54 protein-coding genes (1 of these 54 cut by a window edge) are annotated in these 55,876 nt (G+C 61.4%); 28 read left to right on the forward strand and 26 right to left on the reverse strand.

All coding sequences use genetic code 11. From position 1 onward, the window contains the following. The first annotated feature begins 6 nt into the window (after positions 1-6). The 6 genes from MKZ87_RS00280 (at position 7) to MKZ87_RS00305 (ending at position 6,794) form a co-directional block, all read left to right on the forward strand. Positions 7-471 (forward strand): (2Fe-2S)-binding protein, encoded by a 465-nt coding sequence (locus MKZ87_RS00280; RefSeq protein ID WP_085698172.1) that lies wholly within the window; start codon positions 7-9, stop codon positions 469-471. Next, complete coding sequence (locus tag MKZ87_RS00285; protein ID WP_266200044.1) at positions 471-2,678, forward strand: xanthine dehydrogenase family protein molybdopterin-binding subunit; 2,208 nt, start codon at positions 471-473, stop codon at positions 2,676-2,678. The genes MKZ87_RS00280 and MKZ87_RS00285 overlap by 1 nt, the downstream gene beginning before the upstream one ends. Before the next feature lie 6 nt (positions 2,679-2,684). Continuing rightward, entirely contained in the window at positions 2,685-3,575 is an 891-nt protein-coding gene (locus MKZ87_RS00290; RefSeq protein ID WP_085698174.1) for a LysR family transcriptional regulator, read from the forward strand. 77 nt (positions 3,576-3,652) lie between these two features. Then, the gene (locus MKZ87_RS00295; RefSeq protein ID WP_085698175.1) at positions 3,653-5,143 is read left to right on the forward strand and encodes a helix-turn-helix transcriptional regulator; all 1,491 of its coding nucleotides are present in this window, start codon (positions 3,653-3,655) and stop codon (positions 5,141-5,143) included. Positions 5,144-5,329: 186 nt separating this feature from the next. After that, positions 5,330-5,572, forward strand: a complete 243-nt coding sequence (locus tag MKZ87_RS00300) for a DUF1652 domain-containing protein (RefSeq protein ID WP_085698176.1) — start codon at positions 5,330-5,332, stop codon at positions 5,570-5,572. A gap of 568 nt (positions 5,573-6,140) precedes the next feature. Further along, complete coding sequence (locus MKZ87_RS00305) at positions 6,141-6,794, forward strand: trimeric intracellular cation channel family protein (protein WP_266200045.1); 654 nt, start codon at positions 6,141-6,143, stop codon at positions 6,792-6,794. A 45-nt stretch (positions 6,795-6,839) separates the two neighbouring features. On the opposite strand, the gene MKZ87_RS00310 is transcribed toward MKZ87_RS00305, so the two are convergent. The 4 genes from MKZ87_RS00310 to MKZ87_RS00325 form a co-directional block, all read right to left on the reverse strand. Continuing rightward, complete coding sequence (locus MKZ87_RS00310; RefSeq protein WP_085687598.1) at positions 6,840-7,607, reverse strand: SDR family oxidoreductase; 768 nt, start codon at positions 7,605-7,607, stop codon at positions 6,840-6,842. 38 nt (positions 7,608-7,645) lie between these two features. Further along, positions 7,646-8,713 (reverse strand): phosphotransferase family protein, encoded by a 1,068-nt coding sequence (locus MKZ87_RS00315; RefSeq protein ID WP_266200046.1) that lies wholly within the window; start codon positions 8,711-8,713, stop codon positions 7,646-7,648. A 217-nt stretch (positions 8,714-8,930) separates the two neighbouring features. Beyond that, positions 8,931-9,899 carry a 2-hydroxyacid dehydrogenase gene (locus MKZ87_RS00320; protein ID WP_266200047.1) on the reverse strand — a complete coding sequence of 323 codons (969 nt, stop codon included), beginning with the start codon at positions 9,897-9,899 and terminating at the stop codon, positions 8,931-8,933. A 169-nt stretch (positions 9,900-10,068) separates the two neighbouring features. Further along, on the reverse strand, positions 10,069-10,452 hold the full coding sequence (locus MKZ87_RS00325; RefSeq protein ID WP_085698180.1) for a tautomerase family protein: 384 nt from the start codon (positions 10,450-10,452) through the stop codon (positions 10,069-10,071). A 271-nt stretch (positions 10,453-10,723) separates the two neighbouring features. Between MKZ87_RS00325 and MKZ87_RS00330 the strand changes: the two genes are divergently transcribed. The 3 genes from MKZ87_RS00330 to MKZ87_RS00340 all read left to right on the forward strand — a co-directional run bounded on the left by MKZ87_RS00330 (position 10,724) and on the right by MKZ87_RS00340 (position 12,675). Next, a complete protein-coding gene (locus tag MKZ87_RS00330) occupies positions 10,724-10,918 on the forward strand; it encodes a hypothetical protein (RefSeq protein WP_085705034.1) in 195 nt (64 codons plus the stop codon). A gap of 50 nt (positions 10,919-10,968) precedes the next feature. Continuing rightward, entirely contained in the window at positions 10,969-11,139 is a 171-nt protein-coding gene (locus MKZ87_RS00335) for a hypothetical protein (RefSeq protein WP_170929732.1), read from the forward strand. Positions 11,140-11,394: 255 nt separating this feature from the next. Further along, positions 11,395-12,675 carry an HAAAP family serine/threonine permease gene (locus MKZ87_RS00340; RefSeq protein ID WP_085698182.1) on the forward strand — a complete coding sequence of 427 codons (1,281 nt, stop codon included), beginning with the start codon at positions 11,395-11,397 and terminating at the stop codon, positions 12,673-12,675. Between the two features lie 290 nt (positions 12,676-12,965). Here MKZ87_RS00340 and acnB read toward each other — a convergent pair whose 3' ends face one another. Continuing rightward, complete coding sequence (gene acnB / locus MKZ87_RS00345; protein WP_085705030.1) at positions 12,966-15,575, reverse strand: bifunctional aconitate hydratase 2/2-methylisocitrate dehydratase; 2,610 nt, start codon at positions 15,573-15,575, stop codon at positions 12,966-12,968. Positions 15,576-16,043: 468 nt separating this feature from the next. Here acnB and MKZ87_RS00350 point away from each other — a divergent pair, with 468 nt between their 5' ends. Further along, positions 16,044-16,514: a DUF1289 domain-containing protein gene (locus MKZ87_RS00350; protein WP_085610662.1), complete on the forward strand. Its 471-nt coding sequence runs from the start codon at positions 16,044-16,046 to the stop codon at positions 16,512-16,514. 125 nt (positions 16,515-16,639) lie between these two features. Here MKZ87_RS00350 and MKZ87_RS00355 read toward each other — a convergent pair whose 3' ends face one another. Further along, entirely contained in the window at positions 16,640-17,503 is an 864-nt protein-coding gene (locus tag MKZ87_RS00355) for a universal stress protein (RefSeq protein WP_266200048.1), read from the reverse strand. A gap of 159 nt (positions 17,504-17,662) precedes the next feature. Here MKZ87_RS00355 and MKZ87_RS00360 point away from each other — a divergent pair, with 159 nt between their 5' ends. The 3 genes from MKZ87_RS00360 to MKZ87_RS00370 all read left to right on the forward strand — a co-directional run bounded on the left by MKZ87_RS00360 (position 17,663) and on the right by MKZ87_RS00370 (position 20,406). Next, positions 17,663-18,271 carry a tRNA-(ms[2]io[6]A)-hydroxylase gene (locus MKZ87_RS00360; RefSeq protein WP_266200049.1) on the forward strand — a complete coding sequence of 203 codons (609 nt, stop codon included), beginning with the start codon at positions 17,663-17,665 and terminating at the stop codon, positions 18,269-18,271. A 140-nt stretch (positions 18,272-18,411) separates the two neighbouring features. Next, entirely contained in the window at positions 18,412-19,119 is a 708-nt protein-coding gene (locus MKZ87_RS00365; RefSeq protein ID WP_085698186.1) for a winged helix-turn-helix domain-containing protein, read from the forward strand. Further along, complete coding sequence (locus MKZ87_RS00370) at positions 19,120-20,406, forward strand: ATP-binding protein (protein WP_085698187.1); 1,287 nt, start codon at positions 19,120-19,122, stop codon at positions 20,404-20,406. Positions 20,407-20,452: 46 nt separating this feature from the next. On the opposite strand, the gene MKZ87_RS00375 is transcribed toward MKZ87_RS00370, so the two are convergent. Both MKZ87_RS00375 and moaA read right to left on the reverse strand, forming a co-directional pair. After that, on the reverse strand, positions 20,453-21,352 hold the full coding sequence (locus tag MKZ87_RS00375; RefSeq protein WP_266200050.1) for a bestrophin family protein: 900 nt from the start codon (positions 21,350-21,352) through the stop codon (positions 20,453-20,455). A 29-nt stretch (positions 21,353-21,381) separates the two neighbouring features. Beyond that, positions 21,382-22,380 (reverse strand): GTP 3',8-cyclase MoaA, encoded by a 999-nt coding sequence (moaA, locus tag MKZ87_RS00380; protein WP_266200051.1) that lies wholly within the window; start codon positions 22,378-22,380, stop codon positions 21,382-21,384. A gap of 356 nt (positions 22,381-22,736) precedes the next feature. Here moaA and MKZ87_RS00385 point away from each other — a divergent pair, with 356 nt between their 5' ends. The 4 genes from MKZ87_RS00385 to MKZ87_RS00400 all read left to right on the forward strand — a co-directional run bounded on the left by MKZ87_RS00385 (position 22,737) and on the right by MKZ87_RS00400 (position 27,762). Then, complete coding sequence (locus tag MKZ87_RS00385; protein ID WP_085698190.1) at positions 22,737-25,061, forward strand: FdhF/YdeP family oxidoreductase; 2,325 nt, start codon at positions 22,737-22,739, stop codon at positions 25,059-25,061. A 109-nt stretch (positions 25,062-25,170) separates the two neighbouring features. Continuing rightward, entirely contained in the window at positions 25,171-26,586 is a 1,416-nt protein-coding gene (locus MKZ87_RS00390) for a cytochrome ubiquinol oxidase subunit I (protein WP_085698346.1), read from the forward strand. A 17-nt stretch (positions 26,587-26,603) separates the two neighbouring features. Next, positions 26,604-27,620, forward strand: coding sequence for a cytochrome d ubiquinol oxidase subunit II (gene cydB, locus MKZ87_RS00395; RefSeq protein ID WP_266200052.1), 1,017 nt, complete (start codon positions 26,604-26,606; stop codon positions 27,618-27,620). Further along, entirely contained in the window at positions 27,607-27,762 is a 156-nt protein-coding gene (locus tag MKZ87_RS00400) for a DUF2474 domain-containing protein (RefSeq protein WP_085698192.1), read from the forward strand. Before cydB ends, MKZ87_RS00400 begins: the two co-directional genes overlap by 14 nt. A gap of 80 nt (positions 27,763-27,842) precedes the next feature. Here the strand turns inward: MKZ87_RS00400 and MKZ87_RS00405 are convergent, their stop codons facing one another. Beyond that, a complete protein-coding gene (locus MKZ87_RS00405; RefSeq protein ID WP_085698193.1) occupies positions 27,843-28,694 on the reverse strand; it encodes a CAP domain-containing protein in 852 nt (283 codons plus the stop codon). 200 nt (positions 28,695-28,894) lie between these two features. Between MKZ87_RS00405 and MKZ87_RS00410 the strand changes: the two genes are divergently transcribed. Beyond that, positions 28,895-29,515, forward strand: coding sequence for a cell wall hydrolase (locus MKZ87_RS00410; protein ID WP_266200053.1), 621 nt, complete (start codon positions 28,895-28,897; stop codon positions 29,513-29,515). Here MKZ87_RS00410 and MKZ87_RS00415 read toward each other — a convergent pair. Next, positions 29,512-30,399, reverse strand: coding sequence for a LysR family transcriptional regulator (locus tag MKZ87_RS00415; protein ID WP_266200054.1), 888 nt, complete (start codon positions 30,397-30,399; stop codon positions 29,512-29,514). The two genes, MKZ87_RS00410 and MKZ87_RS00415, sit on opposite strands and share 4 nt — an antisense overlap. A gap of 103 nt (positions 30,400-30,502) precedes the next feature. Between MKZ87_RS00415 and MKZ87_RS00420 the strand changes: the two genes are divergently transcribed. Then, positions 30,503-31,903, forward strand: coding sequence for an MFS transporter (locus MKZ87_RS00420; protein WP_266200055.1), 1,401 nt, complete (start codon positions 30,503-30,505; stop codon positions 31,901-31,903). Here MKZ87_RS00420 and MKZ87_RS00425 read toward each other — a convergent pair. The 4 genes from MKZ87_RS00425 to MKZ87_RS00440 form a co-directional block, all read right to left on the reverse strand. Then, positions 31,848-33,263 carry a heavy metal sensor histidine kinase gene (locus tag MKZ87_RS00425; RefSeq protein WP_085705009.1) on the reverse strand — a complete coding sequence of 472 codons (1,416 nt, stop codon included), beginning with the start codon at positions 33,261-33,263 and terminating at the stop codon, positions 31,848-31,850. The two genes, MKZ87_RS00420 and MKZ87_RS00425, sit on opposite strands and share 56 nt — an antisense overlap. Next, complete coding sequence (locus tag MKZ87_RS00430) at positions 33,260-33,931, reverse strand: heavy metal response regulator transcription factor (protein ID WP_085698198.1); 672 nt, start codon at positions 33,929-33,931, stop codon at positions 33,260-33,262. Before MKZ87_RS00430 ends, MKZ87_RS00425 begins: the two co-directional genes overlap by 4 nt. 12 nt (positions 33,932-33,943) lie before the next feature. Beyond that, positions 33,944-34,201, reverse strand: a complete 258-nt coding sequence (locus MKZ87_RS00435) for a DUF2790 domain-containing protein (RefSeq protein WP_085698199.1) — start codon at positions 34,199-34,201, stop codon at positions 33,944-33,946. A gap of 147 nt (positions 34,202-34,348) precedes the next feature. Continuing rightward, the gene (locus MKZ87_RS00440; protein ID WP_227232878.1) at positions 34,349-35,062 is read right to left on the reverse strand and encodes a murein L,D-transpeptidase catalytic domain family protein; all 714 of its coding nucleotides are present in this window, start codon (positions 35,060-35,062) and stop codon (positions 34,349-34,351) included. A 151-nt stretch (positions 35,063-35,213) separates the two neighbouring features. Between MKZ87_RS00440 and MKZ87_RS00445 the strand changes: the two genes are divergently transcribed. Continuing rightward, complete coding sequence (locus MKZ87_RS00445; RefSeq protein WP_266200056.1) at positions 35,214-36,827, forward strand: L,D-transpeptidase family protein; 1,614 nt, start codon at positions 35,214-35,216, stop codon at positions 36,825-36,827. Positions 36,828-36,830: 3 nt separating this feature from the next. Here the strand turns inward: MKZ87_RS00445 and MKZ87_RS00450 are convergent, their stop codons facing one another. Both MKZ87_RS00450 and MKZ87_RS00455 read right to left on the reverse strand, forming a co-directional pair. Then, a complete protein-coding gene (locus MKZ87_RS00450) occupies positions 36,831-37,346 on the reverse strand; it encodes a DoxX family protein (RefSeq protein ID WP_266200057.1) in 516 nt (171 codons plus the stop codon). Positions 37,347-37,403: 57 nt separating this feature from the next. Beyond that, the gene (locus MKZ87_RS00455) at positions 37,404-37,607 is read right to left on the reverse strand and encodes a hypothetical protein (protein ID WP_007950576.1); all 204 of its coding nucleotides are present in this window, start codon (positions 37,605-37,607) and stop codon (positions 37,404-37,406) included. Between the two features lie 362 nt (positions 37,608-37,969). Between MKZ87_RS00455 and glsB the strand changes: the two genes are divergently transcribed. Continuing rightward, positions 37,970-38,878: a glutaminase B gene (gene glsB, locus MKZ87_RS00460; RefSeq protein WP_064379522.1), complete on the forward strand. Its 909-nt coding sequence runs from the start codon at positions 37,970-37,972 to the stop codon at positions 38,876-38,878. Between the two features lie 69 nt (positions 38,879-38,947). Next, positions 38,948-40,450, forward strand: a complete 1,503-nt coding sequence (locus MKZ87_RS00465; RefSeq protein WP_085705003.1) for an aldehyde dehydrogenase family protein — start codon at positions 38,948-38,950, stop codon at positions 40,448-40,450. Between the two features lie 48 nt (positions 40,451-40,498). Here MKZ87_RS00465 and MKZ87_RS00470 read toward each other — a convergent pair whose 3' ends face one another. The 3 genes from MKZ87_RS00470 to cynS all read right to left on the reverse strand — a co-directional run bounded on the left by MKZ87_RS00470 (position 40,499) and on the right by cynS (position 41,956). Continuing rightward, positions 40,499-41,158, reverse strand: a complete 660-nt coding sequence (locus MKZ87_RS00470; RefSeq protein ID WP_085698204.1) for a carbonic anhydrase — start codon at positions 41,156-41,158, stop codon at positions 40,499-40,501. 12 nt (positions 41,159-41,170) lie between these two features. Continuing rightward, positions 41,171-41,407 carry a DUF2790 domain-containing protein gene (locus tag MKZ87_RS00475; protein WP_085687643.1) on the reverse strand — a complete coding sequence of 79 codons (237 nt, stop codon included), beginning with the start codon at positions 41,405-41,407 and terminating at the stop codon, positions 41,171-41,173. A gap of 84 nt (positions 41,408-41,491) precedes the next feature. After that, on the reverse strand, positions 41,492-41,956 hold the full coding sequence (gene cynS / locus MKZ87_RS00480) for a cyanase (protein ID WP_085698205.1): 465 nt from the start codon (positions 41,954-41,956) through the stop codon (positions 41,492-41,494). A 120-nt stretch (positions 41,957-42,076) separates the two neighbouring features. Here cynS and cynR point away from each other — a divergent pair, with 120 nt between their 5' ends. Continuing rightward, on the forward strand, positions 42,077-42,955 hold the full coding sequence (gene cynR, locus MKZ87_RS00485; RefSeq protein ID WP_085705001.1) for a transcriptional regulator CynR: 879 nt from the start codon (positions 42,077-42,079) through the stop codon (positions 42,953-42,955). A 72-nt stretch (positions 42,956-43,027) separates the two neighbouring features. Here the strand turns inward: cynR and MKZ87_RS00490 are convergent, their stop codons facing one another. Next, positions 43,028-43,357, reverse strand: coding sequence for a hypothetical protein (locus MKZ87_RS00490; RefSeq protein ID WP_085698207.1), 330 nt, complete (start codon positions 43,355-43,357; stop codon positions 43,028-43,030). Positions 43,358-43,484: 127 nt separating this feature from the next. Here MKZ87_RS00490 and MKZ87_RS00495 point away from each other — a divergent pair, with 127 nt between their 5' ends. Continuing rightward, the gene (locus MKZ87_RS00495; protein WP_085654241.1) at positions 43,485-43,856 is read left to right on the forward strand and encodes a hypothetical protein; all 372 of its coding nucleotides are present in this window, start codon (positions 43,485-43,487) and stop codon (positions 43,854-43,856) included. 12 nt (positions 43,857-43,868) lie between these two features. Here MKZ87_RS00495 and MKZ87_RS00500 read toward each other — a convergent pair whose 3' ends face one another. Together MKZ87_RS00500 and MKZ87_RS00505 are read right to left on the reverse strand one after the other, a co-directional pair. Beyond that, positions 43,869-44,372, reverse strand: coding sequence for a GNAT family N-acetyltransferase (locus MKZ87_RS00500; protein WP_085698208.1), 504 nt, complete (start codon positions 44,370-44,372; stop codon positions 43,869-43,871). 47 nt (positions 44,373-44,419) lie between these two features. Continuing rightward, positions 44,420-46,363: a DNA topoisomerase III gene (locus tag MKZ87_RS00505; protein ID WP_085698209.1), complete on the reverse strand. Its 1,944-nt coding sequence runs from the start codon at positions 46,361-46,363 to the stop codon at positions 44,420-44,422. Between the two features lie 279 nt (positions 46,364-46,642). Here MKZ87_RS00505 and MKZ87_RS00510 point away from each other — a divergent pair, with 279 nt between their 5' ends. After that, positions 46,643-48,049: a serralysin family metalloprotease gene (locus tag MKZ87_RS00510; protein ID WP_266200058.1), complete on the forward strand. Its 1,407-nt coding sequence runs from the start codon at positions 46,643-46,645 to the stop codon at positions 48,047-48,049. A gap of 137 nt (positions 48,050-48,186) precedes the next feature. Then, the gene (locus MKZ87_RS00515; protein WP_085602857.1) at positions 48,187-48,555 is read left to right on the forward strand and encodes a DUF427 domain-containing protein; all 369 of its coding nucleotides are present in this window, start codon (positions 48,187-48,189) and stop codon (positions 48,553-48,555) included. 49 nt (positions 48,556-48,604) lie between these two features. Here the strand turns inward: MKZ87_RS00515 and MKZ87_RS00520 are convergent, their stop codons facing one another. Both MKZ87_RS00520 and MKZ87_RS00525 read right to left on the reverse strand, forming a co-directional pair. Further along, complete coding sequence (locus tag MKZ87_RS00520; protein WP_085698211.1) at positions 48,605-50,227, reverse strand: MFS transporter; 1,623 nt, start codon at positions 50,225-50,227, stop codon at positions 48,605-48,607. Between the two features lie 130 nt (positions 50,228-50,357). Beyond that, on the reverse strand, positions 50,358-52,043 hold the full coding sequence (locus MKZ87_RS00525; protein ID WP_266200059.1) for a GMC family oxidoreductase: 1,686 nt from the start codon (positions 52,041-52,043) through the stop codon (positions 50,358-50,360). Positions 52,044-52,176: 133 nt separating this feature from the next. Between MKZ87_RS00525 and MKZ87_RS00530 the strand changes: the two genes are divergently transcribed. Next, the gene (locus MKZ87_RS00530; protein ID WP_085698212.1) at positions 52,177-53,064 is read left to right on the forward strand and encodes a LysR family transcriptional regulator; all 888 of its coding nucleotides are present in this window, start codon (positions 52,177-52,179) and stop codon (positions 53,062-53,064) included. Between the two features lie 98 nt (positions 53,065-53,162). After that, positions 53,163-54,425 (forward strand): MFS transporter, encoded by a 1,263-nt coding sequence (locus MKZ87_RS00535; RefSeq protein WP_266200060.1) that lies wholly within the window; start codon positions 53,163-53,165, stop codon positions 54,423-54,425. 21 nt (positions 54,426-54,446) lie between these two features. On the opposite strand, the gene MKZ87_RS00540 is transcribed toward MKZ87_RS00535, so the two are convergent. Together MKZ87_RS00540 and MKZ87_RS00545 are read right to left on the reverse strand one after the other, a co-directional pair. Next, positions 54,447-55,814 (reverse strand): sensor histidine kinase, encoded by a 1,368-nt coding sequence (locus MKZ87_RS00540; protein ID WP_085703650.1) that lies wholly within the window; start codon positions 55,812-55,814, stop codon positions 54,447-54,449. Further along, positions 55,811-55,876 carry the end of a response regulator gene (locus MKZ87_RS00545; protein ID WP_085687674.1) on the reverse strand. It continues 597 nt past the right edge of the window, so 66 of the gene's 663 nt are visible here — the last part of the coding sequence; its start codon lies off the right edge, out of view; the stop codon is at positions 55,811-55,813. Before MKZ87_RS00545 ends, MKZ87_RS00540 begins: the two co-directional genes overlap by 4 nt.

Consider the following 55,876-nt stretch of genomic DNA (forward strand, 5'->3'; position numbering starts at 1 on the left):
CTGACAATGATTGCATTCACGGTTAACGGCGAACGACGCGAGCTGGATGAAGCGTCCCCCTCCATGCCCTTGTTATGGGTATTGCGTGATCAGTTGAAACTCACCGGCACCAAGTTCGGCTGCGGCATGGGCCTGTGCGGTGCCTGCACCGTGCACTTGAACGGCGTCGCGGTGCGTTCCTGCCAGTTGCCGCTGGCCGCCGTCGCGGGCCACAGCATCACTACCATCGAGGGCCTGTCGCCCAGCGAAAACCATCCGCTGCAACTGGCCTGGGTCGCCGAAGATGTGCCGCAATGCGGCTACTGTCAATCCGGGCAGATCATGTCCGCCGCCGCGTTGCTCAACACTGGGGCAGCGATTAACGACGACTCGATCCGCAACGCCATGTCCGGGAATATCTGCCGCTGCGGCACTTACGGGCGGATCAACAAAGCGATCAAACGTGCGGCGAATGCGCCGAAGGAGGCGTGATGAGCCTCATCCACGGCAACGTTGATGAACCCTCGCGCCGGGTATTTCTCAAGCAGGCGGTGACGGTGGCGTCCGGTATGGCGGTTGCGTTGTATTTGCCTTCCGGTGCGGCGGTGACTGAAGTGAAAACCTCGGCCACCGAATTCGAACCCAACGCCTGGGTGCGGGTGCTGCCCGACGGCACGGTGAAGCTGGTGGTGCACAAGCACGATTCCGGCACCGGGACCCAGACCGCGCTGGCCGCGTGTGTCGCCGAGGAACTGGACGTGAACCCGATGACGGTGCAGGTCATCACCCCGGAAGATCCGTTTTTTGAAACCTACATTCATCCGGTCTGGAAAGTTTTCTCAACCGGTGGCAGCACCAGTGTGTCGCTGGAATACGATCGTCTGCGCATGGCCGGTGCCACGGCGCGGGCGCTGCTGATCAGTGCGGCGGCGCAGCAATGGAAGGTCAGCCCTGACAGCTGCTCCACCGAAGAGGGCCGGGTCGTTCATGCTTCGAGCAAACGCAGCCTCGGCTACGGCGAGCTGGCCGCTGCGGCAGCGCATCTGCCGGCGCCGGCCAACGTCACGCTGAAGGATCCGGCGCAGTTCAAGTACATCGGCAAATTGCGCCACAAACGCGATGCGGCGGCCAAGGTTTGCGGGCGCTTCAGGTACAGCATCGATGTGCAGTTGCCGGGAATGCTGGTGGCGGTAATTCAGCGTGCGCCGGTGGTGGGCGCGAAGGTTGTCGCAGTGGATTCGGCGGCCACGTTGCAAGTGCCGGGCGTGCGCAAGGTGATCGCGATTCCGGGCCGCCCGGACGTGCTCGGCGGCAACCTCGAAGGCGTCGCGGTGCTGGCCGAAACTTTCTGGGCCGCGCAGCAGGGGCGCAAGTTGCTGGAGATCAAATGGAGCGATTCCCCGCTGGCCGGTTTCAACAGCACCGAGCTGGTCAAGGCGCAGATCGCAGCCATCAGTGATCCCGTGACGCAAACCGTCAAAGCCATGGCCCAGGGCGATGTCGCCGGGCAATGGTCGGGCGCGGCGAAGCTGCTCGAAGCCGATTACACGATGCCCTACAAGGTGCAAAACCCGCTGGAGCCGATCTGCATCACCGCGCAGGTCAAGGACAAGGCGATCACCTATTGGGGCGGCGTGCAGGTGCCGTCGTCGGCACTGGAAGCGGCGCAGACCGTGTGCGGCATCGGCAAGGACAAGGTCACCATTCATGAGCTGGTGTCCGGCGGCAGCTTCGGTGCGCGGGAAGCCAAATACTGGCTGTTCGAAGTCGCGTATCTGGCGCAGCAGACCGGCGTGCCGGTGAAACTGCTCAACAGCCGCGAAGACGAAATGCAAGCGCTGTTCAATCACCCGGCCACGCTTCATCGGGCGAAAGGCGCACTGGATGCCCAAGGCAAACTCGCGGCGCTGCAACTGCATGCAGTGTCGCCAGCCTCGCCGGAACAGTGGGAACCGGGCTATTTCGAGCGCCCGGATCACATGGATTACAGCACCACCGAGGCGATCACCGCGTGGGACTTTGCCTACCGCCCGCCGCACCTGGAACTGAACTGGGTCAAACACGAAAGCAACGTGCCCAGCGGTTGGTATCGCTCGGTGAGCTTCATTCCCAACGTGTTCGCCGTGGAAAGCTTCATGGATGAACTGGCCCATGCCGCCGGAGAGGATCCGCTGGCGTTCAGACTGGCCAACATGCAGGAGCGGCCACGGCATGTGGCGGTGTTGAAGCAGGCCGCCGAACGCGCCGGTTGGGGTCAGAAACTGCCGCCGGACACGGCGCTGGGGATCGCCACCAATCAGGGCTACACCAGTTTCATCGCCGTGGTGGCGCGGGTCGCGAAGGTGGACGGCAAGGCCCGGGTCGAAAAGCTGACCTGTGTGGTCGATTGCGGTCTGGCGGTGTCGCCCGGCGGGGTCGAGGAGCAGATTTATGGCGGACTGATGTGGGGCCTCGGCCACGCATTGTTCGATCGCCTCGACATCCAACAGGGCCGGGTGGTGCAGAGCAACTTCCATGACTATCGCGTCACACGCATGTCCGACATGCCACCGGTGGACATCCTTGTGCTCGATGGTCAGTCGGATAAACCGGGCGGCGTGGGAGAACTGGGCAGCCCGTCGGTGGTCCCGGCGATTGCCAATGCGCTGTTCAGCCTGACCGGGGTGCGTCAGCGTTCCACGCCACTGAACCTGGGGTAAGCCGCCATGGACCTGCGTTTGCTGCGGTACTTCATGGCCCTGGCCGATGAGTTGCATTTCGGCCGCGCCGCCGAACGCCTGCACATCTGCCAGCCGCCGTTGAGCCAGCAGATCCGCTTGCTGGAGGAAGAACTCGGCACGCCGCTGTTCGAGCGCAGCCATCACCGGGTCGAGCTGACGGCGGCGGGGCAGATGCTCAAGGAGCAGGCGCCGCTGGTGTTCGAGCAACTCGAACGGGCGCTGGACCTGACCCGCCAGACCGGACGCGGGCAACTCGGCGAGCTGGAGATCGGCATGATCAGCTCGGTGATGGTCGGCGTGCTGCCCAAGGCCCTGCACCTGTTTCGCGAGCGCTATCCGCAGGTGACCTGGCGTTTGCATGAGATGACCCCGGCGGCTCAGGTCAAGGCGTTGAAGGAAAAACGCATCGACGCCTGCGTGTTCCGCGTGGGTTATGACGACCCGCAATTACGCAATGAATTGCTGATCCATGAGCCGATCCATGTGGTGATGCCGCAGGATCATCCGCTGGCGCGGCGTGAAGTGCTGGCGCCGGCAGATCTGGCGCAGGAACCGTTCGTTGCGCTGGAACTGAAGCAGTCGCGGTTCGCCAATTTTCTCTATCAGTGCTGCATTCAGGCCGGGTTCACCCCGCAGATCCGCCAGCAGGTGATCGAGGTGCAGACCTTGCTCAGTCTGGTCCGTGCCGGGTTTGGCGTGGCACTGTTGCCAGCCTCCATCGAGCAACTGGCCCCGGCCGGGCTGGTGTTTCGACGCCTCACGCCGGCGCTGCCGCAAGTGCCGTTGTATGCAACGTATCGGGCCGACGATGCCTCGCCGGTGCTCAAGCTGTTTCTCGATACGCTGCGCGAGCTGGTGGATCACAACTCTCGGTAATCAGGGGCAAAATTGCCCGGCACGATCACAACGGCCAGCGGTCGTAATCTTCACATGCGTTCACTTGTGGAGAGCCAATGAGCCGGGACGTCCTGACCACCGAAACCAATCGCCGTCAGTTGCAGCAGATCATTGCCGGTCTGTCCGACGGAGTGATTCTGCTGGAACTCGATCAGACCATTCTCTGGGCCAACGAAGCCGCGCTGGCGATGCATGGCGTCAGTCGCATCGGCGAGTTGGGCAACAATGCCGGGGAATATGCCGAGCGCTTCAACCTGCGTTATCGCAACAACCACACGCTGACACCGGAGCAGTACCCGATCAGCCGAGTGGCCGCCGGCGAAACCTTCAGCGACGTGCTGGTCGAAGTCACCCCGAACAGTGACGAGGAACGCACCTGGGTGCACAGCGTGCGCAGCATGGTGCTGACCGATCGAGACGGCGACATCGAATCGCTGGTGCTGATCATGAGCGACGTCACCGATTGGGCCAACGCCGAACAGCGCTTCGAAAAAACCTTCAATGCCAACCCGGCGCCCGCGGTGATCTGCCGTCTCAGTGACCTGCGTTACATCAAGGTCAATCCGGGCTTCCTGGAGATGACCGGTTACACCCGCGATCAGGTGATCGGCGCTTCCACTTATGAGCTGGACATTCTCGAACAGGCCGAGCGCAAGGATCTGGCGATCCAGCGACTGCGTGATGTCGCGACCATTCCGCAGATGCAGGCTGAGTTGCGTCTGCCGGATGGCGGCAGCAAGCAGGTGATCGTCGCCGGCCAGCCGCTGGTGCTCAACGACGAAGACTGCATGCTGTTTTCGTTCGTCGACATGGAGCTGCGACACAAGGCCGAGGTCGCCCTGCGTCAGAGTGAGGAGCGGTTCGCCAAGGCCTTTCGCCTGACCCCGGTGCCGATTTTGATTTGCAGCGCCGACGAACAGCGGTTGATCGATGTCAATCAAGCCTTCCTCGATACCCTGGCTTACGACAGCGACGAAGTGCTGGGCAACACCATCGCGCAACTGAACTTCATCGATGAACCGGCGGAACGCTCGCGCTTGCTGGCGGCGCTGGAGAAGACCGGCCGGGTCGATCGTGTCGACATGCGGATCCGCAGGAAAGACGCCGAGCTGCTGGAGTGTGCAGTGTCCGCTGACACCGTCAACATTCAGGACACGGTGTGCTATCTGCTGGTGCTGATGGACATTACCGAGCGCAAGCGTACCGAGCTTGAACTGGTGGCGGCGATTGAAGAGGTGATGAAGGATGCGTCGTGGTTCAGCCGTACGCTGATCGAAAAACTGGCCAATGTGAAGAAGGTCAATTCGCCGCAACTTCCAAGTGTGTCGTTTACCGACCTGACGGCTCGCGAGCGAGACGTGCTGGGGCTGATCTGTGAAGGGCTGGCGGACAAGGAGATTGCGGCCCGGTTGAAGCTGGCGCCGAACACCGTGCGCAATCATGTGGCGACGGTGTATTCCAAACTCGACGTGCACAGTCGCAGTGAGGCGATTGTCTGGGCTCGCGAGCGCGGACTGTTCTCGGGCGGCGGCAAGGGGCAACGATAAGGTGCAAATGCACTAGTCAATGAGGTGCAAATTAGGGTGTCTGGTGAGGCGGGCTGTTCTTAGTCTGGCGACATGCGATGCGTTTTCGTGATCGTGTCCCTTTCGTCGTAACTCAAGGATCAGCCCCATGAATGTATTGCTTGTCATTGAACCGGGCGTAGCGCGCCGTCTTCCGGAGCACGCGCGGTGATGTATCTGGCACAGTTGCGGGCTCAGCTTGAGCGCAGTTTTTCGCCGTTGGCCTGCGAGTGCGTGGTGGATGGGGATCATTCACTGACGGTGAAGCTGTATCACCGGGTTTCCGGGGAGGTTGATCTGGTCATCAGCGGATTGAGCCTAGATGCCTTGCGCACGCCGGAAGCGGTGGAGGCCTTGATTGATGAATTGCGGTATGAACTTGAGAGTAATTCCTTGCGCTCTCCGGGGTGAGCGTGGCGGCCTCCGGGCCGACCAGGTTCATGGTTTTTTTGGGTGAATATCCGTTAATGCCGGCCCAGCCAACAGGAACCAGAAGGTTTGTGCCCTGACGTTCGGTACCTCGCTTTGGCTCTGCGTCCCAATCTGACGGTCACCTGTGGGTACTGGTTTGTCAGCGGGGGCGGCCGATCGGTCGACTCATTGAATTGATAGCTACTCATCCCGAAAATCGACAGTAAATATCACCTGTTCTCCCCATTTCACTGGCACTCACCCCCCACTGGTCTATAAGGAATGAGTGGTTCGGTTTCCATAACCGGGTATTTGCACGCTCGGCGACGGGAGTTTGTCTTCCATTCATCGCGGGTCATCCTATGAAAAATCCTGGGAAACGCGTGTGTTCTTCGCTGTTGTCGGCTTTCGGTCTGGTGCTGCTGAGCGGCTGTGCCAGTCCTCCACCCCCTCCGCCGGCAGCGCCGCCTCCGCCACCGGAGCGCACTTGTCAGGTCATGGAAAATACCGAGGTTGCCGGTGATGCGTATGCCGACGGGCAAGTGACCCGACACATCACCAAGACCCGTTGCGTCACTCAATAGCCCTGGCGCCATCGAAGGCGCGGGTCGAGCGGATTGTGCTGGTGGCCGATCTGGTCGGCACCGCCGTGTTTGCCGTTGAAGGCGCCATTGCGGCGATGCACGCTCGACTCGATCTGCTCGGGGTGATGGTGATTGCGTTCATCGTTGCACTGGGCGGCGGGGTGACCCGTGACCTGTTGATCGGCGCTACGCCGCCCAAGGCTGTGGCTGACTGGCGTTATCCCGCGCTGGCGTTTGCCATGGGCGGGGTGGCGTTTGTTTTTCATGAGCGGGTGCTGGGCTGGTCCGGTTCGACCTTGATCGTGCTGGATGCGGCGGGGTTGGCGCTGTTTGCAGTGGCCGGGGCACAGAAGGCGTTGAATTTCGGGATTTCGCCGTTTGTGGCCATGTTGATGGGCACGATTACTGGTGTCGGTGGCGGGGTGCTGCGTGACATCGTGCTGGCGCGGGTGCCGCTGGTGTTGCAGGCGGACTTGTATGCCAGTTCGGCTTTTGTCGGTGCGGCGGTGTTGATCGTCGGGCGCAGGCTGGGCGTTTCGCCTGTGGCGGCCGCGTTGCTGGCAGGCGCGGCATGTTTGTTGCTGCGGTTGTTGTCGGTGCATTTGGGCTGGCAGTTGCCGAAGGTCCTGGAAGCATGAAAAAGGCAGCCCTTGGGCTGCCTTTTCGCTTGCGTCAGCGGCGGATCAGGACAGGAAACCACCGTCCACATTCAGCGACACGCCGGTGGTGTAGCTCGACGCATCGCTCGCCAAGTACAGCACGGCGCCGGCCATTTCGCTCGGGTCGGCTACGCGCTTGAGCGGGATCTGCGTCAGCGCTTGCTTCAGGATCGCGTCGTTCTTCACCAGGGCCGAAGCGAATTTGGTGTCGGTAAGGCCCGGCAGCAGGGCGTTGCAGCGGATGCCGAATTGCGCGCATTCCTTGGCGAAGACTTTGGTCATGTTGATCACCGCGGCCTTGGTTACCGAGTAGATGCCCTGGAAGATCCCCGGCGAAATGCCGTTGATCGAGGCCACGTTGATGATGCTGCCGCCGCCGTTTTCGCGCATCAGCTTGCCGGCTTCCACCGACATGAAGAAGTAGCCACGGATGTTCACGTCGACGGTTTTCTGGAAGGCGCCGAGGTCGGTGTCCAGCACGTTGCAGAATTGCGGGTTGGTCGCGGCGTTGTTGACCAGGATGTCCAGACGGCCGAACTGTTCCTTGATCCCGGCGAAGACCTGGCTGATCTGTTCCATTTCGCCGATATGGCAGGCGACCGCTGTGGCTTTGCCGCCAGCGGCGATGATGGCGTCGGCCACGTGTTGGCAGCCTTCGAGTTTACGGCTCGAAACGATGACGTGGGCGCCTTGCTGGGCCAGCAGTTTGGCGATGGCTTCACCGATGCCGCGGCTGGCGCCGGAGACGAAAGCGATCTTGCCGTCGAGGTCGAACAACTGAGTCTTGGACATGGGATTCCCTTGTAGTAAGCCTTGTTATAACGCCGTCATCAGAGGCTGGATTTGGCAATGACCTGCAGGCTCATCTGCTCCAGCAGTTTGTTCATGTGAATGAACTGCGCGAAGCGTTTGTCCTGGGTCTGGCCATGGAAGAAGCGGTAGTAGATCTGCTGCACGATGCCGGCCAGGCGGAACAGGCCGTAGGTGTAGTAGAAGTCGAAATTATTGATCTGGATGCCCGAGCGTTCGGCGTAGTAGTCGACGAATTCGCGGCGGGTGAGCATGCCCGGTGCGTGGCTTGGCTGGCGGCGCATCAGTTGCACCGGCGCCGGGTCGTCGGCCTGGATCCAGTAGGCGAGGGTGTTGCCCAGGTCCATCAGCGGATCGCCGAGGGTGGTCAGCTCCCAGTCCAGCACGCCGATGATCTGCATCGGGTTGTTCGGGTCGAGGATGACGTTGTCGAAGCGGTAGTCGTTGTGCACGATGCTGGAGGTCGGGTGGTCGGCCGGCATTTTGTCGTTGAGCCAGGCTTTGACCTGTTCCCAGTGCGGTGCGTCCGGGGTCAGGGCTTTTTCGTAGCGCTCGCTCCAGCCCTTGATCTGGCGGGCGACATAGCCTTCAGGCTTACCGAGGTCGCCGAGGCCGCAGGCGTTGTAATCGACCCGGTGCAGCTCGACGAAACGGTCGATGAAGCTCTTGCACAGGGCTTCGGTTTTGGCTGAGTCCAGGCCCAGTTCCGGCGGCAGGTCGGAGCGCAGGATGATCCCCTTGACCCGTTCCATCACGTAGAACTCGGCGCCGATCACCGAATCGTCGGTGCAGTGCACGTAGGCTTTCGGGCAATACGGGAAGCCGTCGCGCAACTGGTTGAGAATGCGGAATTCGCGGCCCATGTCGTGGGCGGACTTGGCCTTGTGGCCGAACGGTGGACGGCGCAGGACGAACTCCTGGTCCGGGTATTCAAGCAGGTAGGTCAGGTTCGACGCGCCGCCGGGAAACTGGCTGATCCGGGGCGTGCCGGTCAGGCCCGGAATGTGCGCCTTGAGGTACGGATCGATCAGGCTGGCATCGAGTTCTTCGCCAGAGCGGATACGGGTGGACTGGTCAGTAAGCGCCATGCTTATCCCTTCTGCTTATTTTGGAGGCCAGACATCATTGGCTAATCTAATGGCGCGCTCGGGTCGTCACAAGCGCGGCTCGGTCTTATAGGTTAGCGTGTTGGACGGTAATCAACTTTGGAAATGGACGTGGCGTGCCGCAGCCCGACGCCGGCACGTCCGGGATGATTTCGGCAGACGCCGAAGCCCGGCGTCTGTGGACTCTGCCCGGCGTGCTTTAGTGCACGCGCTGGTTGTTCAGCTTTGGCGGCAACTGGAGCGGTGTCAGCACCGGTTGGCCGGAGAAGAACGCCACCAGATTCTTGCCCACCAGCTCAACGGTGCCCTGGGTGGCTTCCGGTGACAGCCCGGCGACGTGCGGGGTCAGAAGTACATTGCTCAGGCTCTTCAGCGCATCGGGCACTTGCGGCTCGTGATCGAACACATCCAGCGCTGCGCCGGCGATTCGACGCTGTTCCAGCGCGCTGATCAGGTCGGCGGTGGCGATCACGCTGGCGCGGGCAATGTTGACGATAAAGCCGTTGGGCCCCAAGGCATCGAGCACCGGACGGGTCACCAGATGCTGGCTGCCGATGCCGCCAGGCGTGGCGACCACCAGAAAGTCCGAGGCCCGGGCCAGTTCGGTCGGGGTCGAGCAGAACGCGTAAGGCACGTCGCTGCGCACCTGACGGTTGTGGTAGCTGATCTCCATGTCAAAGCCCAGACCGGCGCGCTTGGCAATCGCCATCCCCACCGCGCCCAGGCCGAGAATTCCCAGGCGCTTGCCGGCCAGCGACGGGCGCATGATTTTCGGCCACTCGCCCCGACGTACTGCCGCATCGCAGCGCGGAATGTCCCGCACCAGCGCCAACAGCATGGCCATGGCGTGGTCGGCCACCGATGACGCGTTGACGCCGGCGCCGTTGGTCACGATCAGCCCACGGTCACTGGCGGCTTGCAGATCGACCTGCTCGTAACCGGCGCCGATCACGCAGATGATTTTCAGCGCGGGCAATGCGGCGATTTCTTCCGCGTACAAACCCAGCGGGCCACGGGTCAGCACCGCGTCGATCCGTGCCCCGTGAGTGGCGATGGCTTGCGCGCGTTCGGCAGGAGTCGGCGCGAGAATCAGGTGAAATCCCTGACGTTCGAGAATCGGCAAATAGTCATTGATGGTTTCAACCAGTACCAGAACGGTGGCGGGCATTGCTCGGCTCCTGTGATCGTCGGTCTTCGGGCGCAAAAGTCGATTCAGAGTGCTGATTCCAGAGCGGTTTGGCAACGGCTGGCGCGGCCCCGCATCAGGCAGTGTAGGAGCTGATACAGGGATCGCGCGGGTGCTTCGTCAGGTGATGTCGGCGCTGGTGGTCACAGGATCAGGTCACGTACTGGGCGATGCCGTTGCCGAACGACCAGTTCTCTTTTTTCACTTCCACCAGGTTGATGAACACGTCCTCCTGACGCACGGCCAGTTGCTGATTCAGATTGCGCGCGATGGTCTGGAACAACCGTTGTTTCATCTCCACGGTGCGGCCTTCGCTGATGGTCAACTGGATGAACACGATGCCGTCGCTGCGCTGGATCCCCAGGTATTGCGTGTCATAGACGAAATGTTGGTCGTCGTGCTCGGCCAGCACCTGGAAATTGTCGTGTTCCGGCACATTGATCTCGCTGCGCAGGGCGGCGTAGATCACTTCGCCAATGCGTTTGGCGAACGTCGGATCCGGGTTTTTCTTGATGTCGACGCGAACGAGGGGCATGGGAAGGCTCCATAGGCGAGGGGACTGGACGGGGATGTCAGTCGATTCGCCATTGGGTATAGCTGAAAAATGCCGGTCGATGAGGTTGTTTAAAAACGTTAGGAAATGGACGCGCCGTCCTGCGGGATTTACGGATGTTGCCTACGGTATCCGGCGGAATCGTCCGCTATACCGTGGGATTGGAAACGCGGAAACATACAGGGGCAACGCGGGATGCTCTCAGGATGGAGCGGCAGCCTGTGCGGGAATTGCCATCAGCCAAGGAAGGCCAATGCTTCAGAACGATCGTGAAAGTCTGGAGCTCGACAGGCTAATGAATGAATCACGCAAGCTGAGGGCTGAAAGGCAAAAGCTTTTGGCGGAGGTAAAGAAACTCAACAGGGAGACTAATCTGTACCCGCTCGCGGTATTGGGAGCGGTGGTAACCGCAATCACCGCAGTAGCAGGTGTCTATTTCAAGTTTTGAGCATGTGTGCGTCACACAGTCAGCCCCATGACCCCAAAAAGGACATCTACATGAGCACGTTCGACCGTAAAGCGATAATGGAAGAAGCAGATCGAGAGCACGAGGAGTGGGTCGAGAAAATGCGAATCCAGGATAAAAACGATATGTACCCAGTCTGGGGCATGCTGGGTTTCGGCATTTTTTGCATGTCCCTCGGCTTCATGTTGGGCCGATCGATTTGATCGGGTTTTGCCCTGTCACATCCGGCACCGAAACATGCCATAAAACGACATGTAGCGTATCCGTTGCCGACATGTTTTTTCCCAAAAGCGACAGGTCTTCGATCTGCTCCGCACAACCATTCCTCAGCTAAGTCTTTGCTTCTGCTCATTTATCGCGGAGAATCGCGCCCCTGTTTCGGCCGGGGCATGTCTGTCGGTTTTTTCCGACGCGTCCCGACCGAGTGGCAAGTGACCGGAATGCGGAGATCCGACCGGATGAATGATCAGGCCAATAGCGTCGAACAACGCTTTGAAGCGGCAGCACCAGCTGAACTGTCGAGCTGGAATCGCCATGACACTACCTGGATGTTGGGACTGTTTGGGACGGCCATCGGCGCCGGTACCCTGTTTTTGCCGATCAACGCAGGTCTGGGTGGTTTCTGGCCGCTGGTGATCCTCGCGCTGCTGGCCTTCCCGATGACGTTCTACGCACACCGCGGTCTGACCCGCTTCGTGCTTTCCGGTCGCGAAGGTGCCGACATCACGGACGTGGTGGAACAGCATTTCGGCATCAAGGCCGGTGCACTGATCACTCTGCTGTACTTCTTCGCGATCTTCCCGATCCTGCTGATCTACAGCGTCGGCCTGACCAACACGGTCGCCAGTTTCCTTGAACACCAATTGCACATCACGCCGCCACCACGCGCGGTGTTGTCGTTCGTGCTGATCCTCGGCCTGCTGGCCGTGGTGCGCTGCGGCGAGCAAGTGATCGTCAAGGCCATGAGCCTGATGGTGTATCCGTTCATCGTCGCGCTGCTGTTCCTGGCGGTGTACCTGATTCCGCACTGGAACGGCGGCATCCTGACCACCGCCTCGCAAGTGCCGGCACCGTCGGCGCTGCTGCACACGCTGTGGCTGGCGATTCCGGTGATGGTGTTCTCGTTCAACCACTCGCCGATCATCTCGGCGTTTGCGGTGGATCAGAAGCGTCGTTACGGCGTTCACGCCGACGAGCGCAGCTCGCAGATCCTGTCTCGCGCCCACCTGTTGATGGTGCTGATGGTGCTGTTCTTCGTGTTCAGCTGCGTACTGACCCTGTCGCCGGAACAACTGGCGCAAGCCAAGGCGCAGAACCTGTCGATCCTGTCGTACCTGGCCAACCACTTCAGCAACCCGACCATCGCGTTCGCCGCGCCGCTGATTGCGTTCGTGGCGATCTCCAAGTCGTTCCTCGGCCACTACATCGGAGCCAGCGAAGGCCTGAAGGGCTTGATCGTCAAAAGCGGCAAGCGTCCAGGTGCCAAGGCTCTGGATCGCATCGTGGCGGCGTTCATGCTGGTGGTGTGCTGGATCGTGGCGACCCTGAATCCGAGCATCCTCGGCATGATTGAAACCATCGGTGGCCCGGTCATCGCGGCGATCCTGTTCCTGATGCCGATGTACGCGATCCGCAAAGTGCCGGCGATGGCGCGTTATCGTGGGCAGATGTCGAACGTGTTTGTCACCGCAGTGGGTCTGGTGGCGATTTCGGCGTTGATCTATTCGCTGACTGCTTGAGGTTCAGCAGCAAGGTGGAATTTGACCTTGTGAAACAGAAAGGCCGACCTGCATCGCAGGTCGGCCTTTTTTGTGCCTGTATGGTTTGTAATTGATCGTTCCCACGTCGAGGCGTCGAACCGTCTGCGTGGGAATACCTCTTGTGACGCTCTGCGTCACGGTTCAGGACGCAGAGCGTCCTTGGCTGCATTCCCACGCGGAGCGAGGGAACGATCAGCACCAGCCGTCAGCAGGCATAAAAAAACGCCGCTCATCTCGCGATGGGCGGCGTTTTTCATTGCGTTGCAGCGTCAGGCTTGAACGACAGGGATCTTGGCGTTCGCAGCAGCTTCACGGAACTCGGCAATCTGGTCGAAGGACAGGTAGCGGTAAACGTCGGCCGCCATGCTGTCGATCTTGCCAGCGTATTCCATGTACTCCTCGACGGTCGGCAGGCGACCCAGGATCGAAGCAACGGACGCCAGCTCAGCCGAAGCCAGGTAGACGTTCGCGCCGTCGCCCAGACGGTTCGGGAAGTTACGGGTCGACGTCGACACCACGGTGCTGTTCGGCTCAACGCGTGCCTGGTTACCCATGCACAGCGAGCAGCCTGGCATTTCCATGCGGGCGCCGGCCTTGCCGTAGATGCCGTAGTAGCCTTCTTCGGTCAGCTGGTGAGCGTCCATCTTGGTCGGCGGCGACAGCCACAGACGGGTTGGCAGCTGACCCTTGACCTGATCCAGCAGCTTGCCGGCAGCGCGGAAGTGACCGATGTTGGTCATGCACGAACCGATGAACACTTCGTCGATCTTCTCGCCAGCAACGCTGGACAGCAGACGGGCGTCGTCCGGGTCGTTCGGCGCGCACAGTACAGGCTCGTTGATGTCGGCCAGATCGATTTCGATGACTTCGGCGTATTCGGCGTCGGCATCGGCTTCCATCAGTTGCGGGTTGGCGATCCAGGCTTCCATCGCTTGAGCACGACGTTCCAGGGTACGCGCATCGCCGTAGCCTTCGCCGATCATCCAGCGCAGCAGGGTGACGTTGGACTGCAGGTACTCGGTGATCGACTCTTTCGACAGCTTGATGGTGCAACCGGCAGCCGAACGTTCGGCCGAGGCGTCGGACAGTTCGAACGCCTGCTCCAGGGTCAGACCTTCCAGGCCTTCGATTTCCAGGATGCGGCCGGAGAAGGCGTTTTTCTTGCCTTTCTTCTCGACGGTCAGCAGACCGTTCTGGATGGCGAAGTAAGGAATGGCATGAACCAGGTCACGCAGGGTGATGCCAGGTTTCATTTTGCCTTTGAAACGCACCAGGATCGATTCCGGCATGTCCAGCGGCATGACGCCGGTGGCGGCGGCGAACGCGACCAGACCGGAACCGGCCGGGAACGAGATGCCCATCGGGAAACGGGTGTGCGAGTCGCCACCGGTACCGACGGTGTCCGGCAGCAGCATGCGGTTCAGCCACGAGTGGATGATGCCGTCGCCCGGACGCAGGGAAACACCGCCGCGGGTCATGATGAAGTCAGGCAGGGTGTGGTGGGTAGTCACGTCGATCGGCTTTGGATAAGCCGCGGTGTGGCAGAAGGACTGCATCACCAGATCAGCGGAGAAGCCCAGGCACGCCAGGTCTTTCAGTTCGTCACGGGTCATCGGACCGGTGGTGTCCTGAGAACCTACGGTGGTCATCTTCGGTTCGCAGTAGGTGCCAGGACGGATGCCTTTGCCTTCTGCCAGACCGCAGGCCTTGCCGACCATTTTCTGCGCCAGGGTGTAACCCTTGGTGCTTTCGGCCGGTGCTTCAGGTTTCTTGAACAGGTCGAATGCTGGCAGGCCCAGCTCGGCGCGAGCCTTCTCGGTCAGGCCACGGCCGATGATCAGCGGGATACGGCCGCCGGCGCGGACTTCGTCCAGCAGGACCGGGGTCTTCATTTCGAAGGTGGTGATGACTTCGTCGGTACCGTGCTTGCAGACTTTGCCAGCGTGCGGGTACAGGTCGATCACGTCGCCCATGTTCATGTTCGACACGTCGAACTCGATTGGCAGTGCGCCGGCATCTTCCATGGTGTTGTAGAAGATCGGAGCGATTTTGCTGCCGAAGCAGAAACCGCCAGCGCGCTTGTTCGGCACGTAAGGGATGTCGTCGCCGAAGAACCACAGAACCGAGTTGGTCGCCGATTTACGCGAGGAGCCGGTACCGACCACGTCACCGACGTAGGCGATAGGGAAGCCCTGGCCGCGCATTTCTTCGATCTGCTTCATCGGGCCGGTCTTGCCTTGCTCGTCCGGAACGATGCCGTCACGGGCCATTTTCAGCATGGCCAGAGCGTGCAGCGGGATGTCTGGACGCGACCAGGCGTCAGGAGCAGGGGACAGGTCGTCGGTGTTGGTTTCGCCGGTCACCTTGAAGACGCGCAGGCTGATCTTGTCGGCCAGCACAGGGCGCTTCTTGAACCACTCGCCGTCAGCCCAGGATTGCAGCACGGCCTTGGCGTGAACGTTGCCGTTCTTGGCTTTTTCAGCCACGTCGTGGAAGGCATCGAACATCAGCAGGGTGTGCTTGAGTTCTTGGGCGGCCACTGGCGCCAGTTCGGCGTTGTCCAGCAGTTCAACCAGAGTCACGATGTTGTAGCCGCCCTGCATGGTGCCGAGCAGTTCTACAGCGCGCTTTTTGTCCAGCAGAGGGGAGGAGACTTCGCCCTTGGCCAGTGCGGAGAGGAAACCGGCCTTGACGTAGGCGGCTTCGTCCACTCCTGGTGGTACGCGATTGGTGATCAGGTCAACGAGGAAAGCTTCTTCGCCAGCCGGAGGATTCTTCAGCAGCTCGACCAGGCCTGCAGTTTGTTCGGCGTTAAGCGGCTGGGGAACGATACCCAGGGCTGCACGCTCTTCGATATGTTTGCGGTAGGCTTCAAGCACAGTTATTACCCTCATCAGTGGTCCCAAATGGGTGTCCGGGACGCTCATCCCGAAATTGCCGTACTCATGCTCCTCACGACGTTGTGGGTCGTTCGGCCAGAATTACCGGCAATTCCTTACAGAAGCTGCTTTCAAAGTTTTACGCCTGCAGAACGGGGAGCTGATGAGGGTTGGCGTACGGCTTTTCCCCGCTGGAAAAACCTTACGCCAACACCGCTCTGAAGGAACGACTGTGCTCGTGACGCTTTGAAAACAGCTTCTAACGGACATTGGCGCCTAAAAAGGCTGGCTGATTCTACGGCAAAAAAAATTTAAAGGTAAGTCGCGCTCTATTGGACTTTGGTGGCGTTGTGCGCCATCGGGCCAAACCCCGATCCAGCGCTTGCCCCTGACGTTTGAGGGGTGATGAATGGCGGACAAAGGGCTAACATGCCGACCTGTTCCGCGTTTCAAGTGTTTTGCCCATTTATGCCCAATCAGACCATCAAGACCCCCTGCGTCGGCCTCTGCTCTACCGTTTACGGTGATCTGGTGTGCCGTGGCTGCAAGCGTTTCCACCACGAAGTGATCCACTGGAACGGTTACAACGAGGAAGAAAAGCGCGCGGTCTGGCTGCGTCTCGAGCAATTGCTGTCACAAGTGATGGCCAGCAAGGTCGAGGTCTTCGATCCGGCGCGCCTGCGCCATCAGCTGGAACAGCGCAAGATCCGCTTCGTGCCGCATCAGTCGGAATATTGCTGGGCTTATCAACTGATCGCCCGGGGCGCGCGGGTGATCATTAATCTGGAAGCCTACGGGATGGTATTGCTGCCGGAGTTTCGCGACTGGAACCTGCCGGAACTGCGCGATGCCATTGATCGGGAATTTTTCCTGCTGTCGGAAGCGCACTATCAGCGCTATATCGCGCCAGGTTTTCTCAAAGACGCCCTCGGCGACTGAAGTTCAAAAGCTTCGCGAGCAAGCTGCTCCCACATTGGATTAATGTCGTTCACAAAACCACTGTGGGAGCGACGGTGCGACGATTCGACTTGCTCGCGAAGGGGCCGGTTCAGGCACCGAAGGCCTTAATGCTTGACCGCCAACTCGACCAGATGGTCTTCAACCTCCTGCGGCTTGAGCACCAGTACATCACTCTCCAGCTGATCCAGCACCTGTTCGGCCGTGTTGCCGATCAACGCCCCGGATACCCCGCTGCGCGCCACGGTGCCAATCACGGTCACCGCCGCCTGCAGCTTGTGCGCCATGAACGGAATCAGCACATCCGCCGGGCCTTCCTCGATGTGCAGGTGAGCGTCATCAATGTCGAATTCAGCCTGAAACGCCCGGCATTGCTCTCGATAGCGCGCCTCGATGCTTTCCTTGAGCTGGAAGGTCGGGTCGGCCGCCGACAGCATCGGTGACGGATGGGCGGTAATCACGTGCAGATGCCCTTTGGCCAGACTGGCGATGTCATAACCGTGGTCGATGATGGTGGTGTGCAGGTGGCGGTGTTCGCCATCGGCATTGCCTACATCGACAGCGGCCAGAATCACTCGGTCTTTCCAGGAGGCGGAGGTTTTCACCAGCAGCACCGGAGTCGGGCAGTGGCGCAGGAGTTTCCAGTCTGCCGGGGTCAGCAGGGCCTTTTTCAGCGAACTGTCGGGGAAGTGCTGTTTGATCACCAGCCCGCAGCCTTCGGCCTGCTGCACGTCGATGATGGTTTCGTGCAGGCTCTCGTTCCACGCCTGCTCGGTGGTGACGCTGTAGCCGTCCGCCAACAGCGCGGCCTTGAGCACGCTGAGCATGCCGGCGTGATCGTGCTTCTTGTCGCAGACCAGCAGGTGCAGATGGGCCTGGGTCACCCCGGCGATCAGCTTGGCGCGCTTGAGCGCCAGGCTTTCCGCGTGTTCGGGTTCGATGACCACCAGAATGCTGCGAATGGCTTGCATGAGTGAGTCTCCAGCAATGAAAAGGCACGGCGTTGCACAACTATAGTTGCTGCGCATCCGTCTGCGACTTGATGCATATCAACGCAGGCCGCTGGTGGTCTGCGGGCAGGCCGGTATAATCGGCGCCCTTCGCTCGAACACCTTTTGACCGTGAGCCCCATGATCCTTCCCGAAATCCACGAATTCCTTGGTTGCCGCACGCCTGACGCCTGGGTCCAGGCCGCGCTGGCCGATCAGGAAACCCTGCTGATCGACCACAAGAACTGCGAGTTCAAGGCCGCCAGCACCGCGTTGAGCCTGATCGCCAAGTACCATTCCCATGTCGATCTGATCAACATGATGTCGCGTCTGGCCCGGGAAGAGCTGGTGCACCACGAGCAGGTGATGCGCATCATGAAGCGGCGCAAGATCGAACTGCGTCAGCTGCATGCCGGCCGTTATGCTTCCAGCCTGCGCAAAGTGGTGCGCAGCCACGAACCGGTCAAACTGGTCGACACCCTGGTGGTCGGCGCCTTCATCGAAGCGCGCAGTTGCGAGCGTTTCGAAGCGCTGGTGCCGCATCTGGACGAAGAACTCGGCAAGTTCTACTTCGGCCTGCTGAAAAGCGAGGCCCGGCATTTCCAGGGTTACCTGAAACTGGCCTACCAGTACGGCGACGCCAGGGACATCGCTCAAGTGATCGAAAAAGTCCGCGCCGCCGAGCAGGATCTGATCGAGTCCCCGGACGAAGAATTCCGTTTCCACAGCGGCGTACCCGTCGCGGCATGAATTGTTAAAAACTCTTAAGAGTATGAAACATCAACGAAAACCGGCCCCAGAGGCCGGTTTTTGCTGCCTGGCGTAAACGACTCGCCATTGAATGCCCGCATAATGTCGCCCACTTCACAAAGCGGTTGGCGGCGGTCGTTATGGATAACCTGGGTTTTGGCAGAGTCCTGCTGGTGGAAGACGATGAGCGGCTGGCCGCACTGATCGCCCACTTTCTCGAACAACACGGCTTTGATGTGCGCACGGTGCATCGCGGCGATCTGGCCGTGGCCGCGTTTCTTGAATTCAGGCCCAAAGTCGTGGTGCTCGACCTGATGCTGCCGGGGCAGAGTGGACTGCACGTGTGCCGGGAAATCCGCAGCGTGTCGGACACGCCGATCGTCATCCTGACCGCCAAGGAAGATGACGTCGACCATATTCTGGGCCTGGAGTCTGGCGCCGATGACTATGTGATCAAACCGATCAAACCGCCTGTTCTGCTCGCACGCCTGCGGGCCCTGCAACGCCGGCAAGTACCGGAAAGCGGTGTGGTCAGCTCGCTGGAGTTCGGCAACCTGATCATCGACCGCAGTTGCCGTGAAGTGCGTCTGGCGGGCGAGCCGATCGAACTGACCACCATGGAATTCGAACTGCTTTGGTTGCTGGCCAGTGCCGCCGGCAACATCCTGTCACGCGATGACATTCTCAACCGCATGCGCGGGATCGCCTTCGATGGCCTCAATCGCAGCGTCGACGTGTACATCAGCAAGTTGCGCAACAAACTCAAGGACAACCCGCGTGAGCCGGTGTGCATCAAGACCGTGTGGGGCAAGGGTTATCTGTTCAATCCATTCGCGTGGGAGTTGTAGATGCTGCGGTTATTTCTCGGGCTGTTTCTGGTGATGACCGTCGGGCTGGTGGCGGCGCTGCAAACCGTCGAGCACACCTTCAACGCGTTGCTCGACAACCAGATGCAGGCCTACAACCGCGAGGCGGTACGCGGTCAGGCATGGTCGCTGGTCGAACACATGCGCGACCAGCAGGGCGTGGCGCGCGAGGCGCAACTGGAGGCATTGCGGCCACACTATGGGCTGACGTTGAGTCTGGTCGAGGCTGACCAGTTGAACCTCAACGATCAGGAAAAAGCCGAGCTGGCCAAGGATCTGTTGGTGATTCGCGACGATTACACCCAGTTCATCAGCAACATCGACGGTGGTTCACAGCTGCTCAGCATCAAATTGCCGCCCGAGCCGAGCCTGATGCCGTTTTATATTGCCGGGGCCTACATGATGTTGGCGGTGCTGCTCGGTATCGTTTTGTACTTCTGGGTGCGCCCGCACTGGCGCGATCTGGAAAAACTGCGACTGGCCGCCGAGCGCTTCGGCGACAACGACCTCTCGGTACGGATCCAGCTGTCCAAACGCTCGAACATCCGCGACCTGGCCGGCCACTTCAACCTGATGGCGGCGCGTATCGAAGGCTTGATCGCCAATCAGCGCGAACTGACCAACGCGGTCTCCCACGAACTGCGCACGCCGATTGCCCGGTTGTCGTTCGAACTCGATCAGCTCAAGCAGCAACCGGACGCCAGCCAGAACCGCGAACTGATCGCCGACATGTACGCCGACCTTGGCGAGCTGGAGGAAATGGTCTCCGAACTGCTGACCTACGCCAGCCTCGAACGCGGAGCGACGGTAATCACTCGCGAGAATATTCAAGCGGCCAACTGGCTCGACAGCGTGGTCGGCAGTGTGGCGCTGGAAGCCGAGGCGGCCGGGGTTCAGCTGTTGATCGTTGATTGCCGGGTTGACGAAGTGCGGATCGAACCGCGCTTCATGGCGCGGGCGGTGATCAATCTGCTGCGCAACGCCATTCGTTATGCCGAGCAGCGGGTCGAGGTGTCGCTGGTGCGCGTCGGCGATCAATACGAAGTGCAGGTCAATGACGACGGACCGGGCGTGCCGCTGGCAGGTCGGGAGAAAATCTTCGAACCGTTCTCGCGCCTGGACGCCAGTCGCGACCGCCGCACGGGCGGCTTCGGCCTTGGTCTGGCGCTGGTGCGGCGAGTGTCGCAATCCCATGGCGGGCAGGTCGAGGTCGGCGATTCACCGTGGGGTGGCGCGTCGTTCCGCATGACCTGGGCGCATCTGGATTAACCAAAGGCCCTTTGAACACCCTCAATCCCACAGGATCGGAGTTCCGTCAGCTGAGTACATAGTCGACGGGCTTCAGCGCTGGCGGCAAAGGCTCCGTCCCGAGTTCCGCCAGAATATCGCGCTCGATGCTGCGCACCAGTGCATCGGTCGGCAAATCGTTTTCATCCCGGCCGAACGGGTCTTCCAGCTCATCGGCAATCGCATCCAGGCCGAAGAAGGTGTAGCTGACAATCGCCGTGAACAGCGGCGTCAGCCAGCCCAGTGGTTCGGCCATGGCGAACGGCAGCAGGATGCAGAACAGGTAAATCGTGCGGTGCAGCAGCAAGGTGTAGGGGAAGGGCAGCGGCGTGTTCTTGATCCGCTCGCACACCGCCTGCGCCTGGGTCAGGCTGGTCAGGTGATTGGCCAGCAGCATGTAGCGCCATTCGCTGAGATCGCCTGCTTGATGCAAATCGGAACATTGCTGGCCGACGGTTTGCAGGATGCGTCCGCTGTAGTCCGGCACCTGCGCATCGTGTTGCGGCGTGATCCATTCGGCACTGGCGGCAGCTTCGTTTTCCCGGCGCAGCCGAGCATTCAAGGCGTGGGCAAAACCGCAGAGGTTGAGCAACAGCAAGCGGCGTTGCGCCGACTCGCGGATCACATGGGTTTCGCGAATCACCGAGCGCACATGCACGATCACCTCGCCCCAGGCCTTGCGCGCTTCGTACCAGCGGTCGTAACAGGCGTTGTTGCGAAAGTTCATGAAGATCGACAGCGACAGACCGAGCAAGGTAAATGGCGTGGCGTTGACCTTGGTGAAGTTGCTCGGGTGGAGCATTTCCACCAGCACGATGGCCGACGCCAGCAGCGTGACCATCAGGGTGCGCAGGGCGATGCGCTTGGCGATCGAGCCTTTGAGGGTGAAGAGAATGGCGAATTGATTGACCTTGGGTCGGATGATCATGCGGCTCTCTGCCTTGAAAACGTGGCGGATCAGCCGCCGGTCATGTTCATGAAACGCACCACTTGCACGTCGTCGTTCACTTCAAAGTTGTGCCGATAAGGTTTGAGCTTCATCGCTTCGATGATGGCTTTCTCCAGCCGTTGCGGTTGACCCGGATGGGCCCGCAGCACCGCTTTCAAGTCCACCGAATGCTCGTTCCCCAGACACAGTAGCAAACGCCCCTCGACGGTCAGCCGCACCCGGTTGCAAGTGCCGCAGAAGTTGTGGCTGTGGGGCGAGATGAACCCCAGCCGGATGTGCGGCGCTTCGGCCAGCCGCCAGTAGCGCGACGGGCCCTGGGTCGACTCGGCGGAGTCGATCAGGGTGTAACGCTCGGCGATCTTTTCACGCACCTGGGTGCTGGAAAAGAACGACTCGGCACGGCTGTGTTCGCTGATGATGCCCAGCGGCATTTCCTCGATGAAGGAAATGTCCAGATCCCGCTCGATGGCGAACTGCACCAGGTCGTTGATCTCGTGATCGTTACGGCCCTGCATCACCACGCAGTTGAGTTTAGTGCGGGTAAAACCGGCGGCGCGCGCGGCGTCGATGCCGTCGATCACCTGGGCCAGGTCGCCGGTTCGGGTCATCTGCTTGAAGCGTTCGGCATCGAGGCTGTCGAGGCTGACGTTGAGGCGTTTGACCCCGGCGTCGAACAGCGGACTGGCGAGTTTGCCGAGCTGCGAACCGTTGGTGGTCAGGCACAGTTCGCGCAGGCCGGGCAGGGCGGCGATCTGCTTGCACAAACCGACGACGCCGGGACGAATCAGCGGCTCGCCCCCGGTCAGGCGAATCTTGCGGGTGCCCAACGTGACAAAGCTCTGCGCCAGTTGATAGATCTCCTCCAGCGTCAGCACCCGTTGGCGCGGCAGAAATTGCATGTCTTCAGCCATGCAGTACACGCAGCGAAAGTCGCAGCGGTCGGTGACGGACATGCGCAGGTAGTCGACGCGGCGGTTGTAACCATCGATCAAGACGCGCTCTGACATGACAGCCTCGCTTGGGTGAAATCCGCTATTGAAGGAATTGGGTCGGTGCAGGTTATGAGCAACTTGAGACAACGTCCAATCACTCTTAATGACCGGCCGATTGATACTGTCGATGATGAAATAATTCTTCCGGCTTTATCGCTCCATGTTTTTACAAGTGACTGTATTTAAAGGGTTTAAAGCCGTGATAGATGCTTTCGATAACGCGGTCATTAATAGCGATTAGACAAGTTTTTGCAGCGGTTTCTATCCTTGGCCCCGTCAAACGAAACGACCGCTTTTTTAACTTTAAGTCAGTCGTCGCTGTTTAAACCCGATCAGGTTTTTGCCTGTGTGCATCGTCATGGAGAAGTCCCATGTCACAAGTCGACCGTTACAAACCCTACAAGGGCGCCGCTGCGGGTTGGGGTGCTGTGATCAGCCTCACCAGGAACTGGCTGGGCAGTGAAAACGCCCTGAAAAACATCCGCGCCATGCTCAAGACCAACCAGAACGGCGGCTTTGACTGCCCCGGTTGCGCCTGGGGTGAAGCACCCGGCGCGAGCATGCTGAAGTTCTGCGAGAACGGCGCCAAAGCGGTGAACTGGGAAGCCACCGGCCGCCTGGTCGATCCGGCGTTCTTCAACAAGTACACAGTTTCGACCCTGGCCGAGCAAAGCGATTACTGGCTCGAGTATCAGGGGCGGATCACCCATCCGATGCGCTACGACGCGCGGGTCGACCGCTATGTGGAAACTACCTGGGACGACGCTTTCGCGCTGATCGCCAAACACCTCAAAGGCCTGAAATCGCCCCACGAGGCCGAGTTCTACACCTCGGGACGTGCCAGCAACGAAGCAGCGTTTCTCTACCAGTTGTTCGTCCGCGCCTACGGCACCAACAACTTCCCGGACTGCTCGAACATGTGCCACGAAGCCAGTGCGGTAAGCATGGGCGAGAGCCTGGGTGTCGGCAAAGGCACGGTGGTCTATGACGACCTGCACCACGCCGACGCGATTTTCGTGATCGGCCAGAACCCCGGCACCAACCACCCGCGCATGCTCGAACCGCTGCGTGAAGCGGTGAAGCGTGGCGCGCAAGTGGTGTGCATCAACCCGCTCAAGGAGCGAGGGCTGGAGCGTTTCCAGAACCCGCAAAACCCGATCGAAATGCTCAGCAACGGCTGGGAAGCGACCAATACTGCGTACTTCCGTCCAGCCTTGGGCGGCGACATGGCGATGATTCGCGGCATGGCCAAATTCCTGCTGGAGTGGGAGCGTGAAGCCCAGGCCACCGGCGGCGAACCGGTCTTCGATCACGCGTTCATTGCCGAACACACGTCGGGTCTCGACAGTTATCTGGCCGAAGTCGATGCCACCCGTTGGGAGCACATCGTCGAGCAATCCGGCGTGCCGCTGCATGACATCGAACTGGCCGCGCGCATGTATGCCCGCGCCAGGAGCGTGATCATGTGTTGGGCCATGGGCCTGACCCAGCACGTGCACTCGGTGCCGACCCTGCAGGAAGTCATCAATCTGCAACTGCTGCGCGGCAACGTCGGCCGTCCGGGCGCCGGGCTGTCGCCGGTGCGTGGCCACAGTAATGTGCAGGGCGACCGCACGATGGGCATCAACGAACTGGCCCCGACCGAACTGATGGACGCCCTGGAAAAACGCTTCAACTTCAAGGTGCCGCGCATGCACGGCCACAACACGGTGATGGCGATTGGTGCCATGGAACGTGGCGAAGCCAAGGTGTTTATCGGTCTGGGCGGCAATTTCGCCCAAGCCACGCCGGACACTCCGCGCACCCACGCGGCGATGCGCAAACTCGACCTGAGCGTGCACATCTCAACCAAGCTCAACCGCAGCCATCTGGTGACCGGGCGTGACGCGCTGATCCTGCCGTGCCTCGGCCGCACCGACATCGACCTCCAGGCCGAGGGCCCGCAAGGCGTGACGGTGGAAGACACCTTCAGCATGGTGCACTTGTCGTTTGGTCAGTTGAAACCGAAGTCAGCGCACCTGAAATCCGAGCCGGCGATCATTGCCGGGATCGCCGCCGCCACCTTGGGCAAGCATCCGATCGACTGGGAATGGGCAGTGGGCGACTACGGTCGCATCCGCAACCTGATCGCGGACGTGATTCCGGGCTTCGAAAATTTCAACGAGAAGTTGTTGATCCCCGGTGGTTTCCACCTTGGCAACAACGCGTCCGACCGGGTCTGGAAAACCGAAACCGGCAAGGCCCAGTTCACCCCGTGCGTGCTGCCGGAGCATCTGATCAGCGAAGGTGTGCGCAACCTGCCGGTCAAACCGCATCTAATTCTGCAAACCATGCGGTCCCACGATCAGTACAACACCACGCTGTACGGCCTCGACGACCGTTATCGCGGGGTCTACGGCATGCGCGACGTGGTGTTCGCCAACGAGCAGGACATCCGCCGGCTCGGTTTCGAACCGGGGCAAAAGGTCGATCTGGTAGCGCTGTGGGGCGATGAACGCGAGCGTCGGGTCAGCGGTTTCACATTGATCGCCTACGACATTCCAGCGGGTCAGGCTGCCGCGTACTACCCGGAAACCAACCCGCTGGTGCCGCTGGAAAGCTACGGTGATCGCACCTATACACCGACCTCCAAGTTCGTGGCGATCCGTCTCGAAGCCGCCGAGGCGAGCAACCTGATCCCGTCGTCGGTGGCGTAGCCGACCCACGCGATCCAACCCTTCTGCTTTTTGACTGGCTGCAGGCGTTCGCGCCTGGCGGTGGCCCGGCCGTGTGCTGCCGCTTTTCAGCCTGGATGAGGACATCATCATGTTCAACCTGGAGGCACTGGACCTGGCGCGAATTCAATTCGCGTTCACGGTTTCGTTCCACATCATTTTCCCGGCGATCACCATTGGCCTGGCGAGTTTCCTCGCGGTGCTTGAAGGCCTGTGGCTGAAAACCCGTAACGACACTTACCGCGATCTCTACCATTTCTGGTCGAAGATCTTCGCCGTCAACTTCGGCATGGGCGTGGTCTCCGGTCTGGTCATGGCGTACCAGTTCGGTACCAACTGGAGCGGGTTCTCTGATTTTGCCGGCAGCGTCACCGGGCCGTTGCTGACCTATGAGGTGCTGACCGCGTTCTTCCTCGAGGCCGGGTTCCTCGGGGTGATGCTGTTCGGCTGGAATCGCGTCGGCCGTGGCTTGCACTTCTTCGCCACGGTGATGGTCGCCATCGGTACGCTGATTTCGACCTTCTGGATTCTCGCCTCCAACAGCTGGATGCAGACTCCGCAAGGTTTCGAAATCGTCGACGGCCGGGTGATGCCGGTCGACTGGCTGGCCATCGTGTTCAACCCGTCGTTCCCGTTCCGGCTGGCGCACATGGCGATTGCCGCGTTCGTTGCCACGGCGTTCTTCGTCGGCGCTTCGGCAGCCTGGCATTTGCTGCGCGGCAACGACAGCAAACCGGTGCGCAAGATGTTTTCCATGGCGTTGTGGATGGCGCTTATCGTCGCGCCGATTCAAGCGGTGGTCGGTGACGCCCATGGATTGAACACGCTGGAGCACCAACCGGCAAAAATCGCCGCCATCGAGGGCCACTGGGAAAACGCTGACAACGAGCCGACCCCGCTGTTGTTGTTCGGCATCCCGGACATGCAGGCGGAGAAAACCAAGTACGCGATCGAGATTCCGTACCTCGGCAGCCTGATCCTCACCCACAGCCTCGACAAGCAGATCCCGGCGCTCAAGAGCTTCCCGAAAGAAGACCGGCCGAACTCGACCGTGATCTTCTGGAGCTTCCGCGTGATGGCAGGGCTGGGCATGTTGATGATTCTGGTCGGTGTGCTGGGCCTGGCGCTGCGGCGCAACGGCAAGGTCTACCGGCATCGCGGCTTCCAGCGGCTGGTGCTGCTGATGGGGCCGAGCGGTCTGATCGCGCTGCTGGCGGGCTGGATCACCACCGAAGTCGGGCGGCAGCCGTGGGTGGTGTATGGCCTGATGCGCACTCATGACGCCGCGTCCCACCACTCGGTAGCGCAGATGAGCACCTCGCTGGCGCTGTTCGTTGTCATCTACTGCTCGGTGTTCACCGTGGGCATCGGCTACATGATGAAACTGGTGAGCAAAGGCCCGCAGCCGCACCACGAACACCCGCCTGAGGGCACTCAGGTCCAGACCCCGCGCCGGCCACTTTCGGCGGTCACCGACAACCTCGAATCCGCGACCCGGATCCACTGAAAAAGGAGCGTTGAGTCATGGGTATCCAAGGTATCGATCTCTCGTTGATCTGGGGCGTGATCATTGCCTTCGGGGTGATGATGTACGTGATCATGGACGGCTTCGATCTGGGCCTCGGGATCCTGTTCCCGATGATCAGCGACGAGCAGGAACGCGACGTGATGATGAACACCGTCGCACCGGTGTGGGACGGCAATGAAACCTGGCTGGTGCTCGGCGGCGCGGCGTTGTACGGCGCGTTTCCGCTGGCTTACGGGGTGATTCTGGAGGCGCTGTATCTGCCGCTGATCTTCATGCTCGCGGGTTTGATTTTCCGCGGTGTGGCGTTCGAGTTTCGCTTCAAGGCACCGGCTGAAAAACGTCATCTGTGGGACCGGGCATTCATTGGCGGTTCGCTGTTGGCGACGTTCTCCCAAGGCGTGGTGATTGGCGCGTATGTGGCGGGAATTCCGGTCGTGGATCGGCAGTTTGCCGGTGGCGGTCTCGACTGGCTGGCGCCGTTCCCGCTGGTCTGCGGTGTCGGTCTGGTGGTCGCATATGCCTTGCTCGGCAGCACCTGGCTGCTGGTCAAGACCGAAGGCATGCTGGAGTCGCGGATGCGTCACTACAGCCGTCCGCTGGCGTGGCTGTTGCTGGCGATGGTGGTGGTGATCGGCGCGTGGACGCTGCAACTGCACCCGGAACTGGCCACTCGCTGGTTCAATCATGCGCACCTGACCGTGTTCGCCGGGCTGGTGGTGCTGGCGGTACTGGCGCTGTTCGGGCTGTTGCGTTCGCTACGGCAGCGACACACCCACTGGCCGTTCGTGTTCACCCTGGTGCTGATGTTCCTCGGTTACATCGGGCTGGCGCTGAGCATCTGGCCGAACATTATTCCGCCGTCGGTCAGCCTGTGGGCGGCGGCCTCACCGGCCACCAGTCAGCTGTTCGCCCTGATCGGCGCGCTGTTCATCCTGCCGGTGATCCTGATGTACACCTTCTGGAGCTACTACGTGTTCCGCGGCAAAGTGAGGATTGGCGATGGCTATCATTGATTCGCGTGAGGTGAAATCCAGCCCCTGGTACAAGCGCCTGGGCTGGCTGCTGCTGATCTGGTTTGGCAGCGTGGTATCGCTGGCGGTAGTGGCGAGTCTGTTGAAACTGGCGATGTATGCGGCGGGGATGAGGACTCACTGAGCATAAAAACCGGAGCCTGGCTCCGGTTTTTTATTGCCCAAATCTGAGTCCACCACTGAGTCCTGTGGTGGTTTTAATATTTACTCGCCACCAAACATCGCGGTCCAGTAAATGCCGGCGCTGCTCTTCGGATCGACTGCGTAAGCAGCACCCATTTCGCGGTACTGCGGGTTCATCAGGTTGGCGCAATGGCCGGGGCTGGCGAGCCAGCCGGCAACGACTTTCTGCACCGTGTCCTGCCCGGCGGCGATGTTCTCGCCGACCTGCTGGCCGCTGTAGCCGGCCAGTTCGGCGCGGTCGCCGGGAGTGCCGCCGTTGCGGTCCTTGTGGTCGAAATAATTGTTGTTGGCCATCTCGCGGCTGTGTTCCTGGGCGACGCCGCCGAGCACGGCATTCCATGCCAGCGGCGCAGTCGCTGCGAATGCCTGACCGCCGCACTGGCGCGGTTGGGCGCGGGCGGCGTTGAGTTGTTCGAGAAGTTTCTGGCCTTCAGCCTGACCGTCGCCGAGGCGGGCAGACAGCAGTGGCCGGGCCAGAGTGATGCGCCAGTCACGGTCGGCGCGGCTGACGCCGATATCGACGAACTGCGGATCCAGCACCACCTGACAGAAGCTCTCCTGAATCGCCTTCATCGCCGACGCCGCATCCCGTGGCCCGTTCAGGGTGATCGCCTGCACGTTGACCATCGGGTAGCGAGCGCTGGACATCGCCTGCTGCAAATCCACTACGCCGCTTGCCGGCAGAATCAGGCGCGGATCGGCCGACAGTGGCGGCAATTCGCTGGACGCCTGGCTGCCACAACGCTGCGGCTGGCTGCGGTAGCTGTTGATCGATTCGATCAATTGCGACTCGTCGGCGGCCATGGCCGAAGTGGCCAACGCCAGGCCCACGGACAACGCGGCGAGTCGCAGAACGGATGGCATGAAGCGCATGGAAATCTCCCTTGGGCTGAGTGCGCACATCATGCGCGAAAGGGCCCCGGTTCGTGCAATGTCTTTTTCTTCATCGCGCGGAATTTTCTACCGAACGATTCCGTGCAATTTGCCGTCTACACTCTGCGAAGACCCCGCAAACCGGGCGTCTCAACCACGTAACAGTTTGCCCGCGACGGGCGCTTTCGGAAGAATCGATCATGCGATTGAACGGGTTGCTTTGCTGTCTTGCGTTGACCCTCCTGAGCGGCGCGGCACTGGCCACTGATCAGGCGCCGATCAAGGAAAAGGCCGAAGCGAAAGCCGAGGTACTGGAAGAGAAGGCCGCCGACAAACCCGACGCGCCCCCGGCACCCAAATCCGAAGCCATCACCCCGACCGAGGCTCAGGCGGTCGACCCCGCCGGAGCCGCACCGCTGGACGACCCGATCACCTGTCTGGCACGCAGCATCTATTGGGAAGCCAAGGGCAAGGACAATGCCGACATGGAAGGCGTGGCGAGCGTGGTGATGAATCGCCTCGGGCATGACGGCTTTCCAGGCACGGTGTGCGAGGTGGTCAAGCAGGGCTCGGAAAGCAAGAGTTGCCAGTTCTCCTGGTGGTGCGACGGGCGTCCGGATCAGGTCAAGGAAGATGCCGAGTATGCGCTGGCCAAGGAAATCGCCGGCAAGGCCCTGAACCGTCAGCTCACCGACCGCACCCACGGCGCGCTGTATTTCCACGATCGCAACGTTCATCCGGGCTGGGCCAAGGAATACATCAGGACCGCCGAGACCAGGAAATTCCTGTTTTATAAACCCAATGGCGGGGATGCGCGTTAGGCGCAGACTTCGCGCACACAATTGCGCAGCCAGCGGTGCGCCGGGTCGGCGTCCATGCGCGGATGCCAGAGCATCGACACGCTGATGTCCGGCATCCGGAATGGCAGGGCGAAACTGTGCAGGCCCGTTCGCAGTTTGCTGGTGTGACGTTCCGGGACGGTGGCGATCAGGTCTGATTCACGGACCAGCGTCAGCGCCGCTGAAAACCCGCCGAACGAGGTGACGATATCCCGCGTCAGGCCGAAAGCGAGCAATGCTTCGTCCACCGGGCCGCCGCTGCGCCCGCGTCGCGACACCAGAATGTGCTGGCCTGCGGCAAAACGTCTGGCGCTGACCTTGCCGATGCTCAACGGATGCCCCTCACGCACCACACCGATCCACTGATCGCGGAACAGGATCCGGCTGTGCAGCGTCGGGTCGGTGCTGTCGTCGACCACGCCGGTTTCCAGGTCCACCCGGCCTGCGCGCAATAGCGTGCTGTCCTTGTCGGCCTTTTGCACAAAGCGCAGACGCACGTTGGGTGCCTCTTCGGCGATGCGGGCGAGCAGGGCGGCGGCAAAGGTTTCGACAAAACCGTCGGTGTTGCGCAGGGTGAACGTGCGCCGCAATTGGCCGGGATCGAGCACTTCTGCCGGCCGCAAAACCGCTTCGGCTTCCTGCACCAGATAACTGACCCGGTCGCGCAGCTCCAGTGCGCGTGGGGTCGGCACCAGTCCTCGGCCGGCGCGCACCAGCAGCGGATCTCCGGTAGTTTCGCGCAGCCGGGCCAGCGCGCGGCTCATGGCTGACGGACTCAAACGCAGGCGCTCGGCGGCGCGGGCGACGCTGCCTTCGCTCAGCAACACGTCGAGGGTGATCAACAGGTTCAGATCCGGTGCATTCATGACATGGCGTTCCATGCAGGTATCAAGTGCAAAGCATGCGTCTTGCGCCTTGTATTGTCGAGGCTCAGGCTATGCCGCATGACTTCTGCCCTGTGAGCCTCCCATGCACCGAGAACCCCTGAACCCCTCAGCCCGCTGGGCGCTGACCAGTCTGGCGCTGTCGATGTTGATGCCGTCACTCGACACCAGCATCGCCAACGCCGGACTGCCCACGCTGGCGGCAGCGTTCGATGCGACCTTTCAGCAAGTGCAATGGATCGTGCTGGCCTATCTGCTGGCGGTCACCACGTTGATTGTCAGCGTCGGGCGACTGGGGGACGGCTTCGGGCGGCGACGCTTGCTGTTGATCGGTATCGGCATCTTTACCGCCGCCTCGCTGGCCTGCGCACTGGCACCGAGCCTCGCATGGCTGATCGGTGCGCGGGCGATGCAAGGCCTTGGCGCGGCGATCATGTTCGCGCTGACGGTGGCGCTGGTGGCCGATGCGGTGCCCAAGTCCCGGGCCGGCAGTGCGATGGGGTTGCTGGCCACGATGTCCGCCACCGGCACCACCCTCGGACCGTCGCTCGGTGGGCTGTTGATGGCGCATGTCGGCTGGCAGTCGATCTTCGTGATCAACGTACCGCTGGGCTTGCTCAACGCATGGTTGGTGTATCGCTATTTGCCGAAGGACCGGATCGTGCGCTCGGGAGTTGCATTTGATTATCCCGGCACCGCCGTACTGATGCTGACGCTGGCGGCCTATGCACTGGCGATGACGATTGAAGGCCTCACCCCGACGTTGCTGTTGCTCAGTCTGTCGGGCGTGGGGTTGTTCATCCTGGTCGAGAAGCGGAGCAAGGCGCCGCTGATTCACCTGTCATTGTTCACCGACACGCGAATCAGCAGCAGTCTGGCGCTGACGTTGCTGGTCACGACAGTGATGATGACCACGCTGGTGGTCGGGCCGTTTTACCTGAGCCGAGGGCTGGGTCTTTCCAGCACTCAGGTCGGTCTGGTGTTGTCGATCGGGCCGTTGCTGGCGGCGTTCAGCGGCGTACCGGCGGGGCGGCTGGTGGATCGTTTCGGGGCGCGGCGGATGGTGCCGGGTGCGTTGCTCGGAATGGCCTGTGGATGTGGTCTGTTGGCGCTGTTGCCGATGAGTTTCGGGGTGTTTGCCTATGTGCTGCCGATCACGGTGGTGGCGTTGAGTTATGCGCTGTTCCAGGCCGCCAACAACACCGGGTTGATGTCCGGGGTTGCTCAGGATCAGCGCGGCGTGGTCTCGGCCATGCTAGGACTGTCGCGCAATCTGGGCTTGATCACCGGGGCGGCAGCGATGGGCGCGGTGTTCGCCCTGGCCACGGATGATCCGACCCAGGCGCCGGCCGCGGTCATCGCGGGCGGCTTGCACATGACCTTCGGTGTGGCCACGGCGTTGATGTTCGCGGCGCTTGTCCTTGGCGCCTTCACACACTTGCGTCTCGCGTCTCCCGTGCCGGAAAGAACAGTTCAAAGCAGGTGACGCCATCAGCGCTGCTGACGCTGTAGCGGCCCTGATGCAACTGCATGATGGTCGCCACGATCGACAGGCCCAGTCCGTTGGATTGGGCCGAGCGTTCGCGGGACGGATCGACGCGGTAGAAGCGTTCGAACAGTCGCGACAGGTGTTCGGGAGCAATGGTCGCGCCCTGATTGCGCACTCGCAGATAGCTGCCGTCCGCTTCGGCGATGGCTTCGACTTGCAACGTCGAGTCCGCCGCGCCGTACTTGATCGCGTTGGCGCACAGATTGGCCAGGGCCCGACGCAGCAGCATCGGCTCGGCCCAGATCACGCCGCTGCCACGGGCCTCGATGGTGACACCGACATCGGCGGCCAGGCCTTCGAAGTAATCGGCGATGCGCTGCATCTCGTCGCAGGCGTCCAGCTCCTGACGCTGGCTCAGCGCGCTGGCCGGGTCGGTGCGGGCGAGAAACAGCATGTTGTCGAGCATCCGCGCCAGCCGTTCGAGTTCCTCGACGTTGGAGGCGAGCAACTGCTGATAGGCGTCCACGCTGCGGTTCTGTTGCAGGGCGACCTGGGTTTCTCCGAGCAGGTTGTTGATCGGCGTGCGCAGTTCGTGGGCCATGTCGGTGGAAACCTGACTGAGTTGCGCAACCCCTCGGTCGAGCCGGTCCAGCATCGCATTGAAAGACTCGATCATTGGCTGCAATTCCCGGGGCGTGCCTTGGCGGTCGAGGCGTTCGCCGAGGTTGGCGATGCCGATCCCGTGGGCATGCCGGGCAATCCGCCGCAACGGCAGCAAGCCGCGATACACCAGCAGGCAACCGACCAGCGCCAGCACAATCGCCGCCAGTGAGGCGAGGCCGTACACGCTGAGCCGGTAATTGGCGAGCATCGCCGTACGTTCGCTCATCACCTTGGCGATGAGCACCTGCAGATTGCCCTGGTCGCCGGAGTCGATACTGGCCGCCACCGCCGAGAACGGCACGCCGTTGATGCTCGGCAGATGCTGCACGTCGTTGAGCGCCATGACATGGTCGATCGGTACGGCGGGCACGCTTGGCAGTGCCAGGTCGCCGGGGTTGACCACGAACAAGGGCGGTTGCCCCGGCGCACCGATGGTCAGCAGCGCTTCGCGGTTGCCCAGCATGTTCTGGAACAGCGCCGGTTTGGTCTTGATCAGCTCGAGCGTGTTGCTGTCGTTGAGGATGGTGCGCAACTGATCGATGCGGCTGACCAACTGGATGTCGTCGCGGCGAGTCAGTTGCTCTTCGAGCTGGTTGTACAGCGCCGCGCCGAGGCCCGCCAGCGCGGCGAAGGCGAGCACCGCGAAGACCAGCGCCAGGCGTAACGTCAACGAATACGTGCCGGCGATTTTCATGGCTGGGTATCGAAGCGGTAGCCGATGCCGCGCACGCTGTGGATCAGCTTGAGCGGGAACGGATCGTCGATCTTCGCCCGCAGGCGGCGCACGGCGACATCGACCACATTGGTGTCGCTGTCGAAATTCATGTCCCATACCCGCGAGGCAATCAGCGAGCGCGACAGCACTTGCCCGGTGTGGGTGGCGAACAGTTGCAGCAAGGCGAATTCCTTGTTGGTCAGGGTGATCCGGTTGCCGGCACGGCTGACTCGGCGTTTGAGTACGTCGATCTGCAGATCGGCCACCTGCAAATGCTCTTCTTCATGGATCGGCCCGCGTCGGGTCAGGGTACGCAGGCGCGCCACCAGTTCGGCGAAGGAAAACGGCTTGATCAGGTAATCGTCAGCGCCCAGTTCCAGGCCTTTGACCCGGTCGGCGATGTCGTCGCGGGCGGTCAGGAACAGCACCGGCGTGTCGGCTTCCTTGCGCAGTCGGCGCAGGACTTCCCAGCCATCCATTTTCGGCATCATCACGTCCAGCACGATCACGTCGAAGTCGAACTCCAGCGCCAGGTGCAGACCGTCGGCGCCGTCCCGGGCCAGGCTCACGCTGTAGCCCAGTTCCTGCAGGCCGTTGAGCAAGTAATTGCCGGCCTTGGGTTCGTCTTCGACAACAAGGATATTCATCGGCACTGTGCCTCAATGGTCGTTGGTGCAGCCGCTGCCCTGCACTTGATAGTCCAGCACATGTTCACGGCCCTGGTGGTCGAGGTATTTGAGTTGCGCGGGGATCACGCCGCAAGCCTGGGAAATATCGGTGCTGGAGATGACTTTGTCGACATCCAGGTGCACGAAGAAACCGGTTTTGTCATGAATGACGGCGGCGTCCGGTGCAGGCGCGGCGAACACGGAGCCGGTGGCGAGGAGGGCGGTGAAGGCGAGGATCAGGGTTTTCATGATGGGTCACTCGAGTCGTTGAAGTTGATCGGCGTTCTGGCCGGGACAACTTCAAGCTACCGGGCGATCCGCTCGGCAAACCGACAACTCGATGACAAATCTGTAATAAAACGAACCTGTGGGAGCCAGCGCACTCCCACAGAGTATTCAGCTGGCGTGGGTGCTGAGAATGCTCGCGATCTGTTGCGGCTGGCAGTTGAGATACGGCGAGGATTTCAGCCACTGCTGATCCGGGTACCAGGAGAACATGAATTGGCCATTCTTCAGACTGTCGATCACCCGTTTGGCGACTTGCGGTCGCACGGCCGGACAACCCTGGCTGCGGCCCAGACGACCGGTGCGTTTGCTCCAGAACGGGTTCACATAGTCGGCGGCGTGGATCACGATGGCGCGGTCGCGGGCCATGTCGTTGATGCCCGGCTCCAGACCGTCCATGCGCAGCGAGTAACCGTGAGTGCCCTGGTAACTTTCCTGGGTACGGAACAGGCCGAGGCTGGACTGAAAGCTGCCTTCACGGTTGGAAAACCGGGTGGCAAAGTTTTCCCCGGAATTCGAGCCGTGGGCGACCAGATCACGCAGCACCAGTTTTTTCCGGGTCAGGTCGAAGATCCACAACCGGCGCTCGGTGGACGGCTGCGAATAATCGATGATCGCCAGGTGACGGGACTGCTTCGCGCCGTTGTTGATCGCACATTGCATGGCGTTCAAGGCACCTTTGAGCGCCTGGGGATTGAGTTCCGGAGCGGCGTGCGCGAGGCTGGTGTACAGAACCGGCGAAGAGGTGCCGGCGGCAAAGGCTGGACTGGTCAGCACGCCAATGGCGGTGGCAGTCAGCAGAAGTCGGCGCAAAAACGTCAACATTTAACGTGAGTCTCCACTTGCTACTTGTTTGGCACTTAGGCTCCTGACGTCCAGTCGTTCCCGGCAAGCCCGCGAATCGGGCCTGACTGTTCACCGCACCTGAGGTAAGGTTGACCGTCAATCAGGACGGCCATGGATTGGAGTAAAGCAGTTGTTCAAAAAGTACGCATGCTACTTGAGCATTTGTTTGCTCGCTGCGCCGTTTGTCGCTTGTGCCGAAGAGCCGTTGCCGGGGCTCCCGACGCTACCGCCCGTACCGACGCAAATGCCTGTCGAGCCGCAGAGCCCGTTGCAGGCTGCGCTGATCAGCCTGCCGCAGGCGTGCCCGACGATCGGCACCAGCCTCAATGGTCCGGCGCTGGATCAATTGCGCGCGTTCTACCAGCAGCAGGACTGGCTGCCGGTGTGGGCCGATGGCGGGCAATTGCCCGCCTTGCATGCGCAATTGCAGCTGTTGGCCGACGATGGCCTGAACCCGAAACGCTATCCGGTGGCGCTCACCGCCCCGCAGGACGGCGAACTGTGCGCCGACATCCAGATCAGCCGTTACTACCTGCAAGCCCTGCAGGATCTGCATTACGGTCTCCTGTTGCAATCGCACTTCGAACCGCTGTGGCATTCCGACGAAACGCCACGCGACCGTCAGGCCGAATTGCTTGCCATCGCCGTTCCGGGCGTGCACAACGTTGCGGCCGCCTTCGATCTGGCACGCCCGCAACTGGCGCAGTACCAGAACCTGCGTCATCTCTACGCCGCTCAACGCCTGAAAGCCTTGCCCCAATGGACGTCAGTGGGCAACGGCCCGTTGCTGCGTCCGGACATGGAAGACAAACGCGTACCGGAACTGGCCCGGCGGCTCTACAGCGAAGGCTACCTGAGCAGCCTGGTCGGCACGCCGGACAACGCTTATCACGGCGTATTGGTCGAGGCGGTGAAGAGCTTTCAGGCCAACCATTCGTTGCAGGCCGACGGGGTGGTCGGGCCGGGAACGATTGCCGAGCTCAACATCAGTCCGCTGACCCGTCGCGAACAGTTGCGGGTCAACCTTGAACGTTTCCGCTGGATGGCCCAGGACATGGAGCCGGACGGTTTGCTGGTCAATGTCGCCGCTGCCGAACTGACGCTTTATCAGGGTGGCCTGCCGGTGTGGCACACCCGCACCCAGGTCGGGCGCGCCGAACGCCAGACCCCGCTGCTCAAATCCCGGGTCACGCGCCTGACCCTGAACCCGACCTGGACCGTGCCGCCGACCATCTGGAAGGAAGACAAACTGCCGGAAATCCGCAAGGACCAGACCTTCCTCAGCCGCCAGAACCTGCAAGTGCTCGACGCCAATGGCCAGCCGCTGGCCGCCGCCGACATCGACTGGGACAACCCCGGCAACATCCTCCTGCGTCAGGACGCCGGGCCGCGCAACCCGCTGGGGCAAATGGTCATTCGTTTCCCCAACCCGTTTTCGGTGTACCTGCACGACACGCCGAGCAAGGCGCTGTTCGACAAGGGACCACGGGCGTTCAGTTCCGGCTGCGTGCGGGTCGAGCATCCGATGAAGCTGCGCGACTTCCTGCTCAGCCCGGCGGAGAAGGCGCGCACCGATACCTTGCTCGCTACCGGAACCACCCATGAATTCCGCCTGAGCAATCCGGTGCCGATCCTCATGACTTACTGGACGGCCCAGGCCGACGACCATGGTCGCGTGCTCTACGCACCGGACATCTACAGCCGGGACAGCGCGCTGCTGGCCGGGCTGGATCGGGCGCATTGATCCTCAGCGGCTGGCGCGTTTCCAGAACAAGCGCGCCAGCCAGGCATCCACGCTCAACTTGCCGGCCCCGGCAAACACCAGCGGCATTAATGCGGCGAGGTAGATCGCCGGCAGCTTGAAGTTGCCGAAGCCCTTGTTGGTGATCGCGTACCCCTGAGCCAGTTCACTCAACGATGACCAGTCCGCCGGCCAGTGCACGGCTGCGGTGGCGACGACGGTCACGACCATCAGCGAAATCGCCGAAATCCGCGTGCCGAATCCGATCAGGATCGCCAAGGCGCAGATCAGCTCGGCCCACATCGACAGCTCCCAGTTCAGCGTCGCCGGCAAGTGATTGAAGGGAAACGGGAAACGCTCCTGAATGTCTTCGAACCAGTTCTGGCCGTTGAATTTCTCCAGCCCCGATTCGAAGAATTCCCAGGCGATGAACAGGCGCAAGGTCAGCGGTGCGAGCCACTGGCCGGCGCGGTCGAGGGTCAAATGCAGGCCTTTGACGGCCGACGAGAGAGCTGTGGTCATGGCAAGGCTCCATCCATTCAAAAGAAAACGGGGCACCGACGTACCCCGTGCAAAGGGTTATTCGCCGGCGCCGCACTTGCCTTCGCCACATTTGCCTTCCGAGGTTTTTTCCGCCGAGTCGGCCTTGGCCTGGGTCTGGCTGTAGCCGTGATCCAGTTGCTTGACGCTGAACGCTTCGGAAGCCGAAGCGGCGTTGGACAGGGCCAGGCCACCGGCAAGCAGCAGGCCCAGCGTGAGGGAAGTTTTCGAAAGCTTGGTCATGGTGAATCTCCGATGCGAGGTGTGAGTTCAAAGGCTTGATCGGTGTTGCCGATCGACAGGTTCATTTGAACGCCGGGCTGTATCGCTGATGTGTCGCGAAGGGCCGGATTTGTGCGCGGGATGTGTCGGGCATCGAGCCGTACACACTGCGATACACAGACTGCTCAAAAATTGTGGGAGCGAGCTTGCTCGCGATGGCGGTGGCTCAGGCGCCGAGGATGCTGGCTGTACTGGCCTCATCGCGAGCAAGCTCGCTCCCACAATGGATCTCCAATTATTCCGAATGTGTGATTTGCCTCAGCCCCGCAGCGTCTAGCCACGGTGTCCCCGCAATCCCATGGGGCGAGACTTCGAGACCCGGCATGCAAGCGCTGTTGAACGAGATCCTTGACGCTGTCCGGCCCCTGATCGGGCAGGGCAAGGTGGCTGACTACATTCCCGCCCTCGGCACCGTGCCGGCCAATCAACTGGGCATCGCCGTGTATGGCAACGACGGCGAGATGTATTGCGCCGGCGACGCCGAGACGCCGTTCTCGGTGCAGAGTATTTCCAAGGTGTTCAGCCTGGTGCAGGCCATCGAACATTCCGGCGAGGCAATCTGGGAACGCCTGGGCCACGAGCCGTCCGGCCAGCCGTTCAACTCGCTGGTGCAACTGGAGTTCGAACGCGGCCGTCCGCGTAATCCATTCATCAATGCCGGGGCACTGGTGATCTGCGACATCAATCAGTCGCGCTTTGCCGCACCGGCCTTGTCGATGCGCGACTTCGTCCGGCGGCTGTCGGGCAACCCGCAGGTGATGGTCGACGGCAAGGTCGCCGACTCCGAGTACCAGCACCGCGCGCGCAACGCGGCGATGGCGTATCTGATGCAATCCTTCGGCAATTTCCACAACGACGTTGAAGCGGTGCTGCGCAGCTACTTCAGCCATTGCGCGCTGCGCATGAGCTGTATCGACCTGGCTCGGGCGTTCTGCTTCCTGGCCAACGACGGCTTCTGCAAACACAGCGGCGAGCAGATTCTGAGCCGGCGCCAGACCCAGCAAGTCAACTCGATCATGGCCACCAGCGGCCTCTACGACGAGGCCGGTAACTTTGCCTATCGCGTTGGTCTGCCGGGCAAGAGCGGCGTCGGTGGCGGCATCGTCGCGGTGGTGCCGGGGCAGTTCACGGTGTGCGTGTGGTCGCCGGAACTGAACACGGCGGGCAACTCGCTGGCGGGGATGGCGGCGCTGGAAATGCTCAGTTCGCGGATTGGCTGGTCGGTGTTCTGAGCCCGTGTTGCTTTGAGGGAGGCCAACCTATACATTTTCCGGCCGCCCTCAATATGGTGAATCTGCTCCATGTCTCTCGCGCTCGAACGTCTCGTCGCTGGCACGCCTATCCCTTTCGCCGGTAACCGCGTCACCGTGGTCAGCCCCGAACTGGCCGAGCGTTTCCGACCCGGCGATCACCTGTTGGTGGAGCAGGTGAGCGGCGAGCTGTTGCTGATTCCGGTGGTGGATCAGCAGGCCGCGTCGGTGGCGATCGAGCGTGCAGCGGCGGCGTTTACTGCGTTGTCCGCGGTGTCGGATGAGGCCATCAGCCGCTTCTTCGATCTGTTCGCCCAACGCCTGGAAAACCCGGACGCCTGGGCACTGATCGAAGCCGCCAACCTCGCCGACATCGAACGGGCCAAGGTTCGCGGCCGTTCCACTACCCGGTTGCTCGCCGACGAGCGCATGCGCCGCGACATGATCGCCGGCCTGCGTGCCTGGCGTGATGCGCCGGCCACCCGCGGCAAAGTCATCAGCAGCGTCGAGCATGAGGGCTGGAAGGTCGAGCAGGTCGTGTCGCCGCTGGGCATCGTCGCGTTCGTGTTCGAGGGCCGGCCAAACGTCTTCGCCGACGCCGCTGGCGTACTGCGCACCGGCAACACGGCGGTGCTGCGCATTGGCAGCGATGCATTGGGCACCGCGCAAGCCATCGTTACCCATGCCTTGAATCCGGCGCTGGCCGATGCCGGTCTGCCGGCGGGTGCGGTGTCGCTGGTGGAGAGCGTCAACCACGCCGCCGGTTGGGCGATGTTCGCCGATCGGCGTCTGTCGCTGGCCGTGGCCCGTGGTTCGGGCCGCGCGGTCAGTCAGCTGGGCAGCATCGCCCAGCAGGCCGGCACCGCCGTCAGCCTGCACGGCACTGGTGGCGCGTGGCTGATCGCCGATCGCGATGCCGACGCCAGGCGCTTTGCCGCGGTGGTGCGCAACTCGCTGGATCGCAAGGTTTGCAACACGCTGAACGTCTGCCTGATCCAGCGCGAGCGTGCTGCCGAACTGGTGCCGCTGTTCCTCGACGCCTTGCAGCAGGCCGGTGCTGCGCGTGGTCAGGGTTGCAAACTGCACATCGTCGAAGGCAGCGAAAGCTACCTGCCGAGCGACTGGCAGAACGCGACGGTCGAGGTCTATCGCGCCGAGGGTTACCAGACCGAAGCGCTGGCCGAACCGCTGCCGCAAGCGCAATTGGGTCGCGAGTGGGAATGGGAAGAAACCCCGGAAACCAGCCTGATGATCGTCGACGATCTGGATCAGGCCATCGCGCTGTTCAATCGCTACAGCCCGCAATTCACGGTGTCGTTGATCAGCGAAGATGCAGCGGTTCAGGAGCGCTTCTACAGCGCGGTCAACGCGCCGTTCGTGGGTAACGGGATCACCCGATGGGTCGATGGCCAATACGCGCTGAACAAGCCGGAACTGGGCCTTTCGAACTGGGAAAGCGGTCGTCTGTTTGCCCGCAGCGCGATCCTCTCCGGCGACGGGGTGTTCACCGTACGCAGCCGCATGACGCAAATCGATCTGGGCGTAAAACGCTGAACGGAACAACACCGCGCCCGTCGCAATGAGGGGCGCGGCGTTGTGTTTTCAAGCAGCATCGACTGCCTGACCGTAGACCGCGCACGTCGACGGGTGCTCGGCCAGTGAGACGAAGGTGCGGCGGTCTTCGCTCAAGGCATCGATGGAGCCGGTCTCGATGTCGTAGACCCAGCCATGCAGATTCAGCAGGCCTTTCTCCTGGGCCAGGCGCACGCTTGGGTGAGTCTGGATGTTCGCCAGTTGGGCGATCACGTTTTCCCGCACCATTGAACTCAGCTTGGCCGCGTCATTGGCGTGTGGCCTTGATTCGTTGACCACTTTCGCCGACTCGGCGTGTTGTAGCCAGCCGCTGACGGCGGGCAGATGATCCATGCATTTGCACTGGGCGATGGCGGTCATGGCGCCGCAATCGGAATGGCCGCAGATCACGATGTCGGTCACGCCGAGCACAGCCACCGCGTATTCCACTGTCGCCGAAACCCCGCCCGGATGCGGGCTGTAGGAGGGCACGATATTGCCGGCGTTGCGGATCACGAACAGCTCGCCGGGTTCTTGCTGGGTCAGCAGTTCCGGGACGACGCGGCTGTCGGAGCAAGTGATGAAAAGCGTGCCCGGGGTTTGGGTAGTCGCCAGGTGTTTGAACAGTTCGGTGCGTTGTGGAAACGCTTCGTTCTGGAACTTCAGGAAGCCTTCGATCAGGTTTTTCATGGTGTAGTCCTCTCAGTTCGAACAGCCGGTGCCGAATTCGCTGTATTGAAGAATGTGTTTTGCGCCGTGGCTGTCGAGGTACGTCATCTCGACCGGCACCACGCCGCAGATGTCGGCGACCGGGGTGATGCTCACGACTTCAGCGATGTCCAGAGACATGCCGTAGCGGTAGGCGACGGCCTCTTCATCAGCCTGAGCCTGGGCGGCAAGGCCGGCGAGCAGGGCCAGGGTCAACAGAATTTTTTGCATGGGGCAGCCTCCAGACAGATGGGGTGACGACTTGGCAATTCAGGTTTTGGATGGGCCCGCACGCGATGGGCGGGCCCGGAGGAATCAGAACGGACGCAGCGGAAGGAACTTGCCGTCGAGGGTGACCACGGCGCGGGAACCGCCTTCAGGGTCTTCGACTTTCTTGATGTCGAGCTTGAAGTTGATCGCGCTGATGATGCCGTCGCCGAACTGCTCGTGAACCAGGGCTTTGAGGGTGGTGCCGTAGATCTGGATCATCTCGTGGAAACGGTAGATGGTCGGGTCGGTCGGCACACCGTCGAGGCTGCCGCGCAGCGGGATGATTTGCAGGGCGGCGACGTCTTCGGCGCTCAGCTCAAGCTTGTCGCCAACCACTTCGGCAGCGTTTTTTGGCAGCGGGTGCTGGCCGAGGAGGGCGGCGGTGACATAGGCCAGGCTCAGGCCGGTGCCGTCGGCCAGATCCTGCCACGAGAGGTTCTTCTGTGCCTTGGCATCCAGGGTGCGGGTGGTCAGGGCGATGCGGCTGTCGTTGTAGGCTTGGGATTGCATGGTGCTTCTCCTTTCGGGGTTGGCTTGCTGTGTGGGATTCATCTTCTGCCGATTGATCCATAGCGTCCAAGACCGATATACAATGCAAAGCATAAGTACTGCCTATAGATGGAGCGTCCCATGCTGTTGCGACATTTGCGATACCTGCTGGCCGTGGCCGATCACGGCGGTTTCACTCGGGCAGCCGAAGCGCTGCACGTGTCGCAGCCCACCCTGTCGCAACAGATCCGCCAACTGGAAGAAAGCCTCGGGGTGGATCTGTTTGATCGCACCTCGCGTTCGGTCAAACCCACTGACGCCGGTCAGGCCTATATCGAATGCGCGCGACGGGTGCTGGTGGAGCTGGAGGCGGGTAAGCGCGCGTTGCATGACGTGAAGGATCTTTCCCGGGGCTCGCTGCGGCTGGCCATGACGCCGACATTCATGGCGTATCTGGTCGGGCCGTTGGTGCGCGACTACGTGGCGCGGTATCCGGGGATTCACCTGGAGATTTTCGAGTTGTCGATGGACGACATCGAGGCCGGGCTGGCGGATGACTCACTGGATATCGCGATTGCTTTCACGCCGGTGCGCAACCCTGACATCGAATGCATCCCGGCGTTTGTCGAGACGTTGGGCGTGATGGTCGGGCGAGAGCATCCGTTGTATGACAGCGCTTCGGTGCTGACGCCGGGTGAGATTGCGCAACTGGATTTCGCTCTGTTGGCACCGGACTTCATCACGCGGTTATCGATTGACGAGTATTTCCGTCAGCACGGCATCACGCCCAAGGTGCAGATCGAGGTGAATTCGGTGAGCACGTTGCTGGAAGTGATCCGGCATGCGCCGATTGCGACCATGTTGCCAGAGGCGATTGCGACCGATGACCGGGCATTGCGCCGGTTGCATGTCCAGAGCGAGGCACCGCAGCGGGGAGCGGCGTTGTTGCGGCGCCAGAACAACTATCACAGTGCGGCATCGGTGGCGTTCATGGAGATGGTGCTGGAACCCCGTTCATGAGCATTGTTTGCGAGCAATACAAAAGGGCCTGCTCCTATTCGGAAGCAGGCCCTTGTTTATTGAAGTTTTAACTTAGCAGAAGCGATCAATCACCCGGACTTCGTTCTTGTTCTGCATTGATTCCCACGCCTGTTTCAGCGTCTGCAGAACATTACCGATGAAGTCCTTGTCGGCCGCGGCTTTCTTGCCGACATAGCCATGGCCGCGGCGGTACATCTTCAGGCGGGCCAGCAGGTTCTGGTTGTTCCGGTCGAACTCTTCTTCACCAGCATGGGGCGACAGGCAGTCAATATGGACCTGACCCGACTTGCTGATCCATAGAATATGGCTGTCGTGGCTGTCTTTTTGCGCAGCGAACATACGAGCCAGTTCTTCGATAGTAGGTTGATTGTTCAGATTCATGTTATTGCCCCTTGACCAGTCTGGTGATCTTTCAAAGTTGATTCGCTAATACAGGTAGCCCATCGGTTAGTTGATCCCTGGCACCGAAACCAGGACGTCAGCGGTCGCCCGTGTGAAGTACGGGGTCATGCGTCTGTTGCATGTAGTCGTGTTGAATAACTGCTACGCAATAGCGTCACAACGAGGAGAAGCAGCGAAAACCGGGAGGCTCCTTGACGACGTTTTCAGGGTCGACCACAAGCGTCTTGAGAATTTTCGCCAGCGCTTCTCGTCCTTGTACTGGACGTTCAGGCCAGGTCAGCTTCTTCAATCTGCCTTGTGGGCAGCGTGTATCCGGAAAAAACAGCTCGGCGGTCAGACGAGCTTGCTCAAGCGTGTTGCCAGTGCTCCCGATCGGGGAGACGTCTGCATCATGCAAAAGCCAAACGACGCCGTCAACGGTTTTGTAGTGATTATTTTTGCTCACTACATATTGTCGGACAAAGTCATTCTGGAATGAAAAAAGCGGCGTTCAGGCAGCGGGAGAAAGGCTGCGCAGGTAGTAGAACGTGCAGGGATAGCCGTCCACGGTCTTTGTCTGGCGGGTAAAGTCGCCGCTACTCAGCTCGGGGATGAGCCGGGCCCAGAACCGCTGTGCAGGCCGGTTGGCGTCGACATGGAAAATCTGCCATCGACCGGGCAAGTGGCTCAAGAGGGCAGAGGCGACAAACTGCGCGACGCCTTGGCCACGCCAGCGCCGGCTGACGAAGAAGTAGCCGATGTTGTAGTCGGCGCCTTCGATGAGGATGTGGTCATCCACGGTCACGAACCCCGCCAGTTCGCCGTCCACATGGATCAGGAACGGCCGGGTCGCCGGCTGGCGCCAGTAATCGCCTTTCAACTGGATCGGAAAGAAACCATGGCCGCCGAGCTTCAGCGGCAGCCACTCGCTGAAGTCGTAGGTGTAGAACTGCATCAGGTTTTCGAGGGTGTCCAGTTCGTCGCGCCGGGCGGCGCGCAGTTCGATGACCGACATACCACTGCCTCCTGACCATCACTGCAGAAACAGTAGCGCGCAGCGGGCTATCTGGCTGCCGGTTTCGCCGAGCGTTTGCTGGTTCCGGTGGTTTTGCGTCGGGTGGTCTTGCGTTTGTTTTTCCACGGCGCAGCGGCCTTGCCGGCAGGCGGCGGGCCGCTGATGGTCAGGCTCAGCCCGGCACAACGGGTCACTTGCTTGCTCATCCACGCTGCCTGTTTGGTGACGAATTCTTCCAGACTCATCTCGCCACTCTGCACCATGTCCAGCGCCTGTTCCCAGATCGCGGTGGTGCCGGGATCGGCAATCGCGCGCGGCACCGCGTCGATCAGGCTGAACGCGGCGGGTGTGGCGGACAGCGCTTTGCCGTTTTTCACCAGATAACCGCGATCCAGCAACCCTTGAATGATCGAGGCGCGGGTCGCTTCGGTGCCGATGCCGGTGGTGTCCTTGAGTTTTTGCTTGAGCAGCGGATCTTCCACCAGTTTGGCGACGTTTTTCATCGCCTTGATTAGATCGCCTTCGGTGTAGGGCTTGGGCGGCTGCGTCCACAGGTCCTTGAGCTTGACGTCCGCCACGGCGCACTCGGCACCCTGAGTCAGGGGCGGCAAAGTCTGTGGCGCGGGGGCTTCACGGCCCTTGGCCGGGGCCAGCGCTTCGGGTAAAGCGCGCTTCCAGCCTGGCTCGATGATCTGCTTGCCGACCGCGCGCAAGGCTTCCCCGGCGCATTCGAAATCGGCCTGAGTGCGGTCGTATTCGTGATTGGGCAGGAACTGCGCCAGATACCGCGCGCGAATCAAGGTGTAGACCGCACGGTGCTTGCCGGTCAGGCGCTCGAGATTTTTCGCGGCAGCGGTCGGGATGATGCCGTGGTGGGCGCTGACCTTGGCGTCGTTCCAGGCGCGGGAGCGGCGCTGCGGCTCCAGATGCTCGCGCAAGGCTTCCAGACTCGGATCGGCCTGGCGCAGCGCCGCAAGAATCCCCGGCGCCTCGCCGTGCTGGCTGACGGGCAGGTAACCGCAATCGCTGCGTGGGTAGGTGATGACTTTGTAGGTTTCGTAGAGGGCCTGGGCGATGTCGAGGGTTTCCTGGGCGCCGAGGCCGAGCTTCTTCGAGCAGACCTCCTGCAAGGTACCCAGATCGAAAGGCAGGGGCGCCACTTCGCGCATGCGCTCGGTGCGCAGCTTGACCACCCGGGCGCTGGCAGCGTTGCTGATTGCAGCGGCCGCTTGCTGGGCGAGGGCCTGATTGAGGCAGCGATCCTGATCGTCGCAGGCCTCATTCGGTGCACGCCATTGCGCCATGAACGGTGTGCCGTGGTGCAGCAGTTGCACGTCGATGGCCCAGTACGCGACCGGCACGAAATCGGCGATGCTGCGGTCGCGATCCACCACCAGTCGCAAGGTCGGCGTCTGCACCCGGCCTACCGGCAACACGCCTTGATAGCCGGATTGCCGGCCGAGCAGGGTGAACAGGCGACTCATGTTCATCCCGATCAACCAGTCCGCCCGCGAGCGACCCAGCGCCGAGTGATACAGGCTGAAGGTTTCAGCGCCCGGTTTGAGCGCTGCCAACGCCTTGCGAATCGAGGCTTCGTCCAGCGCCGACAGCCACAAGCGGCGGATCGGCCCGCGATAGCGGCAATGCTCCACCAGTTCCCGGGCGATCATTTCGCCCTCACGGTCGGCGTCGGTGGCGATGACCAGTTCGCTGGCTTCGCCGAGCAGGCGCTTGACCGCCTTGTACTGGCTGGCGGTACGCGGCTTGACGGTCATCTTCCACTTGTCGGGGATGATCGGCAGGTCCGCCAGGACCCAGCGCTTGTATTTGGCGTCGTAGGCGTCCGGTGGCGCGGTCTCCAGCAGGTGGCCGATGCACCAGGTCACCGTGACGTCCGTTCCCAGCCAGCAGCCATCGCCGCGACGCTTTGCGCCGAGCACGGCCGCAATATCCTTGGCCTGGGAAGGTTTTTCACAGAGGTACAGCCGCATAACCACCGTCGTCGCTCATTGCCCGAAGAGGCGCACAGAATGGCCTGACTCGGGCGCCGGGGCAACTTTTATCTGTATGGATATACAGATAAAAGGATTGCCGGTCATGACAGCGCGCGTCGGGGCAATCCGGGACGCTATCGAGAAATTGAATGGCGCTCATGCCCGGCACTGTGTCAGGTTCGAATCGCCTTAAAAGGGCGAGTGACAGGACGATCTCGCCAGAAGATCGCCGCTTTTCTGTCTGACACTGACTCTTTAGAAACAAGGACGTACACCATGTCTCAACCTTACTCCCAGGCCAGCAGCGCCTTCACTGCGGTCGACACTTTCAGCCACCTGTATGACCGGGGCACGGGCACCGTCAACGGCAAACCGTCGTTCACCGCCGACCAGGCCGCCGCCGAGATCCTTCGCAAAGGCATGTCGTGGCAGGACAAGAATGCCGACGGCAAGATTGATTTGACTTACACGTTCCTGACCGACAAACCGTCGAACTACAACCCGAAACTCGGCAACTTCAGCGAGTTCAGCGCTCAGCAGAAAGCCCAGGCCGTGCTGGCGATGCAATCGTGGTCGGACGTGGCCAACGTGACCTTCACCGAAGGCAAGGGCGGCGACGGCCACATGACCTTCGGCAACTACGACGTCAGCACCGGCGGCGCGGCGTTCGCCTACCTGCCGCGGGGCAGTAGCTACGACGGTCAATCGTGGTACCTGATCAACGATCAGTACCAGGTCAACAAGACCCCGGACACCAACAACTACGGGCGTCAGACCTTGACCCACGAAATCGGTCACACCCTTGGCCTGTCGCATCCGGGCGCGTACAACGCCGGCAATGGCAACCCGACCTACGGCGACGCCAAATACGCCGAAGACACCCGTGGCTACAGCCTGATGAGCTACTGGAGCGAAGCCAACACTGACCAGAACTTCAGCAAGGACGGCAGCGGCGCCTACGCCTCGGCACCGCTGATGGACGATATCGTCGCCGTGCAGAAACTCTACGGTGCGAACCTCGAAACCCGTGCCGGCGACACTGTTTACGGCTTCAACTCCAACGCTGATCGCGACTTCTACAGCGCGACTTCCAACGCCTCCAAACTGGTGTTCTCGGTGTGGGACGGCGGCGGTAACGACACCCTGGATTTCTCCGGCTTCAGCCAGAACCAGAAGATCAACCTCAACGAAGGGTCGTTCTCCGACGTTGGCGGCCTGGTGGGCAACGTGTCCATCGCCTATGGCGTGACCGTGGAAAATGCCATTGGCGGTTCCGGTAATGACTTGTTGATCGGCAACAGCGCGGCCAACGAACTGATCGGCGGTGCCGGCAATGACATCATCTACGGTGGTGGCGGCGGTGACACGCTGTGGGGCGGTGAAGGCGTGGACACCTTCGTGTTCGGCGCAGCCAGTGATTCGACCATGACCGCGCCGGACTGGATCATGGATTTCACCAGCGGCCTGGACAAGATCGACCTGTCGGGCATCGCCGGGTTCGCCACCGGCGCAGCCACGCTGAACTTCGTCAGCGGCTTCACCGGGCACGCGGGCGATGCGATCCTCACCTACTTCGGACAGACCAACCAGACCAGCCTGATGATCGACCTCACGGGCCAGGGTTCGGTGGACTTCGCCGTGGGTGTGGTGGGGCAAGCCGTGGCGACCGATATCGTCGCCTGATCTGAAAACGGAAAACCGCAGCCCTCACCGGCTGCGGTTTTTTGTGAGCGAAAAAACCGTTCGGCTGCGAGCCCGACAGGATCGCGCTGCATGGGTTATACCTGAACCGGTCTCTCAGCCGTTGTCAGGAGCACCCGATGAAAACCTCCGGTCCCAGTCCCGTCATCACCATTGCCGAGCAGCCAGGCTGCCTCCTTGTGAAATTCCACGGCATCCAGGTCGCCGCGTCGGCCCGCGCGCTGGTGCTGCTCGAAGCCAATTACCCGCCGGTCTACTACATCCCGCGTGAAGACATCGACGAAAAATACTTCGCCCGCACCGACCACACCACCTACTGCCCGTACAAGGGCGATGCCAACTATTTCAGTCTGCAAGTGCCCGGACACGAAGGGGCGAACGCGGTGTGGACATACGAACATCCGAAGATTTCGGTCAGCCAGATCAAGGACTACGTGGCGTTTTATCCCGATCAGGTGAAGTTTGAATTGCTGGAGGCGGAGGTCTGAAAATCCGCAGGGTGGCGAGGGCATTGCGCCCCCGCCACCCGTCTATCAATCAGTTCTTGTCCAGATCGATATTCTTCGTCTCACGCAGACAGATCATCCCCACCACCAGGCTCACCCCGGTAATCAGCACCGGGTACCACAGCCCATAGAAGATATCCCCGGTGTACACCACCAGCGCGAACGATACGGTCGGCAGGAATCCGCCGAACCAGCCGTTGCCGATGTGATACGGCAGGGACATCGAGGTGTAGCGGATGCGGGTCGGGAACAGTTCGACCATCAGCGCCGCGAGCGGGCCGTAGCACATGGCGGAGATAATGATCAGGCCGACGATCAGGGCCACGATCATCGGTTTGTTGATCTGCTGCATGTCAGCCTGTTGCGGGTAGCCGGCGAGGGTGATAGCGCCGCGCAGTGCCGCCTCGTCAAAACCGTCGAGTTTCACATCGCCGACGCTCACTTGCACCGTGCTGCCCGCCGGGGCGGCGACGCTGGAGTAGGGCAGGCCTTGCTTGACCAGGAAGGTCTTGACCTTGTCGCACGGGCTGTCGAATTTGGCCTTGCCCACCGGATCGAACTGGAAGGTGCAGGTGGCCGGGTCGGCCACTACGGTGATCGGCGCCTGTTGGCTGGCGCGGTCGATGGCCGGATTGGCGTAGTGAGCCAGGGATTTGAAGATCGGGAAGTACAGCGCCGTGGCCAGCAGCAGGCCGAGCATCAGCACCGGTTTGCGCCCGACCTTGTCCGACAGCCAGCCGAAAATGATGAAGAACGGCGCGCCGATCACCACGCTGATGATCAGCAGGCTGTTGGCCACCGCCGGGTCCATTTTCAGGAACTGGGTGAGGAAGAACAGCACGTAGAACTGCGCGGCATAGAAGGTCACTGCTTGCCCCGCGTTGATGCTGAACAGGGCGATCAGCACCACCTTGAGGTTTTCCCATTTGCCGAAGGATTCGCGGATCGGCGCCTTGCTGGCCTTGCCTTGCTCTTTCATCTTCAGATAGGCCGGCGACTCGTGCAGGCTCAGGCGAATCCAGGTGGAAATGCCCAGCAGCACGATCGACAGCAGGAACGGGATACGCCAGCCCCAGACTTCGAACTGATCGCCAGTGAAATAGCGGCAACCGAGCACCACCAGCAGCGACAGCAGCAAGCCAAGAGTTGCGGTGGACTGAATCCAGCTGGTGTGGAAACCGCGCTTGCCGATCGGCGCATGCTCTGCCACGTAAGTCGCAGCGCCGCCGTATTCGCCGCCGAGGGCCAGGCCCTGCAGCATGCGCAGCACCACCAGAATGATCGGCGCGGCGATGCCGATGCTGGCGTAAGTCGGTAGCAGGCCCACCGCGAACGTCGCCACACCCATCAGAATGATCGTCGCGAGGAAGGTGTATTTGCGCCCGATCATGTCCCCCAACCGACCGAACACCAGCGCCCCGAACGGCCGCACGATGAAGCCTGCGGCGAACGCCATCAGCGCGAAGATGAACGCGGTGGTGTCGTTGACCCCGGCGAAGAACTGCTTGCTGATGACCGCCGCCAGAGCGCCGTAGAGAAAGAAGTCATACCACTCGAACACCGTCCCCAGGGACGAGGCGAAGATGACCTTTCGGGTATCGGGGCTGGCGTCCGTGCTGCGCACGGCGTCCAGAGGCTGAACGTGTTCTGACATATCGGTATCCCTCACAGTGATTGTTTTTGTTGTTTCCACTGGTGTTGCGTGTCCGGGTGATGCGCGATGTCCGTGAATCTGATGCGGGTCATTTGTGGGGTGGAGCTTGCTCCCGAAGGCGGTGTGCCATTCAACTCACTGCTGAATGATCCGCCGCTTTCGCGGGCAAGTCGAATCGTCGCACCGCCGCTCCCACAGGGATCGGTGTCGCTTGTGAAGAGTTGAGGATCAGCTGTGCCGCTTTTTCAGCAATCATCAGCGTAGGCGAACAAGTGTTGCCGGAGGTAATGCGCGGCATGATCGACGCGTCGGCAATTCGCAGGCCGGGCACGCCATGCACGCGCAACTGAGCGTCGACCACCGCGTCCGCGTCGTTGCCCATGCGACAAGTGCCGACCGGATGGAAAATCGTCGTGCCGATCTTCGCCGCCGCTTCGTGCAGTTGTTCTTCGGTTTGCAGGCTCGCGCCGGGCAGGTATTCCACCGGGTTGAAGGCTTGCAGGGCGGGAGCGCTGACGATACGCCGGGTGAGGCGAATCGCGTCGGCGGCCACGCGCAGGTCTTCGGGATGGCTGAGGTAGTTGGGCTGGATCAGCGGGGCTGCTTGCGGATCGGCGGAGCGGATCTCGACCCGGCCCCGGCTCTGCGGTCGCAAATCACACACCGACGCGGTGAACGCAGGGAAGCTGTGCAGCGGTTCGCCAAAGCGCTCCAGCGACAGCGGCTGCACGTGGTATTCGAGATTGGCCGAGGTCTGTTCCGGCCCGGAACGGGCAAACGCGCCCAGCTGACTCGGCGCCATCGACAACGGCCCGCTGCGGTCGTACAGATAACGCAGGCCCATGCCCATCTTGCCCCACACGCTGCCGGCGATCTGGTTGAGGGTGCGAGCGTTTTCCAGTTTGTAGATCAGCCGCAATTGCAGGTGATCCTGCAGGTTGCTGCCGACGCCCGGCAGCTCATGCGAGACGCCGATGCCGAGCTTTTCCAGCAGCGGACGCGGCCCGATTCCGGAGCGTTGCAGAATGCTCGGCGAGCCAACGGAGCCGGCGCATAACACGATCTCCTTGCGCGCCTTGAAGCTCTTTTGTTGACCCTGCCAACGGGCGCTGACCTTCGAGGCGCGGCCGTCTTCGAACAGAACGCGATCCACTTCGACTTCGGTCAGCACCGTGAGATTGGCTCGATCGCGAATCGGCTTCAGAAACGCCTTCGCCGCATTCCAGCGCACCCCGGCCTTCTGGTTGACCTGAAAGTAGCCGCAACCCTCGTTGTCGCCCTGGTTGAAGTCATCGATGCTGGCGATGCCGCTTTGCTCGGCAGCGCTGCGAAAGGCGTCGAGAATCGGCCACGACAGGCGCTGGCGTTCGACTCGCCATTCACCCTGGGCACCATGAAAGTCCGCCGCGCCGGCGAAGTGGTTTTCGCTCTGCTTGAACAGCGGCAGCACGTCATTCCAGGCCCAGCCCGGATTGCCTTCGGCAGCCCAGCTGTCGTAGTCGTTGGCCTGGCCGCGCATGTAGATCATGCCGTTGATCGACGAACAGCCGCCCAGCACCTTGCCGCGCGGATAACTCAGCGCACGGCCGTTGAGGCCTGGTTGTTCTTCGGTCTTGAAGCACCAGTCGGTGCGCGGGTTGCCGATGCAGAACAGGTAACCCACGGGGATGTGAATCCACGGATAGTTGTCGCGCCCGCCAGCCTCCAGCAACAGCACGCGCTGCTGCGGATCCGCCGACAGACGATTGGCCAGCAAACACCCGGCCGGCCCGGCGCCGACCACGATGTAATCGAATTCATCGAGGGAAGTCTGCATTCCCTGACCTCGCTTTTTGTTTTTGTTGTCGGTCATCCTAGTTGTTAGCTTTCGTCAAAAGAATGTTAGTTTTTGCGCAGCCGCTGTGCGTTTTCAAACAGCGCTCCCTGACGATAGCCGACAAGGACAAGCCATGTTCGACTGGAACGACCTGCGGTTCTTTCTCGAGTTGCAGCGCAGCGGCCGTTTGCTGACTGCCGCCCGCCGCCTGAACACCACGCACGCCACCGTCGCCCGGCATATCGAGGCCATCGAAAAAAGCCTCGGCACCGCGCTGTTCGTCCAGCATGCCCAAGGCTACGAAATGACCCCGGCGGGGGAGGCGCTGCTCAAACATGCCGAAGCCATGGAAAACGTCGCGCTGCTGGCCCAGGAGGAGATCACCCAGTCCACGGCGCCGCTGGGCAAGATCCGCGTCGGTGTAACCGAAGGCTTGGGCATTGTGTTTCTGGCCAGTCGCATGATCGGGTTGTTCGATCGCTATCCGGGGCTGGAAGTGGAACTGGTGGCGGTGCCGCGCTTCGTCAGCATCCTCAACCGCGAGGCGGAAATCAGCATTCACCTGGAACGGCCGGCGGCAGACATGCTGGTCACCCGCAAACTCACCGATTACCGACTCGCGCTCTATGCCAGCCGCGCCTATCTCGACAACGCGCCGCCGCTGCGCAGTCGAGAGGATCTTGGACGGCACGCGTGGATCGGCTATGTCGATGATCTGCTGTTCAGTCAGGAGCTGATGTTCCTCAACAGTTTCTGCCGCAATCCACGGGTGGTGTTTCACAGCACCAGCGTGATTGCCCAGCAGCAGGCGGCACGCTCGGGATTGGGAATTGCGGTGCTTCCTTGCTACATGGCCGCGTCGGATCCGGATCTGGTGGCGCTGTTGCCGGATGAGAGCATCGAGCGCAGTTACTGGATCAGTACCCGGCGCGAGTTGCACAAGTCAGTGCGGTTGCGGGTGGTTTGGGATTATGTGGTGGAGTTGTGCGAAGGCGAGCGCGAGTTGTTGATGGGGCAGTAACGACCGCTGTTTCATGCAACTAAAACGCTTGGCAAAAGGTCATTCGGTTTGCGGAGGTTGAGTCATTTCGCAGAACCTCGACAACGAAGACGACACCCGTGGCCACTCATCTCGATCGCCGTAATAACCTGTCCCTCGACAGCCTGAATTTTTTCCTCGCCGATGTGCGTGACGGCCTCGGTCCCTATCTGGCGATTTACCTGCTGGCGGTCCACCACTGGGAGCCGGCAAGCATTGGTCTGGTCATGACCATTGCCGGGATCGCCGCGCTCATCACCCAGACCCCGGCAGGCGCGCTGGTCGACAGCACATGCTTCAAACGGGCGCTGATCGCGATTGCCGCGCTGGTGGTCACCGGTAGCTGTCTGCTGCTGCCGTTTGTGACGTCGTTCAGTCTGGTGGCGCTGACGCAGGCGATCAGCGCCGCTGCCGCTTCGATCTTCGCGCCGGCGATTTGTGCGATCACCCTCGGGATCACGGGGCCTCGAGCGTTTACGCGAAGGACCGGGCGCAACGAAACCTTCAACCATGCCGGCAACGCCTGCGCCGCGTTGTTGGCCGGTTTGTCCGCTTACCTGTTCGGTCCGGTCGCGGTGTTTTATCTGATGGCGGTCATGGCGCTGGCCAGTGTGATTGCCGTTTCGTTCGTTTCGGCAGACGCCATTGATCACGACCTCGCCCGAGGTCTTTCGCCAAGCGAAACGGGGCAGGGCAAGCAGCCTTCGGGTTTTTCCGTACTGCTCACCAACCGACCGTTGTTGATGTTCGCGATTTGCTGTGCGCTGTTTCATCTGGCGAACGCGGCGATGCTGCCGCTGGTGAGTCAGAAACTGGCACAGGCCAACCTGCAACTGGCCACGCCGCTCACGTCCGCCTGCATCGTCGCGGCGCAACTGGTGATGGTACCGATCGCGCTGCTGGTGGGGGCGAAAGCCGATCTGTGGGGACGCAAGCCGTTGCTGCTGGCGGGCTTCCTTATCCTGCCGCTGCGTGGCGTGTTGTATGTGCTGTCGAACGATCCGTGGTGGCTGGTTTCGGTGCAGTTGCTCGATGGCATTGGCGCCGGGATTTTCGGGGCGCTGTTTCCGGTGGTGGTGAAAGACCTGACGCTGGGCACCGGGCATTTCAATGTCAGCTTGGGGGCGATTTCGACGGTGTTTGGTCTGGGCGCGGCGTTGAGTAACAGCCTGGCGGGGATTGTGGTTCAGGAGGCGGGATACAGCGCTGCGTTCCTGACGTTGGCGGGGGTCGCGATGGCGGCGCTGGGGCTGCTTTGGGTGGCGGTGCCGGAAACGATGTCGCGCTCCAATGCCGACTCAATGGCACTGCAAAGCAAGGCGCCGCCGATGACAGCGCCATGATTCAACGGCCGCGAGGCCTGATCAACCGGCGGGAATCGACAACGTCGCCCGCAGGCCGCCCTCGACCCGGTTTTCCAGTGTGATCCGCCCACCCAGACGGGTCGCGATGGTATGGACGATGGTCAGTCCCAGCCCCGCACCCTGGGGGTTGCCCCGACTGTAGAATCGTTCGAACAGTCGCGACCGGTCCGCTTCATCGATTCCCGGCCCCTGATCTTCAACGCTCAAATGGTAGAAGCCGTCCGCGGGGGTCAATTGCACGCTGATCACGCCTTGCTCCGGCGAAAAGTTGGCGGCGTTGGTGATGAGGTTGTTCAGGGCAATGTCGATGGTGGCGGCATCGGCATGTGCGGGAAAAGGTTGGTCGCTGACATCAAAAGCCAGTTCCAGATGCTTGCTCAGCAGCCACGGCGTGAGCTGCACCAGACTGTTGCGCACGGTATCGCCAAGGTCGATGCGTTGTTTGACAGGGGCGCCGGCCTTGGGCTCGAGACGGGCCATGGTCAGCAACTGATTGACCAGTCGGCTGGTGCGATCCACCCCGGCGATCAGAAATTCGAGTGATTCGCGGCGTTCCTGCTCGGTACCGGCCTCCAGCAGGTTCTGTGCATGCACCCGCAGCACCGCCAGCGGCGTGCGCATTTCGTGGGCGGCGTCGGCGATGAACCGGCGTTCACGCCCCAGCACTTCCTGAATCTGCGCGAGCATGCGGTTGAGCGCGGCCTGCATCGGTTCCAGCTCGCTCGGCAGGGGTGTCAATTGCAGGGGGTCGAGGGAGCCGCTGTGCCGGGCGCGCAGGGTCGCCGCCATGTTCGCCAATGGCTTGAGACCCCAGCCGATGGCCAGCCAGATCATCGCCGCAAGGATCAGGCTGCCGATCACGTTCGGCCACAGGGTATGACGAACGATCCGGTCAACCAGATCGGCCCGCACGTCACCACGCTCACCTACCCAGATGCGCAAACCGTTCTGATTGTCTTGCAGAACAAACGCCCGCCAGTGGCGCTTGTTCAAATCCACCACATCGCTGAAGCCAGGCTGCATCGGCGGCGTGCTGAACGAGGGCGCGCTGGCGGTATGCACCAGGACCTCACCCCTGGCATTCCAGACCTGAAAGGCGAGTTTTCTTTCGTAGGGATGGCCGTCACCCTTGGGCACTGCTTCGGCCAATGCCGAGTTGAACGCCCGATAAAGATCCGTGTGTTCCTGCCCCGGCAACGGCATGCGCATCACGCCTTGGAGCAGGCGTGCGTTCTGCGCCAGTTGAGCGTCGTAGACCTCGGCGATCTCGTGGTTGCTGTCGTGCAGGTTGAACAGGCTGAGGACGGTCAGACCGGCGAGCATCAGGCCGATGATCAGGGTCAGGGTGCGGCGCCGGATCGAGGTCATCGACGCTCCTCCACCAGATAACCCACACCGCGGATGGTGCGAATCAGGTCGGTGGAGAATTT

It is taken from the genome of Pseudomonas sp. MCal1 (assembly GCF_026341415.1).
Taxonomy (GTDB): Bacteria; Pseudomonadota; Gammaproteobacteria; order Pseudomonadales; family Pseudomonadaceae; genus Aquipseudomonas.

Excerpts from the sequence above, each read along its gene's own strand:
- MKZ87_RS00335 (WP_170929732.1), top strand. The coding sequence starts at position 10,969 with ATGAGCACGTTCGACCGTAAAGCGATAATGGAAGAAGCAGATCGAGAG.
- MKZ87_RS00405 (WP_085698193.1), bottom strand. The coding sequence starts at position 28,694 with ATGCGCTTCATGCCATCCGTTCTGCGACTCGCCGCGTTGTCCGTGGGC.
- MKZ87_RS00365 (WP_085698186.1), top strand. The coding sequence starts at position 18,412 with ATGGATAACCTGGGTTTTGGCAGAGTCCTGCTGGTGGAAGACGATGAG.
- cynS (WP_085698205.1), bottom strand. The coding sequence starts at position 41,956 with ATGCAATCCCAAGCCTACAACGACAGCCGCATCGCCCTGACCACCCGC.
- MKZ87_RS00465 (WP_085705003.1), top strand. The coding sequence starts at position 38,948 with ATGTCTCTCGCGCTCGAACGTCTCGTCGCTGGCACGCCTATCCCTTTC.
- MKZ87_RS00350 (WP_085610662.1), top strand. The coding sequence starts at position 16,044 with ATGCCCAATCAGACCATCAAGACCCCCTGCGTCGGCCTCTGCTCTACC.
- MKZ87_RS00340 (WP_085698182.1), top strand. The coding sequence starts at position 11,395 with ATGAATGATCAGGCCAATAGCGTCGAACAACGCTTTGAAGCGGCAGCA.
- MKZ87_RS00325 (WP_085698180.1), bottom strand. The coding sequence starts at position 10,452 with ATGCCCCTCGTTCGCGTCGACATCAAGAAAAACCCGGATCCGACGTTC.
- MKZ87_RS00470 (WP_085698204.1), bottom strand. The coding sequence starts at position 41,158 with ATGAAAAACCTGATCGAAGGCTTCCTGAAGTTCCAGAACGAAGCGTTT.
- MKZ87_RS00515 (WP_085602857.1), top strand. The coding sequence starts at position 48,187 with ATGAAAACCTCCGGTCCCAGTCCCGTCATCACCATTGCCGAGCAGCCA.
- MKZ87_RS00520 (WP_085698211.1), bottom strand. The coding sequence starts at position 50,227 with ATGTCAGAACACGTTCAGCCTCTGGACGCCGTGCGCAGCACGGACGCC.
- MKZ87_RS00295 (WP_085698175.1), top strand. The coding sequence starts at position 3,653 with ATGAGCCGGGACGTCCTGACCACCGAAACCAATCGCCGTCAGTTGCAG.
- glsB (WP_064379522.1), top strand. The coding sequence starts at position 37,970 with ATGCAAGCGCTGTTGAACGAGATCCTTGACGCTGTCCGGCCCCTGATC.
- MKZ87_RS00290 (WP_085698174.1), top strand. The coding sequence starts at position 2,685 with ATGGACCTGCGTTTGCTGCGGTACTTCATGGCCCTGGCCGATGAGTTG.
- MKZ87_RS00310 (WP_085687598.1), bottom strand. The coding sequence starts at position 7,607 with ATGTCCAAGACTCAGTTGTTCGACCTCGACGGCAAGATCGCTTTCGTC.
- MKZ87_RS00360 (WP_266200049.1), top strand. The coding sequence starts at position 17,663 with ATGATCCTTCCCGAAATCCACGAATTCCTTGGTTGCCGCACGCCTGAC.
- MKZ87_RS00500 (WP_085698208.1), bottom strand. The coding sequence starts at position 44,372 with ATGTCGGTCATCGAACTGCGCGCCGCCCGGCGCGACGAACTGGACACC.
- MKZ87_RS00285 (WP_266200044.1), top strand. The coding sequence starts at position 471 with ATGAGCCTCATCCACGGCAACGTTGATGAACCCTCGCGCCGGGTATTT.
- MKZ87_RS00415 (WP_266200054.1), bottom strand. The coding sequence starts at position 30,399 with ATGAATGCACCGGATCTGAACCTGTTGATCACCCTCGACGTGTTGCTG.
- MKZ87_RS00400 (WP_085698192.1), top strand. The coding sequence starts at position 27,607 with ATGGCTATCATTGATTCGCGTGAGGTGAAATCCAGCCCCTGGTACAAG.
- MKZ87_RS00510 (WP_266200058.1), top strand. The coding sequence starts at position 46,643 with ATGTCTCAACCTTACTCCCAGGCCAGCAGCGCCTTCACTGCGGTCGAC.
- MKZ87_RS00440 (WP_227232878.1), bottom strand. The coding sequence starts at position 35,062 with ATGTTGACGTTTTTGCGCCGACTTCTGCTGACTGCCACCGCCATTGGC.
- MKZ87_RS00320 (WP_266200047.1), bottom strand. The coding sequence starts at position 9,899 with ATGCCCGCCACCGTTCTGGTACTGGTTGAAACCATCAATGACTATTTG.
- MKZ87_RS00420 (WP_266200055.1), top strand. The coding sequence starts at position 30,503 with ATGCACCGAGAACCCCTGAACCCCTCAGCCCGCTGGGCGCTGACCAGT.
- MKZ87_RS00475 (WP_085687643.1), bottom strand. The coding sequence starts at position 41,407 with ATGCAAAAAATTCTGTTGACCCTGGCCCTGCTCGCCGGCCTTGCCGCC.
- MKZ87_RS00370 (WP_085698187.1), top strand. The coding sequence starts at position 19,120 with ATGCTGCGGTTATTTCTCGGGCTGTTTCTGGTGATGACCGTCGGGCTG.
- MKZ87_RS00540 (WP_085703650.1), bottom strand. The coding sequence starts at position 55,814 with ATGACCTCGATCCGGCGCCGCACCCTGACCCTGATCATCGGCCTGATG.
- MKZ87_RS00330 (WP_085705034.1), top strand. The coding sequence starts at position 10,724 with ATGCTTCAGAACGATCGTGAAAGTCTGGAGCTCGACAGGCTAATGAAT.
- MKZ87_RS00280 (WP_085698172.1), top strand. The coding sequence starts at position 7 with ATGATTGCATTCACGGTTAACGGCGAACGACGCGAGCTGGATGAAGCG.
- MKZ87_RS00525 (WP_266200059.1), bottom strand. The coding sequence starts at position 52,043 with ATGCAGACTTCCCTCGATGAATTCGATTACATCGTGGTCGGCGCCGGG.
- MKZ87_RS00505 (WP_085698209.1), bottom strand. The coding sequence starts at position 46,363 with ATGCGGCTGTACCTCTGTGAAAAACCTTCCCAGGCCAAGGATATTGCG.
- MKZ87_RS00430 (WP_085698198.1), bottom strand. The coding sequence starts at position 33,931 with ATGAATATCCTTGTTGTCGAAGACGAACCCAAGGCCGGCAATTACTTG.
- cynR (WP_085705001.1), top strand. The coding sequence starts at position 42,077 with ATGCTGTTGCGACATTTGCGATACCTGCTGGCCGTGGCCGATCACGGC.
- moaA (WP_266200051.1), bottom strand. The coding sequence starts at position 22,380 with ATGTCAGAGCGCGTCTTGATCGATGGTTACAACCGCCGCGTCGACTAC.
- MKZ87_RS00355 (WP_266200048.1), bottom strand. The coding sequence starts at position 17,503 with ATGCAAGCCATTCGCAGCATTCTGGTGGTCATCGAACCCGAACACGCG.
- MKZ87_RS00385 (WP_085698190.1), top strand. The coding sequence starts at position 22,737 with ATGTCACAAGTCGACCGTTACAAACCCTACAAGGGCGCCGCTGCGGGT.
- MKZ87_RS00390 (WP_085698346.1), top strand. The coding sequence starts at position 25,171 with ATGTTCAACCTGGAGGCACTGGACCTGGCGCGAATTCAATTCGCGTTC.
- MKZ87_RS00375 (WP_266200050.1), bottom strand. The coding sequence starts at position 21,352 with ATGATCATCCGACCCAAGGTCAATCAATTCGCCATTCTCTTCACCCTC.
- MKZ87_RS00490 (WP_085698207.1), bottom strand. The coding sequence starts at position 43,357 with ATGAATCTGAACAATCAACCTACTATCGAAGAACTGGCTCGTATGTTC.
- MKZ87_RS00315 (WP_266200046.1), bottom strand. The coding sequence starts at position 8,713 with ATGGCGCTTACTGACCAGTCCACCCGTATCCGCTCTGGCGAAGAACTC.
- MKZ87_RS00495 (WP_085654241.1), top strand. The coding sequence starts at position 43,485 with ATGCGTCTGTTGCATGTAGTCGTGTTGAATAACTGCTACGCAATAGCG.
- MKZ87_RS00455 (WP_007950576.1), bottom strand. The coding sequence starts at position 37,607 with ATGACCAAGCTTTCGAAAACTTCCCTCACGCTGGGCCTGCTGCTTGCC.
- MKZ87_RS00450 (WP_266200057.1), bottom strand. The coding sequence starts at position 37,346 with ATGACCACAGCTCTCTCGTCGGCCGTCAAAGGCCTGCATTTGACCCTC.
- cydB (WP_266200052.1), top strand. The coding sequence starts at position 26,604 with ATGGGTATCCAAGGTATCGATCTCTCGTTGATCTGGGGCGTGATCATT.
- MKZ87_RS00435 (WP_085698199.1), bottom strand. The coding sequence starts at position 34,201 with ATGAAAACCCTGATCCTCGCCTTCACCGCCCTCCTCGCCACCGGCTCC.
- MKZ87_RS00410 (WP_266200053.1), top strand. The coding sequence starts at position 28,895 with ATGCGATTGAACGGGTTGCTTTGCTGTCTTGCGTTGACCCTCCTGAGC.
- MKZ87_RS00425 (WP_085705009.1), bottom strand. The coding sequence starts at position 33,263 with ATGAAAATCGCCGGCACGTATTCGTTGACGTTACGCCTGGCGCTGGTC.
- MKZ87_RS00530 (WP_085698212.1), top strand. The coding sequence starts at position 52,177 with ATGTTCGACTGGAACGACCTGCGGTTCTTTCTCGAGTTGCAGCGCAGC.